Here is a 57,671-nt window from a genome sequence, read left to right on the forward strand (position 1 = left end):
GGGTGCCGTCGGACTGCTTGACGGTGGTGGCGACCCGCGTGTCTTCCAGAAAGATCGTGGCCAGCGAGCCGGTCTGAGCCTGGATCTGGTCCACCAGCCGGTGATTGCCGTTGATCAGCGCCGCGCCCTTGTAAAGTTTGCCGTCGATCTTCGCCCAGTCCCCCGGGTATTGCGCGGCGATCAGCGCGTACCCCAGCCGGTTGTCGGCATCCAGTTTCTCCACCACCAGGCCGTCAACCATCCGCGTCACCTGCAGGTGGGTCAAGAAATAAAAAAGACCGCCCAAAATGACGAAGCCAATCAGAAAATGACTGGCGTTCAAATGGATCCTCTTTCTCATCAGCAATTCCCCACTTTAACCCGATAATCTACTGTTCTTAATATCGGACGATTCCAACAATATTTTGATATTAAGATATCAAAATCTTCGGAAAGACTGCTTCCCGCGGTCGGGTATTCCGCCCAGGAAATCCCCGCTTTCTCAAAGCGGCTCCGGCAGGCATGAAAAAAGAGCCCCGGTACTTAATTACCGGCGGGCTCCCCATCGCCGAACAACTGGCGGACCCTCGCGATCTCCTCGGCATGTTGGAAGAAGAGGTCCACCAGCCTCGGATCGAACTTCTTGCCGCGCTGCTCCCGGAGGTAGGCCAGGATTTGCGCCTGGGGCCAGGCGGCCTTGTAAGACCGCTTCATGCCCAACGCGTCGTAGACGTCGGCCAAGGCGGTGATCCGGCTGTAGATGCTGATCGCTTCTCCCTTCAGGCCGCTGGGATAACCGGTCCCGTCGTAGTTTTCGTGATGCTCCTTGGCGATGGTCGCCGCCATTTGGAGCAGCGGCCGTTTGGAGCGTTTCAGGATTTCGTAGCCCAGCCGGGAGTGGCGCTTCATCGTCTCGTATTCGGCGGCCGTCAGCGGCCCGGTTTTTTTGAGAATGGAGTCATGGATCGCCAGTTTCCCGAGATCGTGCATGGAGGCGGCCAGCCGCAACAACGCCGCTTCCCGCTCGGCCAGGCCGAGGTGGCGGGCCAGGATTCCGGCGATTTCTCCAACCCGTTTGACGTGGTGCCCGGTCTCCACCGAGCGGGATTCGGCGATCTCGCCCAGGGCGTAGATCAGTTCGCTCTGGGTGGCTTCGATCTCCTGATTCAGATCGTGGATGGTCGCGATGTCGCGATAGGAGCGGAGCGCGTTGATCAGGGCCGTCCGCAGGCTGCGCGATGTCAATTCGGTCTTTTCCTTGTAGTCGTTGATATCATACTCCACGGTCACGCTCTCCTCGGGCGCTTCGCCGGGATGGCCGGTGCGGACGATGATGCGGACCATGGTGTTTTTCAACTCCTCCCGGATGTGGCGGACCAGCGCCAGACCGGAATCATCCTCCTCCATCACCACATCCAGCAGAATTACGGCGATCTCCGGGTGGGCGCGCAGGACCTCCTTGGCCTCGGCGGCCGAGAAGGCGCTCAGAAACTCCATCCCCTTGGAGTCAAAGGTCAGCCGTTTCAACGCCATCCTGGTCACATCGTGTACATCCCGCTCATCGTCGACGATCAGCAGTTTCCAACTGCCCTCGGTCGGAGCGGGCCCGGGTTCGGTCTGCCAGGAATGGCCGGCATCATCTTCGGCAAAGAGAAATTCATCCAATTCCGCCATGACATTCCCTCCTTAGAAGCGTTGTGATAAACCCTGTCCGAAGGCCAGGGTGAACACAAAAGCTCAGAAAAGCAAGTGATAAAGTCGTTTTTTAGTCCATTGAAAGGATGATTCCCGAATTTGAGGACTTTATCACATGGCTTTTAGAACGGCAAAGTGATATGGAACGTTGCTCCCCGGCCGGGCTGGCTAGCGCACTGAATCGTCCCGCCGAACCGCTGGGTGACGATATTGTAGACCACGAACAGGCCCAGGCCGGTCCCGCCGGTCCCCCGCCTGGTGGTGAAGAAAGGATCGAAGATCCGGCCGATGACCGCCTCGTCGATCCCCCGGCCGTCGTCGCTGTAGACCATTTGAATCCCGGCCGCCTCCCGGCTGACGGCGATGCGGATCCGGCCCGCCTCGTCGGGTCCGTAGGCATGGTTCAGCGAGTTCATCACCAGGTTGGTGACGATCTGCGCGAAAGCGCCGGGATAACCGTCGATCTCCAGCCCGTCGTCGCACTCCACCGTGATGGCGTGCCGGGTCTTTTTGAGCCGCGGATTCATGCTCAGCAGAATCTCGCCCAGATAGCGCCGGACTTGAAAGACGCGCCGGGTCTCGCTGGACTGGTCGACCGACACCTGTTTGAAGCTTTGGATCAGGCCGCTGGCGCGGCGGAAGTTTTTGAGGATGATGTCCGAAGCCTCGTCCAAATCTTCCAGGTACTCCACCAAATCGCGGCGGCGTGGCGCGCCGTTCCGGCAGAGATCCAAAAAGCGTTCGGTGACCTGCTTCAGGTGCGAGGCGGCGGTGACGCCCACTCCCACCGGAGTATTGATCTCATGGGCGACGCCGGCCACCAGGCCGCCCAGGGCCGCCAGCTTTTCGGACTGGATCAAGTGGCTTTGCATGGCTTTCAGCCATTCGATGGCCTCGGTCAGCTCCTGTTCCGCCTTTTGCCGCTCCTCCACCTCGATCAAAAGCTGCTCATTGGTGTGAATCAGTTCCTCATTCATGGCGGTGACCTCTTCGTTCATGGCCACCAGCTCCTCATTGGCGCAGGAGAGTTCCTGGGTCCGGGCATCGACTTTCAGCTCCAGTTCGTCGCGGGCCTGGCGCAAGGCGGCCTCGGCGGCGCGGCGCCGCTCGATCTCCCGCTCTTTCCGGAGGTTCTCCGTGGCCAGCCTGGACAGGTGTTGGGCGTTTAAGAAAAGGAACTGGCAGATGCTGCGAAACTGCTCCTCCGGCATCCGGGTGACCTCGCCGAGGGCCTGGCGCACCTTCTCCTGAGCCACCCCGAGGCTTTTGGCATATTGGAGGACCCGCTCCTCCTCGCCGGACCCGGTGAAGACCTGGCCGATCAGCCAGTTGCCGACATGTTTGCCGTCCACGTACAGGCTGGCGCCGCCGTCCCACAGCCCGCCGCTGAGACAGGGGCTCATATTCGGGCCGTAGGGATTGGAATGGCCGATCACCGCGTCCGAATGGATGCAGTTGGCGAGGCCCTCGGGCGTGCTGCGGATCAGTTTGCAGAGCCGGCAAAAATTGCTCGGCCGGGTCAGCGGTTTGCCGGCGGCGTCGGTGATGATCGAAGCCACCCCGGTGGCCTTGGAGAAGGTATCCTGAATCTTCTGGATCTGCCGCAGGTCAAAAAGATTGCCAAAACCGGGATGGCCCTTCCGCCGCCGCGGTTCGGCCTTCCCTTCCAACCGCCCTGGCGCATCCGACTCCCGCTTCATCAAAGACCCCTCCCGAGCCTTGAGTCTCCAATCACCGGAATCGCCCGGATTCCGGCGTCCATTTCCAAAATATTATGAATCTTATGTTTTATATTTCGGCATTTATTGGAAGAGGGATGACCTTTTTTTGAACTTTTTGTAAAAAAATTTAGCTTATTAGCAGGGCGAGCTCCGCCCGTTCCCTGGCCTTCGGGAAGCTTTCCCAAAGCCCCGGAAGACCGTCCGAAGGCTTCGGAGACCCGGACCGCGCCTTGAGAAGATCGTCCGCGGGCAAGGGAAGACCTTCCGAGGATCCGGGACGGCCGTCCCGAAGCTTCGGAAGACCGGACTATTCATCTTCCCGGCCCGCCGGCCGCTTCGCTCCTTCCGTCCGGCCTTTTTCCGGATCGTCCCGGGATTTCTCCCGGCTTTCCACGGCCACACGGCTCGCTGGCCGTTCGCCAGCCGCTCCCGCCCCACGCTCCGGCGCGACAAAAAAGACGGCCGGAACCTCTGGGGCTCCGGCCGTCCGTTTCACCTATCAAACAATGGATGTTACTTCCGACACAATTTCAAAAAATATTGATGAATCCGCAAGTCTCCGGTGAGTTCCGGATGGAACGCCGCGGCCAGGAGGTTCCCCTGCCGGGCCATGAGGATCTTCTCATCCAGCCGGGCCAGGACTTGAACGCCCGGGCCGGCCGCGGTGATGAAAGGAGCCCGGATAAAAATAGTATGAAAGTCGGGCGGGCCGATCTCCGTCACCGGCAAGTCCGCCTCAAAACTGGCGATCTGCCGGCCGAAAGCGTTGCGGTTGACCGTGATGTCCATCAGGCCCAGCCGCGGCTGATCGCTGCCGATGATCTCCCGCGCCAGCAGAATCAGGCCGGTGCAGGTTCCAAAGATCGGAAAGCCGGCCCCGCCCAACTTCGCCAGGGGCTCAAGCATCTGATAGCGGATGAGCAGCTTGCCGACGGTGGTGCTTTCGCCGCCCGGGATAATTAGGCCCGCCACCTCGGCGAACTGTTCCGGATAGCGGACCTCCACCGGCTCGGCCCCGCAGGCCCGGATGGCGTTGGAATGCTCCCGGACCGCTCCCTGGAGCGCTAAAACGCCGATCTTCATGATGTCACCTTCTTAACTCGATTGACCCGATGATTGGGGCGGTCGTCCGACCGCCCGCTTCCGTTCGTATGATAGCGCTTACCAGCCCCGGCCGGCGATCTTGTCTTCCTCTTTCATCGCGCCGACATGAATGCCGCGCATCGCGGTGCCGATGCCGCGCGACACTTCGGCCAAGAGCTTCCAGTCGTTGAAATGCGCCGCCGCTTCCACGATGGCCTTGGCCCGCCCGGCCGGGTTGTCGGACTTGAAAATGCCCGAACCGACGAAGATCCCGTCGCAGCCGAGCTGCATCATCAGCGCCGCGTCCGCCGGGGTGGCGATGCCGCCCGCCGCGAAGTTCACCACCGGCAGCCGGCCCGCTTTTTTGACCTCTTGCACCAGCTCGTAAGGAGCGCCCAATTCCTTGGCGATGGTCATCAGCTCTTCGTCCGGAGCATTGACGACCCGCCGGATATCCTCATTCACCTGGCGGATATGGCGGACCGCCTCGACCACGTCGCCGGTTCCGGCCTCGCCTTTGGTGCGGATCATCGCCGCGCCTTCGCCGATCCGGCGCAAAGCCTCGCCGAGGTTCCGCGCGCCACAGACGAAGGGCACTTTGAATTGGTGTTTATTGATATGGAAGGACTCGTCGGCCGGAGTCAGGACTTCGCTCTCGTCGATATAGTCGATCTCCAGCGCCTCCAGGATCTGGGCCTCCACAAAATGCCCGATTCTGGCCTTGGCCATGACCGGAATGGTCACCGACTCCATAATCCGGACGATCATCTCCGGATCGGACATCCGGGCCACGCCGCCCTCGGCGCGGATATCAGCCGGCACCCGTTCCAAGGCCATGACCGCCACCGCCCCGGCTTCCTCGGCGATCTTCGCCTGTTCGGCCGTTGTCACGTCCATAATCACGCCGCCCTTGAGCATCTCGGCCAAACCCCGTTTGACCATTACCGTTCCTGTTTCCATCTTCAGACCTCCGGTCTCTGACTTTTTATTGGCTTTAATTTTATAATAAGATAGTTTTGGGTTCAAGTTACATTTCGATTGCATATCGCCCAAAACCCAATCTTTTCAGGCATTTTGGCCTATAATCCCCAATTCCGATAATTTAAATGGAATTTACCCCGCCGACTGCCGGTGTTTTTCGATGAACCGGCCCATCCGGACCAGGGCTTCCTGGAGATTGGCCATGGAGGACGCATAGGAGCAACGGACGTACCCCTCGCCGGACTGGCCGAAAGCATCGCCCGGCACCACCGCCACTTTCTCCTCCCGCAGCAATGCTTCGCTGAAGGCCAACGAGTTCATGCCGGTGACGGCGATCGACGGGAAGGCGTAAAAAGCGCCCTTCGGCTCGAAACAGTGCATCCCGATCTCGTTCAAACCTTTCACAAACAGCCGCCGCCTCCGGTTATACTCCGCGACCATCTTGCTCCGCTGCGCCTCGCCGTGGCGCAAGGCCTCGATCGCCGCTTTCTGGGCGGTGATCGGCGCGCACAACATGGTGAACTGATGAATCTTGGTCATCGCCTGGATGATCTCGGCCGGTCCGGCGGCGTATCCTAAACGCCAGCCGGTCATGGCATAGGCCTTGGAGAAGCCGTTGAAGAGGATGGTCCGCTCCTTCATGCCGGGCAGCGCCGCCAGACAGACATGCTGGCCTTCATAAGTCAGATGGGCGTACACCTCATCGGAGAGCACTAGCAGGTCGTGCTTGCGGGCCAAGGCGGCGATCCCCTGCGCCACCTCGGGGGTGAGGACCCCGCCGGTGGGGTTGTTGGGGTAACAGAGCAGGAGCGCCTTGGTCTTTGGGGTGATCACCGCCTCGATGTCCCGAGGTAGAACCTGAAAACCGGCCGCGGCCCAGGTCTCCACGTTGACCGGCCGGCCGCCGGCCATCAGGATGCACGGATTATACGAGACATAGCACGGTTGGGGGACGATCACCTCGTCGCCGGGCTCCAGGATCGCCCGGAACGCCAGATCGATGGCCTCGCTGACGCCGACGGTCACCAGCAGTTCATGGCGCGGATCATAGCCCACCTGGTAATTGCGCTCCAGATCCAGCGCGATCTCCTCTCTCAATTCGAGCAGGCCGTAATTGGAGGTATACATGGTATACCCCTTTTCCAGCGAATAGAAGCAGGCTTCGCGGATATGCCAGGGGGTCACGAAATCCGGTTCCCCCACCCCCAGGGAGATAACGCCTTTCATCTCCGAGACAAGGTCAAAAAACCGCCGGATACCCGACGGCGGAATCGCTTGGACGACCGGATTGATCCAGCTGCGGGTCATGGCGAGACCACCAGCCTTTTGACGTCTTCGTGGTCCTCCAGGATGACCCCTTCCAGTTTATACTTTTTCAACACGAAATGCGTGGCGGTGCTGAGGACGTTCTCGATGGTGGCCAGCTTTTGGGCGACAAACAGGGCCACTTCCTTCATGGTGGTCCCCTCGATCTCCACCAGCAGATCATAGGCGCCGGACATCAAAAAGACCGATTTGACCTCGGGAAAACGGTAAATCCGCTCGGCAATCTCGTCAAAACCGACATCCCGCTGCGGGGTGACCCGAACCTCGATGACCGCCGAGACCTGCTCGACGCCGGCCTTCTCCCAGTTGACCATCGCGCGATAGTTGAGGATGACTTTCTCTGCTTCCAGGGCGGCGATCTTCGCTTTGACCTCCGCTTCGTCCAAGCCGAGCATCACGCCGAGCTCGGCCGGGGTTAACCGGTCATTCTCCTCCAAGAGTTCCAACAGTTCTTTCATCACTTCAACCTCCTGATGATTCAATGTATCCTGCGCCGGAGCCGGGGACCGACGAGGCGTCGCCTCATCCTCCGGCGGTTCGCAATGATCTCGGCTGTCTCCAGTAACATAAAACTTGCGGCGTTGGAAAATCCATGAAACGATCCGCTGTCGCAAGCTTTCCGCCGAACCCAATCGCTATGTCGCCTTCAATAGATTGGGCAAATCCCGGAAATATATGTTTGAAAGCAACTTGGCTTCAAAAGGGGTCCGCAGGGACCGTCCCATCTCATTCCAAGTTGCTTTCCACGAGAGAATTTCCTCCGCTTTGGCCGGCCATGCACGGCCGGACCATGCGAGGTCCGCGTCCGATGGCGCCAAAGGTCCAAGCGGCGAATCCGGCAATTCTCTTTCCAGCAATTAATCTTTGTAATAAAATATCATTTCCCGGCCGAAATTACAATCTTTTTTTCAGCCGGACCGTCCGGATGCTCAATTTCCCCGCGCTTACGCCTCGGTCTCCGGTTCGGCATCGGTTTCGGAGTCCGTCTCCTCCTTATCGTCGTCGCTGACGACCCGGGCCAACGCGACCACCCGATCGTCCGGGTCGAGCTTCATGATCCGCACGCCCTGGGTATCCCGGCCGGTGAGCGAGATATTATCCACCCGGGTCCGGATGATAATGCCCTCGGCGGTGATCACCATCAGCTCGTCCGTAGCTTGCACGATCTTGATTCCGACCACCGTGCCGTGCTTGGCGGTGAGCAGCTTCATGACCTTGATGCCCTTGCCGCCCCGCGACTGGACCCGGTACTCGTCCAGATCGGTCCGCTTGCCGATTCCGGCGGCGGTAATCACCAGCAATTCGGCGTGGTCCTTGATGGTCTCCATCCCGACCACCCGGTCGTCGTCTCCCAGGGTGATCCCTTTCACGCCCCGGGCGGTCCGGCCCAGGGAGCGCGCCTCGGTCTCCGGAAAACGGATGGCCTGGCCCCGCTCGGTGACCATGATGATCTCCTGGTTGCCGTCGGTCAGCTTGACGTCGATCAGCTCGTCGTCATCGTCGAGGTGAATGGCGATGAGTCCGCCTTTCCGGATGGAATCGAACTCCTCCAGCGAGGTCTTTTTGACCACTCCGTTCCGGGTGCCCATGAAGAGGAAACAGTTGGGCACAAATTCGCGGATCGGGATGATCGCGTTGACCCGTTCCCCGGGTTCCAGCTGGAGCAGGTTGACGATGGCGGTGCCCCGGGCCTGCCGGCCCGACTCCGGAATCTCGTAGGCTTTCAAGTGGTAAACCCGGCCCCGGTTGGTAAAGAACAGAATATGCTCGTGGGTCGTGGAGATGAACAGCTGCTCCACGAAATCCTCTTCCTTGGTGGAGATCCCGGCACTGCCCCGGCCGCCCCGGCGCTGGCTGCGATAGGTATTGACCGGCAGCCGCTTGATGTAGCCGAGCCGGGTCATGGTCACCACGATATCCTCCTCGGCGATGAGATCCTCGATGACGAAGTCTTCCTCCTCGTCGATGGCAATCTCAGTCCGCCGCGGGTTGCTGAATTTGTCCTTGATGGCCAGCAGTTCCTCCTTGACCACCTGCATTAACTTATGAACGTCCGCCAAAAGTTCCTTATAATAAGCGATCATCTTCAAAAGATCGGCGTACTCGGCCTCGATCTTATCCCGTTCCAGGCCGGTCAGGCGTTGCAGGCGCATTTCCAGAATGGCCTGGGCCTGTTTTTCAGAGAGCCCGAAAGTGGTCATCAAGCCTTCCCGGGCGATATCCACCGTCCGGGAGGAGCGGATCAGGTTGATCACCGCGTCGATATGATCCAGCGCAATGCGCAATCCTTCCAAAATATGCGCCCGGTCCTCGGCCTTGGCCAGATCGTACTGGGTGCGGCGGGTGACCACTTCGCGCTGGTGCTCCAGGTAGTATTCGAGGATCTGCCGGAGCGACAGTATCTTCGGTTCGTTATTCACCAGCACCAGCATGATCACGCCGAAGCTCTGCTGGAGCGGGGTGTGTTTGTACAGCTGATTTAGGACGATGTTGGGATTGACATCGCGCCGCAGCTCGATCACGACCCGCATGCCGGTCCGGTCGGACTCGTCGCGCAGATCGGTGATCCCGTCGATGGTCTTCTCCCGGACCAGACTCGCTATCTGCTCGACCAGGCGCGCCTTGTTCACCTGATAGGGCAGCTCGGAGACGAGGATCCGGTGCTTGCCGTTGTTCATCTCCTCGATGGTGGTGCGCGCCCGGACCTTGATCGATCCCCGGCCGGTGGCATAGGAATTGCGAATCCCGGACCGGCCGAGGATGATGCCGCCGGTCGGAAAGTCCGGCCCCTTGATCAGCCGCAGTAAATCTTTGTCGTCGGCGTCGGGCTCGTCGATGAGCAGCACGGCGCCGTCAATGACCTCTCCCAAATTGTGGGGCAGGATGTTGGTGGCCATGCCGACGGCGATGCCCGCCGAACCGTTCACCAGCAGGTTGGGAAAACGGGACGGCAGAACTACCGGCTCCTGCAGGCTCTCGTCGAAGTTCGGCTTGAAGTCGACCGTCTTTTTATCGATATCCGACAGCATCTCCATGGCCAGCTTGGCCAGGCGGACCTCGGTATAACGCATGGCCGCCGGCGGGTCGCCGTCGACCGAGCCGAAGTTGCCATGCCCGTCCACCAGCATATGCCGGAAGGAGAAGTCCTGGGCCATGCGGACCATGGTATCGTAAATCGCGGCGTCGCCGTGGGGATGATAACGCCCCATGACATCACCGACGATACGGGCTGATTTCTTATACGGTTTATCCGGGGTTGTCCCCGATTCGTACATGCCATAAAGAATCCGCCGGTGCACCGGCTTCAGACCGTCCCGCACATCCGGCAAGGCCCGGTCGACGATGACACTCATCGCATAGGCCAGGAAGGACTGTCTCATCTCCTCTTCCAGCACGACCGGGACTATCTTACCATCCGTCAATTCCGCCATCTTGACACCTCTTTACCTATACAGTACGTCACGCGCATTCTAAAACGATGCATCCGCAGCTCCGTCCAATTTGCCGCCCGGAGCCCTTTGGGACGGGCGCTGGACTATGCCCGCTTTTCTAAAGTTTCCACCGTCATTCCGTCCGCCCGGCCCACCAAGGCGCGCTTGGCCAGGTCGTAAAAGAGCCCCGTCTCCACCACGCCCGGCAGGACGTGCAATTCCTGATCGATCCGGCGCAGGTCGGTTCGGGGATCGAACCGCACATCCAGCACCATCCCGCCGTTATCGGTGATGACCGGGCCGTCCTTGCGGACCCCCATCCGCAGCTCGGGTTCGCCGCCCAGCGCCCGCAGCCTGGCTGTAACAAACTGGAGCGCGCTCGGGATCACCTCGACTGGGACCGGAAAGGCCGTGCCCAACCGTTCGACCCGCTTCGATTGATCGATGATCAGTACGAACTCCCGGGCCATGGCGGCCACCACTTTTTCGCGGGTATGGGCCGCGCCGCCGCCCTTAATGGCGTTTAAGTCGGGATCGACCTCGTCGGCCCCGTCGACCGCCAGATCCAATTCGGCGCAATCCTGAATCTCCAGGGTCGGAATGTTATACTTCCGGCAGAGCAGTTTCGATTGGAACGAGGTCGGCACTCCGGTCAGCCGCAACTTGTCCTCTTTCACCCGCCGGCCCAGCTCCTCAATGAAGAAGACCACCGTCGAACCGGTGCCGATGCCGCAGACCATTCCGTCCCGGACCAAGCCGGCTGCGGCCACGCCGACCAGCCTTTTTAACTCTTTGTTACTTTCCGCGCTCTTCATCCTCGCCATCCACCTATCATCTGGAGTTGCAACGGCCCGGCAATCCTCTTTCGCGAATTGCTGCCCGTTGGTTATTATTCCAATATTTGTCCATTTTATATGCAACGACATTATTTGAATCCCATGATTTGCGAAAAAACGGTGAAACGTTCGTTATTTTCGTAAATCATTATACCCTGAGGATTAAAAGCCATGTGATAAAGTCCTCAAATTCGGAAATCATCCTTTCAATGGACTAAAAAACGACTTTATCACTTGCTTTTCTGAGCTTTTGTGTTCACCCTGTCCTTCGGACTGGGTTTATCACAACGCTTTTAATGTCGTTGCATATAGTATCTTCCGCTAACGGGCCAGGCCGCTGAAGACCTTCCGGGTCTGCTCGGCCCGGTTCATCGTATAATAATGAATTCCTTCCACCCCGTTTGCCAGGAGATCGTTCATCTGGTTGATCGCGTATTCGATGCCGGCCTTTTCAAAATCAGCCGGATTATCGGCGTACTTGTCGAGCAGCTGCAGCAAACGGGCGGGGATCGATGCCCCCGAGAGATAGACCATGCGCCGGATCTGCTTGCTCTCCAGCACCGGCATGATTCCGGCGGCAACCGGGAGATTCAAGCCCATCCGCAGCAAGTTCTCTTTGAAATTGTAGAAGACGCGGTTATCGAAGTACAGCTGCGTGACCAGAAAATCGACTCCGGCCTCGACTTTTTCCCGGAGATAATTCCAGTCATCCTGCCAGCGCTGGCATTCGACATGACCCTCGGCATAGGCGGCGGCGCCGATGCAGAACTGGCTCTTCTGGCGCAAATAGCGGATCAACTCGGCCGCATACCGGAAATGACCCGGTTGAAAGGTGACATTCGACTGGCCGCGCGGCGGATCGCCCCGCAATGCCAACACATTCTCGATCTGATTCTCCTGCAGCCGGGCGCCCATCTCATCAATCTCTTCCGGCGAATGGCCGACACAAGTCAAATGGGCCATGGTTTCGATCTGGTACGCCTGTTTGATATGGGCCGCAATCTCCACCGTCCGCGCCCGGTTGGCGCCTCCGGCGCCATAGGTGACGCTGATATAATCGGGATTCAGATCCCGCAGCTGTTCGAGGGTATTATAGATCGTTTCCAACGGATAGTCGGGATTGGGGGGAAAGATCTCCAGGGAGATGACAGGCTTCTTTTTCGCATATAGATCGGCGATTCGCATTCCTAACTTCCTTACTGTATCAAAATTACGAAATCATTCGCGTTTCAACCCGCATGAGTCGCACTCATTGGCGATGCAATGGTATTATATTACCATTCGAATGGAATTGGACCTGGCGCGACACTCCCGCGCGCCAGATTATTGCGTGGACCATGGCGATCATGAATATCTAACTTCGTAAAATTCGCCATGGACATCCTTTTTCCTTTAAAACTTTGGGGTTTTATCGAGTGACTTGCGGCCGGCAGGCGCTCCCCCGTTTACCGGGTTGCTATGGGGAGGCCCGTTAACCTATTTTTAAAAATATTACCGACGCTTCCGGCATGACAGAGACAGACCCGACGCTGTGCCGGGTCTGCTCGGTTTTGGCCGTCTGCAACGGCGCTTAGCTCCCCTGTTGACCGGCCAAGCTCTCACAAGCCTCGTAAAAAGCCTCAGCCAGAGTGGGATGGGCATGAACCGTGGCGGCGACGGCCGCTGCGGTCAACCCGTTTTTGATGGCCAGAGCCGCTTCGGCAATCAGATCGCTGGCGCCGGGGCCGATGATCTGGACGCCCAGAAGCCGGCCGGTCCCAGTCTCCGCCACCACCTTGACGAAACCGGCCGCTTCGCCCTGCGCCTGCGCCTTGCCATTGGCCAAAAAGGCAAACTTGCCAACCGTGGCGGCGATGCCGCGAGCCGTCGCTTCCTCAAGGCTCAGTCCGACCGCAGCCACTTCCGGCTCGGTGAAGATGCAATTGGGAATGAGCTCATCCCGCCACCGGACGCTTTCGCCGGCCAGGTGCCGGGCGGCGGCGCTGCCCTGAAACGAAGCGGCGTGCGCCAGATCCCATGGCTGATCGTTGACATCGCCGATGGCATAGATCCAAGGCAGATTGGTCTGAAGCTGCTCATTAACGGGAATGCGGCCGTTTTCGGCCACGGTCACGCCGATCCCCTCCAAGCCGAGATCGCGCGAATTGGGCCGCCGGCCGATCGCCACCAGCAGTTTTTCCGCGGCGAGGGTCTGCCCGTCAGCCAAGGACACCTGGACCGGGCTCGCTTCCGTCCCGGTGGGGACCCGGACCTCCTGGACCGCTACGCCGGTCAGGACGGCAATCCCTTTCTTCTTCAGCTGCAGCCGCAGCGAGGCGCTGACCTCCCGGTCCAAATTGGGAATCAGGCTTTCCAGCATCTCCACGATGGTTACCTTCACGCCGAAGGCAGCCATGATCGAAGCGAATTCACAACCGATCACGCCGCCGCCGACGATTACCAGCGACTCCGGAAGCCGTTCCAGGGCCAAGGCCTCGTCGCTGGTGATCACCCGCCGGCCATCGTATGGAAACCGGGCCGGGATTTGCGGCGCCGAACCAGTGGCGATGATGATCTGCTCGGCTGTGAGCTCCCGGAACGCCCCATCCGCGCCGGTCACCCCGAGCCGGTGCGGGTCGCGGAAGACTGCGGCGCCCCGGATCAACTCCACCTGATGCTGCTGCAAGAGATAGAGCACCCCGTTGACCAGCCGTTTGACCACTCCCGCCTGACGCTCCCGGACCTTGCTCCAGTCCACACTCGGCTGGCCGACGGCGATGCCGTACTCGCCCGCTTTCTGGACCAGTGAAAATACTTTGGCCGACGCCACCAAGGTTTTGGTGGGGATGCAGCCCCAGTTCAAGCAGATTCCGCCGACCTCCGCCCGTTCGATCAGGCAGACCTTCTTGCCGCGCCGGGCCGCCTGAAGGGCCGCCACATAGCCGCCCGGCCCCGCTCCGATCACCGCCACTTGATAATCCACAGGCAATCACCTCGTCCAATGATCTAATCGATATCGCGCTGACCATTTCATCCCATCGTCCGGGATTCCTCCGTCAACCGGCTGTACCGGAGCGAAACGTTGCGAACCGTCAGGCGCTCATCATATTTTTCGCGAAATTGCCCGATTCCCCTTTATTTTTCGTTCCTGAGCTTTTGTGTCCAATCTGTCCTTTAGACAGGGTTTATCATAACGCTTTAGGCGTCGCGGCGGTATGCTTGCCAACCCGGGAAGGCCGCTCTGCCCAGGCGCTCCACCACTTCCGCCACGGCGTGGGCGTCGTGCCGCCCGCTGATGAAGTCCGCCGCCCGCTGCAGCGCCGGGTGGGCGTTGGCTACGGCGACTCCCAGGTCGGCGACTTCGATCATCTCCTGGTCGTTCGGATTATCCCCCATGCACACCGTCTTCAGGTCCGGACGGCCCAAGATTCCGACCAGCTTTTGCAGCGCGGCGCCCTTGGAAACCCCCGGCGGCAACAGCTCCAGAAAATGCGGTTCGGAATAGACCGTCCTGAACAGCTCCGGGCGCTCGGGCAGCCAGGCTTCGACCTCGGCCAAGCGGGCCGGTTCCCAGGAGAGCAAAATCTTAATCCAGGGCCCCGGGAGCTGGTCCATCGCGACCAAGCCGGGGACGAAACCCTCTTTTGCCTTGTGGTTTTCGGTTTCTTCGTTCTTCTGTAGAAAGTAGATTCGCTCGCCATGGTAGACTTCGATTCCCAACTCCGGGAAGCGCGCCATCAGGGCTTGAACGATGGCCCGAATCTCTTCCGCCAACCCCACCTGGAAAAGCCGCCGTCGCGACTCAGGGTCATAAATGACCGCGCCGTTATAGAGGATCAGCGGCGCGTTCACCGGCAACAGCGGCAGATACGGCTCGACCGAGCGCTCCATCCGGCCGGTGGCGATCGTAAAGAGGCCGCCATGATCCACAAAGTACTGCAAGGCCTGCTGATTCTCCCGGCTGATCTGCGACCGGCCGTCCAATAAGGTTCCATCCATGTCGCTGACGAATAAAATTCCGTCATAATTGGTTACGGTCATCCGCCAAACTCCTTTGTTAAACTTCGTTGCCTGCCTTCACTTAAATTATAGCGTATCACGCCGTTCATTTGCCTGATTTGAGCATTTCTTAGTTTAGAATTAACAAAGCCAGGCAGCCCGGAGACGCGCGCCGCGGCCAATTTTGGCAATGAATCCCCCGTTGGAATAAAATCCGAGATGCAACGTATATTATAATTCCGGGGCGTCAATATTAATAACAAAACCAGTGCTTAAGGGGGCGACTCATCATGGAACGCTTGAAAGAACTCTTCGAACAGTTGCATACAGCCGGATACCGCTGGCCGCAGATCAACCAGATCATCCGGGACGCTTTCGGAACCTCGCGGGTCGGCTCTCTCTCCCGCCAGCAACAGGAGCAATTAATCAAGGTCCTGGAGAAATATGCCCGGGCGCATTAGAAGAATATTTTTCCCAATATTTGGGGTTGCCAAGCGCCGCGATTTCCGATAGAATTACACTTGCAAGGGGTTCGGGCGTCAGCCGTCCGGCAGTAGCTTGACCGCCTGTTTTTCCCCGTTAAAACGCTCCGAGGTTCGCGGCGATGGATAATGAAAAATTTCAAAATTTAGTCCTCGAAACGCTGGCCCGGATCAGCCAGGACCTGACCGAGTTCAAGCTGGAGGTCGGCGAAAAGTTTTCCAAGGTGGCCACCAAGGACGAGGTCGGGCAGATCCAAGCGGCCATGGCCACCAAAGATGAACTGGAGCAGATCCGTTCCACCATGGCTACGAAGGACGAGTTGGGACAGATCCATTCCACCATGGCTACGAAGGACGAGTTGGGACAGATCCATTCCACCATGGCTACGAAGGATGAACTAGGTCAGATCCATTCCACCATGGCTACGAAGGATGAACTAGGTCAGATCCGTTCCATCATGGCCACCAAGGAAGAGATCGGGCAAGTCCGTTCTGCCATCACCGCCCAGCAAGATGAACTCAACCGGATCCGCTCGACGATGGCCACCAAAGATGAGCTGGAGCAGATCCGTTCCACCATGGCCACTAAGGAAGAGATCGGGCAAATCCGTTCTGCCATCACCGCCCAACAAGATGAACTCAACCGGATCAGCTCGACGATGGCTACCAAAGATGAGCTGGAGTCGATCCGCTCCGGCATGGCTACGAAGGATGAATTGGGGCAGATTCGTTCCGTCATGTCCACCAAAGACGAACTGGGCCAAATCCGTTCCGCCATGGCCACCAAGGATCAGTTTGAGACGATCCAACAAGCGCTGGTCCGGATCGAAAATGATCACGGCGAAAAGCTGCGCGCTTTATTCGATGCCCGGGAGGTCCAACTCGACGTGAACGAACGGATCTTCGAGATCCTGCACCGCATCGAGGGCAAAGTCGATCGTATCGCCATCAAAGTGGCCAGCCACGAACTGTTGCTGAAGCAAGCCCAGTAAGACTCCAAACTCTTTCAACCATGTCACCGCAGCGCCCCTACCTTCTCCGATGCTCCGGGCATTCCTCTCAATTTTCGGGGTGAAGAATTGAATTATCGACCGAATCGTTGAATTTCTGATTACGGGGATCGAATCGCGGTATTTCATCCGTGAACCGCCGGACTATATCCCTGGATATGGCACGACGAAGTTATTTCTGATGGTAAACTCGACGGGGCCGGGGAAAGGTCGCTTTTGGGCTTGCTTTATCTCTCTTTCTGTGAATCAGTGAGCTCTCTCAGTCGCTCAGCAAGCTCTTTTTGTGGATAAGTAAGCTTGTTTTGTGAATGGGAGAGCTTGCTCAATCATTCAACAAGCTCTTTTTGTGAATTTCTTTACCCGGACCGATGATGGGCCGGCGGTGAACGCCGCTGGCAAGGCCCGAATCTCCTCCACCGCCGCTTCCTGCTCCCTGGCGGCCGCTCAGCGGTCGGGATCGATTCCGTCCCGGACCCAAAGGATGCCGATGTTTTCCCAATCCGACTCGGCCGAGGCGTCCAGATAACGCTCCCACTCATAAATGCCGGTCTCTTTGGACATCCGCTTTGTCTGCATGGTGGTCACATAGTCGGCGAAAATCGCCACCGACCGGACCATCCCGCGTTCCTTGAACATTTTTTGGACTTCGATGACGATCGGCCGGCATTCGGGCGGCAGCGGCTTCAGTTCCCGCATGTCCAAGAAGACTCCGAAACTGGCCGGCAGCTCGCTCAGTATTCTTTGGGATTCCCCGGCCCACTCGCTCATCTCGTCCTCTTTGATAAAGCCGCCCAATGTCAAGCGCACGCCATAATCCGTCTTTTCGACCTTGTGCATTTCCCAGATCCCCCATTTCCTTGATAATTGTTCCGTAACATAACATAAGTGTAATTTATTTACACTTTACCGTTTATGTATCGGGATGCTCCCCATGCCTCTTTAGGTTTTTGATTCCGGCTCCTTCGGCGGGCATGGTGAAAAAAGCGCCGGACCGACGGAAAGTCCTTTGGCCTTGTTTCATCCCGGCCGCTTTGTGTTATGATATAGTAGATGAGTTCGCGGGATTGAACCACCGGAAGAGTAGCCGGGAACCAAACGGCGGCGAACCGCCGGCGCCGGGAGAGGCGCGGCGGTTCGCCCCGAGAAGAAGGCGGGATGAGAATGGGCAAGAAAAGCAATAATTTCGAAAAGAACGGCAGCCACTTGAGCGGCTACAACGCCAAGCTGGCCGAGATGCGGGAGAAAGAGGCCAAACGCCGGGCGGATCTGCAGGCGCAGTATCTTCGGAAGATCCAACAACAGCAGCAGGAAGGGGACGGCCCCCAGCCGGAATGAGCGGGGCCGGAAAGACTCGTTTGCCGCAGATGAGAAAGGTCTTGACCCGGGGTCAGGACCTTTCTCATCGGTTGCGCCCGGTGCCGGGCGTCGTTATGCCAGCCGCTGCAGAATCTCCAAAATCCGCCGGTGATCCGCGGCGGTCTGGGTCTGGTTCAGCTTCAGATCCTGGCGGATCCGCGCTTGATATTCGGCGATCCAGTCCCTTTTGCCGTCCGGTCCGGCCGGCGTCAAAAAGAGATTCGGCCGGACCGCCTGGGGAGACTGGCTCGGGTTGAAGGTCATGATGGAATGATCCAGCAACGTGATCTGGCCGGCCTGATAAAGCTGGCTGGAGATATCGCAGAGTTCGGCGAAGGTTGCGTTCCGGATATCATGGTCCCGGGAGAGTCGCTCCCAGATGGAGTCCGGTTCATTGCCGGCCGGGGCGGCGGCTTGCACCCGGATTGCCGCGAAGCTCTCCTGCCCCGCTTCCGCTTTGGGGACGCTGCCGGACCTTCGGTAGGGGGTGGCTCCGGGGGCATCGATGGTACCGGAGACATTCATGGTGATTGCTCCTTTCGAATCGGCCATCGCCGCGCCAGTCGGGGCGATGGTTCCTTTGATAACTAACGGCTGGTTTCGACAATTTTTGGTGAATTCCTCTTGATGAGGGCAACGACATTTATTTCCCGAAATGCCTTATTTTTTGTCTTGAACCGCCGGAAAGCAAGTATAAATCTTTCCCGCCTCACATTCAAAAACGGTGATCGATCCATCCCGTTCATTCGCTGGGATCGCCCGTCCCTCACAAAGCACCTGCAGCGGTTCCGGGGTCCGAATTCGACACGGTTTGGATTCCTTCGCGGTGACCGTCGCGCTTTGCAACGCGCCATTCTCCCAGGTGATACTCACTTCGAAGCCGCCCCGGGCGCGCAACCCCTTGACAAAACCGCTTTTCCAATCCGCCGGCAGCGCCGGCAGCAACTCAATCGCTCCGGCATGGCTTTGCAGCAACATCTCGGCAATCCCCGCCGTGCCTCCGAAATTGCCGTCGATCTGAAACGGCGGATGATCGTCGAATAAATTGGGCAACGTGGAACGTCTCAATAACTCCAATAAATTTTGGCAGGCTTTTTCTCCGTCGGCCAACCGGGCCCAAAAATTGATGATCCAGGCGCGGCTCCAACCGGTATGCCCCCCGCCATGGGCCAACCGTCGCTCCAGGGTGACCCGGGCTGCCGCAGCCAATTCCGGAGTATCTCGGACGGTAATTAGATTTCCCGGATATAGCGCGAAAAGATGGGAGATATGCCGGTGGCCCGGTTCCGCTTCATCATAATCCTCGGACCACTCTTTGAGCTGGCCGTATTTGCCGATCTCCGGCTTGGGAAGCCTGGGGAGCGCGGTATTCAGCGCCCGGAGAAAATCGGCGTCATCCCGGTCCAAAATTGCCGCCGCTTGGAGGCAACAGTGGAAAAGCGAAACGATAATCTGACTGTCGATGGACGGCCCCATGCATAAACAGCCGCACTCGCCATTGGGCAGAATGTACGTATTTTCAGGGGATACGGAGGGGCAGGTAACCAGGCGGCCCGAGGGGTCTGCGATTAAGAAATCGAGGAAGAATTGGGCTGCTTCTTTCAGCGTGCCGTAGCTTCGCTCCAGGAATTGCCGGTCGCCCCCGAATTGATAATGCTCCCACAGATGCAGGCAAAGCCAGGCCGCTCCCATCGGCCAAAAAGTGGCCGGAATATAAACATCCTGTGGCGCGGTATCCGCCCAGATATCGGTATTATGATGCGCCACAAAACCGCCGCAGCCGTACATCGCTTGCGCGGTCCGGCGGCCCGGTTCCCGCATCCTTTCGAGCAGATCGAATAACGGCTGATGGCATTCGGGCAGATTACCGATCTCGGCGGGCCAATAATTCATCTCGGTATTGATGTTAATGGTAAATTTACTGTCCCACCGGGGCAGAAACTCCTGATTCCAGATTCCCTGCAGATTGGCAGGCAAGGAACCGGGCCGGCTGGAACTGATCAATAAATAGCGGCCGAATTGAAAGTATAACGCGACGAGGCCCGGATCGGATCCGCCAGCCTTCACCCTGGCCAGTCTTTCGTCGGTAGCCAGGCGCTCCAGCGCAAGGTCGGGTTCTACCGCGTTGATCTGAAGCTGCACCCGCCCGAAAAGTGCCTGATAATCTCGGAGATGCCGGGCATACAGTTCGGTGAAGGATTTTTGAGCCGCCGCAGCCAACCGCTGGATGCACGCAGCCTCCGGATCCGTCTCCCGGAAAGAGGTCGCCGCAGCCAAGATGAACAGCACCGAATCAGCCCCCGCAACCAGCAGGTTCTCTCCCAAAGTAGCGACCCGGCCGCCGGTGGGGATGGCGCGGAGGCCGGCCCGAAAATCAACCCCGCCTCCCCCGCAATTCCCCCGCATCATCAGGGTGTCAGCGTTCAACGCCGCAGTGCGGTCATAGTATCGTCCCCGTTTCAGACTGGCGCGGCAATGGATCCGGCCCGGCCGATCGGAGCTCAGACGGATAATCATGACTTGATCCGGTGCGCTGACAAAGATTTCCCGGGTATAGGTGACCCCTCCGCCGGAGTAAACGACTTGAACGACGGCCCGGTTCAGGTCGAGTTCGCGGTGGTACGATTCGACCGCCGCTTCCTGGCAATCATCATGGAAATAGAGATCACCCAGGGATTGATAAGGCCGGGCGCTTTCCGGAGTCCCCGCCAAGGTCAATGCGGCTAATCTTTCGGCTTCCCGAATCCGCCCCGCCAGGATGAGGCGGCGGATCTGCGGCAAATAGTTCAAAGCCTCGGGATTGTTCCGATCCCGCGGACCCCCGTACCAGACAGTGTCCTCGTTCAGCTGAATATGTTCCGTTTGGACCGCGCCGAAGACCATCCCGCCCAATCTGCCGTTGCCGATGGGCAAAGCCTCCTCCCAAGTCCGGGCCGGTTGTTTATACCATAAAGACAATGGCTTCGCCACGCTCGGCTCCATCGTTCATCTCCCTCTCCGTCTGCTTTTTTAAGGCTGGAGTTATTCACCGGGACAATACTCAAACCAGTCAAAATCCGCCGCGACCCGGTTGCCGTTCCCGCCGTTGGCGGCATACATCCCCACCAGTGTGCCGGTATGGTGTTTCCCGATAGTTATCCCTTCATCGCTTAAGAAAGAGGCATCGTCCACCCGCCCTACCATTTTCCAATTCTGCAGCTCATCGCGATAATAAAACTCCCGCAGCTGTCGGTCCACCGAAACTCTCAGGAAAAGCTGATTCCGCCGGATACTCTCGCTCTCCCCCAGACAACGGCGGATATTGTTCCGGTTTTCGATCAAGCGGACTTTTAAGCCGTTTTCATAGATCAGGCATAAGGCGATGAAGGAATAAAGCCCCCGATAACAGATGAGTCCCGCTTCTTCCCCGTTGCAGCCGGGATGAAACTCCAGTTTCAAGCCGGCGGAATAGCGATGGTGTTTTTCGCGGCGCAAGATGATATTGCGCGCTTCTTTGGAACCCGGCGCCGCATTGCCGGTGAGAATCCGCAAATAACCGGGGCGCTCCTTCAGTGACCACGCCGCGGGATCGGGGTTCCGCACAAACTGCCAATCGAAGCTCAACTTCACCGAGTCAAAGTCATCCCGAAACCGCTCCGCATAGCGGACCGCCGGAAGGCCGGGAACGGTTTGGATCGCACTCGGGCCCTTGCCCTCATTCACCAGTAGCCAGCCGTCTTCGGTCCACCGCACCGGATCCAAGGCCGTCTCCCGGCCCAAGGTGGTAAACCGGCCTTGATTGGGCCGGCCGCACAAGTAAACCATCCACCAGTCGCCTCCTTGCGTCTGAACCAGCTTGCCGTGGCCCGCCCTTTGAATCGGGGCGTCCGGATCGGTCTGGGTCAGCACCGGATTGTAGGGGCTGGGCTCATAAGGTCCGTAGAGATTCCGGGAGCGGGCCATGGTGACCCGGTGGCCGTACTCGGTGCCGCCCTCCGCTAGCATAAGATAGTAAAAACCGTCTTTCTTCAGAAGGTGGGGGCCCTCCGGCGACTTGCCGCCGGTCCCTTGCCAAAGCGTGACCGGTTCTCCCGCCGCCGCGCTGCAATCCCGGTTTAAACGGAGGAGCCTCCCCTGGTGTAACACCATATAATGCGTCCCGTCGTCATCCACGAAATGGGAGGGATCGATCCCGTCGACATCCACAAAGAGCGGTTTGGAATAAGGACCCTCCGGCCGGTCGGCGGTAAGGATCATTTGCCGCCGGATGATCTTGCGGCCGGCCTCGGCAATCTCCCCGTTCAGGCGCAGCGTGGCAAAGATATAAAACTTCCCGTTATGATAGGAGAGGTCTGGCGCCCAGACTCCGTGCGAATCATCGATACCGCTCAGATCCAGATAATCGTCCCGGGTGATGGCGTGGCCGATAATCTCCCAATGGACCAGATCCCGGGAATGGCTGATCACAATCGCCGGGAAATACTCAAACGTGGAATTCACCATGTAATAATCTTCACCCACCCTGACCACGGAAGGATCAGGAAAGAATCCGGTCAATACCGGATTCGTGTAAAAGGGGGCTTGTTTCATGGTCGCTTCTTCTCCCTCAAAATCGCACCAAAGAAAAACAGTAGGTTACCTGAGACGCTGAAGCTGCCCGGTAGCCTACCGTTATTTCTCCGGCCAGTTTCCGACTGGGTAATGCTGAGCTTATTTCTTCATGGCGGCGTCAAAATCGGCCTTGGCTTTCTCCAGCCGTTTCGCCCAGTCATCCAACATTTCTTTAGCGGTCAGCTTCTTGAGCATGACGGCCTGAATTTCCGGTTCAACCACGCCCGATCGGATCGTGCTATATTCCGGCAGGTAATAGGGGGCGGCGTAAAAATGGGTCCGCGCTCCGGTAAATCCGGCCACGCCCACTTTCATGTAGGGCTTCTCCTGCAGCCAGCTCTCATGGACGCAATCTTGATTGACCGGAATCTCACCCAGGATTTTCGCCCAAGCCGATGCCTGTTCCTTCGAGGCCATGAACTCCATGAACTTCCAGGCGGCGTCTTTGTTCTTGGACAGCTTGAACATTACCAGGCCGGAAGGGTTGGGCGCCGGCAAGTTCAGATAGCCTTTTTGGCTCTTGAGGAAAAACGCTTGAAACTTGGATAAATCGCTGCCAAACGCCTTCTCGTGGGAAGCCGCCGAACCCAGGTTATGAATGATCGTCGCGGCTTTCCCCGACTGGAAGGTCGCCGCCAGTTCCACCCAGTTCTTGGTGATATCGTCTTCCGGGGTGACCCCATTATAGAGGCTCAGATATTTTTCCACGAATTCAACGTGCTTGGGATCATTGACGGTACATTTGCCTTTTTTGGTGAAGAATTCGGTGATCCCCGAATAGGAGTACATCAAATACTCAATGAATAAGGCGCTCCCGTTGCCGCCCCGGATACTCAGGCCATATCTGCCATTCGTTCTATCATTCAGTCTTTTGACGCTGCTGAAAAATTCATCCCAGCTCTCCGGGATCTTGAGGCCCGCCTCTTTAAACCAGTCGCTGCGGGCCCAGACGATCCACCCCGGCCCTCCCGAGATCGGCAGGCCGTAGAGCCGGTGTTTCTTGACGTCCAGATTCTTGAGGTTATTCAGGACATCCTTGCTGTATTTACCTTTCAAGCCGGACTTCTTTAAATAGCTGTCCAAAGGCACCAGGTCGCCTTTGGCGATATAAGTGGATTCGGTAATGATATGGCCGATGTCCGGAGGAGTTCCGGCAGCCAGCGCCATGTCGAGCTTCTGGTTATAATCCTTGGCATTGCCGGGCAAACCGAGAAAATTGACCTTGATATTGGGATATTTGGCCTCAAAGGGTTTGATCACATCTTCCCGGATGACTTGCTCCCGTTCCGGCGTAATATTCACTCCCCAGTAGGAGATGGTAACCCGTTTCTCCGCGGGCTTGGCATAGACGGTAAATCCCAGCGATACCAGCAAGACCGTAGCCATCATCCAATTGATCGTTCTGCGAAACATTTTCTCTTTTCCTCCCTTTTATTTTATCAACCGCACCGGTTCTGGCGGTTTTGAGCCCCATTAGCCCTTGACAGCTCCCGATCCCAACCCGCTGATCAGATATTTCTGAACATAGGCAAACAAGATGAGCGGCGGTATCAGCGCGATCAAGCTTCCCGCGGACAATGACGCGAAGTCGATGCTGTATTCACCGATCATGTAGCGCAGCCCCACCGGAATGGTGAAATTGTTCTGGTCGGTAATGAATGAGAAAGCATGCAAGAAATCGTTCCAGCTATTGATAAAGGCAAATGAAGCGATCGCGACCATGCACGGCAGAATAACCGGCGGTATCAAGGTCGCCAGTATCCTTACCCGGGTGGCTCCGTCCACCATGGCCGCTTCATCCACTTGCACGGGGACATTATCGATAAAGCCCTTCATCAACAGGGTCTGAAACGGAATGGAACCGGCGATCGTGGTAATGATCAAGGCGTACGGCGTATTGATCAGGCCGATATTCTTAAAGATGATGAATTGCGGAATGATGATCATAACCCCCGGGATAAACTGCGTGGCCAGGATGAGCAACATGAACAGTTTCTTTCCTTTGAACTCAAAGCGGCTTAAGGCATAGGCGTTCAATAACGAAAAGAGCAGCACGAAAAGTACGGAGATCACCGCCACAAAGAGGCTGTTATTGAAGTAGGTTATAAAATGATTCTTGGTCCAGACGTACCCGTAGTTCTCCAAGGTCGGCGGATTCGGAAGGTAGCGCACCATGCCGGTCATGACGTCACCCCCCCGCTTCAACGAGGTAGCCAGGGCCCAGAGAAAAGGGGTCGCCACAAAGATCAGCAGCAGCAGCAGGGGCAGATACAATGATATTATCCGGCGGACGGACCTCTTCAGCTTGGTTTTATTCATCGATACCCCTCCCGAACTTGTTGAGACTGAGATAGAGCGCGGCAAAGAGCAACAGGATGCCGAAGATCACGACCGCCAGCGCCGAACCGTAACCGAGATTGCCCTCAACCACCGCGGTTTGCATCAGATAGATCGGCAGCGTGGTCGTGAGCCGCATCGGCCCGCCCCCTGTCAAGGTGAAGATCATATCGATCGAATTGAATTCCCAGATCGACCGCATCAGGGTCGTAAAGACAATCGCCCCTTTTAGGTAAGGCAAAGTGATATAAAAGAATTTTTTTAGCGGACTGCAGCCATCGACGGCGCAGGACTCATAGATCTCCCGCGGGATGGTCTGGAGGGCGGCCAGCAGGGTGATGGCGAAGAACGGCAACCCCCTCCATAATTCGGTGATCACGATGGCGGGAAAAACCGTGTTGGGATTCCCCAGCCAGGCCACGGTATCCTTGAGGACTCCCGTGTCTTTTAGGACGTAATTGAAGAGTCCGATATGCTGATTGAGGATTAGCAGCCAGAGCATCGTCGTGAGCACGCCGGAGACGGCCCAGGGGGCAAACACCAGGACTCGGGCAAGCCCTCGCCCCCTAAAGACCTGATTCAGCAGTAAGGCGACGGCTAAACCGAGCACCAGCTGTAAAAAGACCTCCCAGAAGACCCATTTTGCCGTAAGCAGCAAAGCCGGGTAAAAAAGGGTGTCGCCGCCGAAGATGGTTTGAAAATTTTGTAAACCGGCGAAGCCCGCCTCATACAACCGGGCATAAGAGAAGTTTTGAAGGCTCAGTTGAAATACGCTGGCTACCGGGTAAAAAATGAGGATGCCCAAGAGAATCACAGTGGGCGCGATCAGCAGGTATGGAAAATACTTTTCACTCTTACGGCCGGATGGATTGCTTGCTGCTTTCAGAGCCCGGCCCGGCTCGCTTCCCGATTGAATCATTACTACACCTCGCTAGCGAAGGACTCATGCCGTTGCCTATATTTCGATTGTACCCCGAACCGCCGCGCGATGTAATAAAGCGGATTCGACAGATTGTTTGTTATCTTTCACTCTTTCTTTACAGCGTCATGAATTCCGGAACTCGGTCGGCGTGTAGCCGGTGTATTTCTTGAAAAGCACGCTAAAATACTGGGCGTTGCTATAACCGACTTTCTCAGCCACTTCATAGGTTTTTAAATCGGTGTTCCGGATCAGTTCCTTGGCTTTTTCAACCCGGGTTTGCATCAGATACTCGCTGAGGTTGACCCGCATATACTTTTTAAAGAGCGTGCAGATATAGGTATGGGATACGTGGACTTCCTTCGCGATCTGATTCAAGGAAAGGTTCTTCTGATTGAAGTTCCGGTAGACATAATCGACGATCTTTTTGAAGACTGCCACCTGAGAACTTTCGTTATGACGAATGCTGTCAATATGGATGATGCCGCTCTTTTTGAGAATCGTTCGCATCTCTAAGGCCTGCAACGCTTCCTGATACGACAATGGAATATTCCGAGGGCCTTCATAGAGGTTGCCCACTCCAATGTCCAAAGTCATTTTCAGCCGGTTCTTGAGGCGTTGCTGAATCTCTTCCAGCGCATCGACGATACGGTCGTTGGACTCGGCATCGCTCTCCTTGCAATTGAAGATCAGCTGGAGATAAGGTCTGGCCTCAACCAGCGCTATCACCCGACCCTCTTCAGCGATGAATTCACCGCAGACGTTATAGATGGACTGAAAACTTAACTCCGGGTCCCGCTGGTCTTTCCCAGCCGCGCCGTTTTCCGGCTCGGCGACAGCGAGCGCCGCCACGCAAAATTGCCGGCCCGGAAAAGAGATGTTGAATAGGTTGGCCTCCTCTGCCAGTTGCGCTTCAGCGACCTTCCCCCGGAGCAGATCGTTCAGGAATTGACGGCGCAGCAGCAAATTGGCCCGGTCCGATCTCTCCCGCCAGTTTCGTTCCTCGATCAGTTCGGCGCGGGCTTTGATGACCGCATCCAAGATCTCTTGATTGGCGGCGTATTTCAGAATATAGCCGTTCGCTTTTAAGTGGAGCGCTTTCCTGGCGTATTCAAAATCATCGTAAGCGGTCAGAAAGATCACTTTGGCGCGGGGCAAACCCTCGTGGATCCGTTCACTCATCTCCAAACCGTCCATGAAAGGCATCCGGATATCGGTGAGCACGATATGCGGTTTATGGGTTTTCGCCAGTTCCAGTCCTTCCAGCCCATTTTCGGCGGTAGCCGCCACTTGGAAACCGTGCTCCTCCCAACGGATGTTCTTGGCGATTCCCAGCCGGATCACTTCGTCATCATCCACGATCAATACTTTCAACATGTTTTCCACTGTCCGGACATCCTCCCGCAAAAGGCAACCGCACGGTTACCTTGGTTCCTTCTCCCACAACGCTCGTGATTTGCAGCCCGTACTCCCGGCCGAAGTGCAGCTTCAGCCGCTGATTGACATTGCGTAAGCCGAAAGTGATCGGTTCGGCGGCCAGCTCCGGCACTTCCAGCGACTCGGTCAATTGGCGGAGCCGTTCCGGTTCGATTCCCACGCCGTCATCGCTGATCTCAATGACGATATCGTCGGCCCCCTGATACCCGGTGATCCGAATCAGCCCCGGATCGATCTTATTTTTGATCCCATGATAAATTGAGTTTTCCACGATCGGTTGCAACGTCAGCTTGATAATCGGACTGTTCAGGATCGTCTCGCTGACTGCGAATTGGAAATCTAAGCCCTTGCTATAGCGGATCTTCTGAATCGTCAGATAATGGTGGACATGTTCCAGCTCTTCCCGGAGCAGGATCAGCTCCTTGCCTTTGCTGATCCCGATCATAAAAAAGCGGGTGATCGCGTTCACCATGGTACTGGCTTTTTGATTTTCATTGAGATCGATGAGATGTTTGATCGAGGCCAGGGTGTTATAGAGAAAATGGGGATTGATCTGGGATTGTAGGGCCAGCAGCTCCATTTTGCGTTTCTGCTCCTGCTCCTCCCGCACCTGGCGCAGCAGATTTTTCACGCTCCCCAGCAGTTCGGAGAGGCCTTTCGCCAACACGCCGATCTCATTGCTGTCTTTAATATCGAAGCGCACCTCCAGATCGCCGTTTTGCACCTTGCGAACCTGCCGCGACAGATAACTGATGGAATTGGACATACTGCCGGCCAGAAAGGTTGCGACGACGGTCGAGATCAAGATGAGCAGCAAGATGATGAGCAATGAAATATACTTGATCTGGCCGGCTTTCTCCAAAATATCGCGCTCCGGGACAATGGCCGCAATCAGCCACTGGTTGACCGGCAGGGTGTTAAAAAACACCAGCATCTTCCGCTTCTTTACGCTGCGGATAGTGAAGCTTCCCTCGCCGCCCGCCCGTTTCCGGATCAAGGCGATCTCCGGCCGGCCGATGCCGTACTCTTCCTTGGCCTTCCGGGAGAATAAGATCCCATCCGGGCTGATCAGGGCCAGATAGCCGTTGGGGCTGACTTTGATGTTGGCTAACAGCTGATAGAAATAAGCGCTTTTCAGGTTGAGCAGCACGATGCCGTTGACGCGGGAATCGCTCCGGCCGATCAGTTTAAAAACGCTCATGACCTGTCTGGGACTGACTGTATCGAAGACCGTATCCCGGTGCCGGTTCAACCAATAATAACCGGTCGGCGATCCCTGGTATTTTTGCAGCCATTCGTCGATAGCGATGCCGGTACGCTTCGGGATGGACTCCCGCTGCAATTGAAACTCGCTGCCGTCGTTCAGCCGCGCGTAAATGGAGTCGATCATCTGAAAATAATTGAGGTAGATATCGTTGAACGTCTTGTTCAGGTTGATATAATTGACGATCCGCCGATAGCTGTCGGCGTCGGTTCCGGGGCGTTCGGCGCTCAGCTGCAGGGCGTTTTTAAAAGCCCGGTCATTTTCGATGGCGTATAATTGTCCGAAAGCCGTGGTCAATTTGTCATTGATAATCCCATTCGTCTGGAGGATGGTATCCTGCAAAAGGTAATAGGCATTCTCCCGCAACTGCCGCACCGCCGACAGATAGGAACAGAGGCCGGTTAAAAAGACCGCCAGGATGATCACGGGCAGAAAGCCGAGCAGCAACTTGGTTTTGATGGGCAGGTTGGTAAGCCGCCGGTTCATGATCAGAGCCACTGGCCGAAGAAGGCCAGGACTTCCCGGCGCATCGCCGCGGTCTCATAGTGCCCGCTGTGGCTGTAACTTCTCACCTGCCAGGCCTCAGGCCGCTGGTAATTTTGATAGACGATCCGCATCTCCCGGTCGATCTTGGCGACGCCGGCCGCCGGCGTCTGCAGGTCGGCCTGCCCGGCCAGGCTGAGATGGGGCCGCGGGGCAATCAAACCATTGATGCTTGCGGTGCTGAAATGTTTTAAGAGCCCGGGCACGTAAGAATAGACGCCGTGCCGGTCCAGGCCGCGGCTTTCGATGAGCGTCTGAAAATCGATCAGCGCGCACAGATCCACGCAGACTCGGATCCGCTCATCCAGCGCAGCCAGCCACCAGGCCATGATCCCGCCCATCGAGATCCCCACCGTGCCGATGCGGCCGCCGTCAACCTCCGGCCGGAGCGTCAGATAATCGACGGCCTTGAGGCTATCGTAAACCATCATGCCCCACAGCACCTGGCCGGACCATAACATCCCCTTGAAGATCTCGCTCTCGGTCCGGCCGCGCCGTTCGCCGAAAGCCCAGGCGTCGATACAGAGCACCGCATAGCCCCGCCCCGCCAGCTCCGCCGCGTAGACCGGCCGCTGTAGAAATTTCCTCCCGGCCAGCAATTCTTCCTTGCCGATCTCATATTCGCCGCCGTGGGCGTGATTGTACAGGACCGCCGGCAGTTTTCCGGTGATCTTTTTGGGTTTCACAAAATAGGCCGGCACCGGCTCCAGCCCGTTCAGATCGAGGACCAGCGTTTCGACAAGATACGATTCATACTCGGTTTCCTTGATGGTTTCCGCGGTAACCCCACGCTCCCGGGGCGGCAGGTCCCCCAGCAAGCTGTAGAGTTTTTGACGTTCAGCAGTCCGTTCCGCCATTCATCCCATCTCCTCGTCCGCAACCGATGATTTCCAAATATAACTATGATTCGACTTCCTTCGTCCGCTTCCTTGTTTTACCGGGGTTCAAAGATCGAGTTACAAAAACAACGGTCAAACATGGTTCCCCTTTCTTCCACTTCCTTGATCCGCTTCCTTTAAAGAGAGGGGAAAGGCACTCCGGCGACTACTGGCTCCCAGGTGGCTCAAGGGGTGAGTTCGCTGGCCCAAAAAACGACCCATAATCATCAGCTCGCTCAGTCACTCAGCAAGCTCTTTTTGTGGATGAGCAAGCTCGCTCAGTCGCTCAGCAAGCTCTTTTTGTGGATGAGCAAGCTCGCTCAGTCGCTCAGCAAGCTCTTTTTGTGAATAAGCAAGCTTGCTCAGTCGCTCAGCAAGCTCTTTTTGTGGATAAGCAAGCTCGCTCGGTCGCTCAGCAAGCTCTTTTTGTGGATGAGCGAGCTCGCTCAGTCGCTCGGCAAGCTCTTTTTGTGGATGAGCAAGCTTGCTCAGTCGCTCAACAAGCTCTTTTTGTGAATAAGCAAGCTTGCTCAGTCGCTCAGCAAGCTCTTTTTGTGGATAAGCGAGCTTGCTCAGTCGCTCAACAAGCTCTTTTTGTGGATAAGCCAACAAAGTTGAAGGATGAAAATGTCGAAGTGCGACCCCTTGCCCCTTAAAGGGGAAAGCACAAGGCTTTGAAGTGGATCAAACATTGTTTTATCTGCGCCGAAGCATGGTGGTTATTCTTTTAAAGGACGAAAGGATCATGATGGCTGCATGGCGGCCCGGATCCGGAATGGAGGGCGGGGACCCCGGACCGGTCGAAGCCTGGGGCGGCTGGACGGAATGCCGGAGCATCATTCCGGAGCAATAAAAACCCGGCGGAAGGTCCGAAAACCGCTCCGTCGGGTTTTAAAAAGGGGGGTGAAAGTGAAAAAGTTTGGGTTTCTATCTGATCATAACGTTCCCACAGCCATTTAGTTTCAACGCCGGAAAAATTTTTTCTTTTTGAGCAGGGATCATTGTAAACCGGCTCACCGCTGCGGCCTTCAAACCTTACCGCCGCGCAGCACCCGGCAGACTCCGGCCAAAAACTCGCGGATCCGGTACAGCTCGCTCTCCTTGTTCCGGGCGCGCCAGAGTTCGGCGTACTCGCCGAACCAGTTTTCGAAAGCGGCCGCCAGTGCGCCGGGGCTGAGAATCGCTTGCTCCGGCGGACGGCCCTCTTCCGCGCTCTTGATCCAGATTCCGAGGGCCTGGAAGAGGGCGGTGCCGCGCGCCGCCATCTGCAACTCCCGCAAGTCGAGCTGCCGTTCATCCGGCACCCGGCCCGTCAGAGCGGCGATCCGCTCGGCTCCTCGCTGTGCCGCGGCGTATCCTTCGGCCAAAGCCCGCTCGGTCCATCCGGCGATGGTTTGGCGCAACATCGCCTCTCCCCAGGTCTGGCCGCACCGCCTTTCATACCAGAGGTCAATGTCGCACCAGGTCACAGGGGCTTTCCGGGAGATGTCGTCCAGGATCTCCAACAGTTGCCCGGTGGCGTCGCCGAACTCGATCCGGGCGATGGCCGCTCCCAACTCCGGCTGGGTCCCCGGCTCCGCCGGATTCCAGGAGAAGGCCGCCCCGTAGATCATCCCGGGGATCGACGCCGCCAGCGGCTGGATATGGCCGTGGTCGCCCCAGTCGGTATTCAGCACGCCCAGAGCCTGGTATTCCCGGCCGTAGCCGGCCATTTTGGCGATGTTGCGGAACGACCCTTCCAGATTGGCGATGAGCCGGTCCCAGGCGTCGACCGCGGGGCAGACATACTGCGGGATGCGGTGGGCGGCGAAGGTCCGGGTCCCCTCGGGAGTGGCCTCGGCGCTGTAGTTCCAGTTCAGGGCGACCACCTCCGGCGGGAGCTCCGGCAACAATTCGGCATGATTCAGAATGATGTCGCCCCAGAACAGGACCTGCTTGCCGTAGGACTGGACGTGGGCGATGATCTGCTTCAGGAAATCGACATACAGCCGGCCCTTGCCGACTTTTGCGGCCAGCTCCCGATTCTTGCCCTCGCCGAGGTCAAAGGTCTCATCGCAGCAGATGTTGAATTTGTCGGAAGTGAACAAGGGCAGGAACTCGTCGATCATCCCTTTGACGAAGGCGATGCTGCCGGGGTTGGAGACATCGAGCGTATGATGGTGCTGGCGGTCGATCCAGGAGTAGTCCCGTCCATCCCCGGGCAGTTCATTGAGTTCTGCGAAGGATTGGGTCCGCAACACCTGGTAGAGATGGCCGAAGGTCGACAGGCACGGCACCAGTTCGATATGGCGCTCCCGGCAATAGGCGTCCAAACGCAGGATCTCCTCGGCGGTGAGCGGATCCTGCCCCATCCAGACCTCGGACTGGCTCCCGAAAGCGAAGCTATGCTCGATATACAGCTGGAGCTGGTTCAGTTTATAAAAGGCCATCCGGTCCGCCAGCTCTTTCAGGGTGGCCAGGGTCGGCACTTTGCCGCGGGTTACGTCGTGCATGAAGCCCCGGTAACGAAAAGCCGGGTAATCGGCGATCTTCCGGCAGGCCAGCTCTCCGCCCTCGAGCCGGAAGAGCTGCCGCAGGGTTTGGACTCCGTAAAAGAGTCCCGCCGCGTCCGCCCCGGCGATGAGCACCGCCGCCGGTTCGATGGAGAGCGTGTAGGATTCCGGCGGCCCGCCCGCCATGGTCAACACGATGCCGTACGGTTCGGTCCGGCCCGTAAAGGCCCGGCCGAGCGCCGGCCGGATCCCGGACGCCGCGGCCGCCTCGCGCTGGAGCGTCAGCGCGGTCTCCAACAGGCCGGCGGGGTAAGCGGCATCCAAAAGGATCCGCATCTCCGGCCGGAGCTGAAACCGGCCGGTCATTTCGGTCATGCTTTGAGGATTCGGAAGAAGCCTCCCGCTCATACCATCCCATCCCTTCTAATGCGGCTGTTTCCACTGAATCTATATTTCTAGAAGCGTTGTGATAAAGTCCTCAAATTCGGAAATCACTCTTTCAATTCAATGGACTAAAAAACGACTCTACACTTGCTTCTCTGAGCTTTTGTGTTCACCCCGACCTTCGGACGGGGTTTATCACAACGCTTCTAGGCAATCTCGAACAAGCTGCGGACCTTCAGTCCCTCCCGCAACTCGGCCAGACCGGTCCCAGCGGGCAGACTGGCCCGGTCGATGACGATGCGCCGCGTTTCGCCCGGCCAGAGGTCGAAGTAATTGTCGCTGAAGCGGCAGTCGAACGCCGCGCTGTCCAGCTCGACGTACTTGGCGAGCGACTCCGCCCGGAGCCGGCAGACATATTGGCCGTCCGTCGCTTCGACCTCCCACTGGATCCGGGGATCTTGGAGCTCGAAGTGTTTGGGCTTGACAAACAATACCGTCCCCGCCCCCACGGGAGTCCCGTCCACGGTGAGGGAATAGGCCAGATAGACATTCATCCGGGTCGCCTGGTCGGGCAGCGCCTGTTCGAAATCCAACTGCAGGCAGCATTCGGCCCGGAGCGGCGCCACCGCTACGTCGATCCCGCCCTCGGCCAGTACGGCGCCGGAGCCGTTGTGTAGCAGCTTCCAGTCCAACCGGCCCCGGATCGCGGCCAAGCTGTCGTTGTTGACATAGAGGTCGGCCTTGGAGCCGGTTTCGCAGGCCGAGGCCAGGATCGGCGCATAGAACCGTTTCGCGAAGTAGTGCAAGGCCTTCCAACGGCCGTAATAGTCGATGCTGGCCCAGGAGGCCACCGGCCAGCAATCGTTGAGCTGCCAGTAGATCGTCCCCATGCAGCGGCCCCGGTTCCGCCGCCAGTGCTCGACGCCGTATTTCATGGCCTCGCCCTGCAGCACCTGAGAGGCGTAGAGCAGGGAGTCGAGATCCTTGGGGTATTTGAAATTGTCCGCGATATGGTAGAGAATCTTGCCGTTGGCCGCCGGATTCTTCTGGTGCTTCTCCATGACATAGGAGAAGATGTTGCGATCCTGCGGCAGGGTGAAAGATTCCACCGTCTTCAGGCAGGGAAAGGACTGGAACCCGAACTCCGACGTGAACCGGAAGTAAAAGTCGCGATAGGCGGTGAAGGGTTTCAGGCCGTGCCAGACATCCCAGTAATGGACGTCGCCCCGGTTTTCGTCGTTAGGATCGTCGAACCAGCCGCCCGAAGAGGGGGAAGACGGCCAATACGAAGTGTTCGGATCCTCGGCCGCGGCCACTTCCGGCAGCAGCTCCTCGAATTGTTTCACATAGTCGTGTTTCTGCTTGGCCGGTTTGTCCTTGAATTTGCCGGTCCAGAACCATTCCAGCTCGTTGTTGCCGCACCACATTCCCAAACAGGCATGATGCCGGATGCGCCGGATGTTGTCCGTGACTTCCCTGCGGATGCTCTCGGCAAACTCCGGGGTCACCTGGTACATCGCGCAGGCGAACATCAGATCGTGCCAGACGATGAGGCCGTACTGGTCGCAGCAGTCGAAGAACTCGTCGGCCGGATAGACGCCGCCGCCCCAGATCCGGATGCAGTTGAAATTGGCCGCCACGCAATCCCGGATCAGTTGCTCGGTCCGTTGCAGGGTACAACGCGCCAGCAGGTTATCCTCGGGGATGTAGTTGGCGCCCATGGCGAAGATGGAGACCCCGTTCACCTCGAACTCGAAAGTCTCGCCCCACCGGTCGGCGGCGCGCTTCAGCCGCAGGGTCCGCAGGCCGATCCGGCAATGCCGTTCGTCAAGCACCGCGCCTTCCTGCCACAACACCACCTCCACTCCGTAGAGCGGCTGCTCGCCGTAGCCGTTGGGCCACCATTTCCGGGGATCGGCGACGGCCAGCCGCAGATGGTTCTCGTCGTCCGCCGCATCCATTGCGACGCTGGTGCGTTCGCCGGTGGGCGCGATCAGATGGACGCCGATCCGGCAAGGCGCGGCGCTCCATTTTCGCAACCGGACCCGGATGTCGAGGAAGACTCCATCGTCCCCATGGTCCTGGGTGATATAGACGTCCTCAATGCGGGCGTCACGGTAGGCGCAGAGGCTCAGCGGACGCCAGATTCCGGCGTCGGGGATCTGCGGGCCCCAGTCCCAACCGAACATGTAATGGGCTTTCCGGAGATAAGGATAGCCGGCCATCGAGCCGGTGGCGTGATACAGCGGCTGCTCCCGGTCCTTCTCCTCGATGTAGCGGAGCGGCGAGCGGACGGTGACGCGAATGACATTGGTCCAAAGCTTCAAAAGGCTCTTCACATCCAGTTCGTAACGGCGGAACATATTGTCGGTGGCCGCCAGATAGCGGTCGTTCACCGTGATTTCGGTGAAGGTGTCCAGCCCCTCGCAGACCAGGAAGACCTTGTCGCTGTCCAGGACGGCCCGGTCCACCTCGAACTCCCGTTCATATTCATAGTCATAGGCCGCGATCTCCTTGGCCTGGTCCTCATTGTCGCGGTAAAACGGATCGGCGATCCGGCCCGCCGTGAGCAAGTCGTTGAAGACCGATCCCGGTACCGTGGCGGCCAACCATTCCGGTTGGCCGGTGCGGCGCATCCGCCAGGCGCCGTTCAATTGCAGCTTCATCATTTATAAAGCCTCCCGCAGCCTTGCCGGCTGTTGTCGTTATCGCCGAACTCAGCGGCTCTGCTCGAAAAACTCCCTGAGAAGCTCCTGAGCCACGCCGTCTTCCTTAATGATTCTGATTTTTTGGGCGGTCTCCTCCACCAGCAGCTCCAGCAATGCGTTCCCTTTTTCAGCCGAGGCCGCCGCAGGGTCGCCCGCGAAGTGCGTCGGGTGATCGGCATACCACCAGATGCCCGTATAGATATTCTTCAAACCGGTCGCCGGATCCTTGAAATGATCCAGCCGCCCCCGGCTCCCGCTCTCTTCCCGCGCGACCCGGTCCATGGCCACCAGCTCCGGCCGCAAAGCCATCATCAGCGCCGTTTCATAGTTCCCCGCGTGGTCGCCCAGATCGTCGGAGCCCAGAATCGCCTGCTTGCGGCGGGCCAGCTCCGGGCCGTCCGCCATCAGATTGATGCCGTAGACCGCGTACTGGGGGTCCCGTTGCCGCTGCAAGGTGCTCTGGATGAAATAATTGAGAAAATGGCTGTTCCCGCCATGCGCGTTCAGCAGAATGATTTTAGGAAAGCCGTTCCGGGCGATCTCATCCAGCACGTTCTCCAGCAACCGGAACATCAAGGAATGGTCGATGGAAATGGTTCCCGGCACATGCCGGGCCTCGGCGATCTGCCCGAAATAATAAGGCGGGAAAACTACCGCCGGCTCCCGGGCGGCGGCCGCGATCGTCACTCCCCGCCCGATGAAGAGATCGGTCCCCAGCGGGAGATGCCCCCCATGCTTTTCGATGACCCCCAGCGGCACGATACAGGTCCCCGCCGTCGCCAGGCGGGCCGCTTCCAACTGATCCGCGCGCAAATCCTCCCACAACATCGGCTTCACTCCTTCTTCCGGTTATAATTGAGCCACCACTTTGTCATACAAGGCATTATCCCGCCTTACCTCTTGCAAAGCCCAAACCACCGCCCCGGCCACCGGAGACTGGTTCAGTACGATAAAATTCAGTACACGGCCGGGTTGGGCGGCGCGCACCTCGCGCTGGAGCCGGTTCAAGGCCGCCGGATTTTCCCCCTTGACAGCGATCGAGCCGGCCAATACGATCTCCAGCGGCTGATCCGGGGCGAAAGCCAGCTCCCGGACGACCCCGTTGACCGAGGCGGCGATCTCCGTTCCCATGGTTTCGAGGATCGCCAGGGCCACCCTATCCCCGTAATTGGCGGCCTGGAATATTACAGGCGCCAGATCCGCCAGGCGCAATCCCCCATATTCCAGCTTTTCCCGCAGACAGTCGATGAGATCGAACTTGGAGCGGATCCCCAACCGTTGCCACAAAAGATCGGTGATCCGGGTGGCCGGACCGCCGCGAAAGAGAAAGTTATACGCCGCCTGGGTGGCACGGCTGCCCAAGTAGCCGCCGCCGCCCGGTTCGCCGGTGATCTCGCCCTGCCCGTTCAGCTGCAGCATCCGCCCGGCCGGATCGATGCCGCAAACCGAGCAGCCGGTGCCGTTGATCACTCCGATTCCCATGCCGCTCCGGCTGCCGGCCTTCACCCCGAGATAGGCGTCGTTGCAAAGGATAAAACGGCTGAACCCGATATTCCGGAGGATCTGGGCGATCTTTTCCCGCTGAAAGCGGGCGTCGACCCCCGAGAGCCCGAAAACGCTGGCGGCCAGATCGGCGATGGCCAGCTGATTGCGGCCCAGGATCTCCCGGACCAGCTCGCGCAGTTTCTCCTCCAGCTCGTTGAAAGAGCCGGCCAGTCGCTCGTGGTTGGTGGGGCCGAACGGCAGGAAGTCGATCCGCTCCCCGTCGGTGTCAAACAAAGCGCAATGGGTTTTGGTCGTCCCGCCGTCGACGCCGAGCACAAACCGGGCCATCACTCGGCCCGCTCCGGGAAGAATTGCGGCAGGAACTCCCGGTTCGCCTCCAGCATCGCGTCGAGCACGCCCTTGGCCTTGAAATAATCGCCGATCAGCGGGTGAACCAGCAGCGCCGCCAGCGCCGCCTGATAGTCGCCGTGGACGGCGGCCCGGGCGGCCAGCTTCTCATAGGCTTTGACGGTCCGCATCAGGCCGATGATGAAAGGATTGTCAAACCCTTCAAGCTTCACCGGAGTCGCGCCGTCTTTGTTGATCCGGCATTTCACTTCGACCACATCATCCGGGTCCATGAAGGCATAGGCGCCCTGATTCCGGACATCCACCACATGAACCTCGTTCTTGTCGTTCTCGATGGCGTTGATGATCGAGACCGCGGCCTCCGAATAGAGGGCTCCGCCTCTTTTGGCCAGCTCCGGCGGACACTCTTTCAGATCGGGGGACTGGTACTTCCGAAGCAGCTCCGCCTCGATCTCCTGGCAGATCTCGCCGCGGGTCTTCACAGCCTGCTGGCACTTTTTCACCTGCTCATCCCGGAAATAGTAATAGTTCAGGTAGGAGATGGGGATGCCCCCGGTCGCCTGCAATAAGGCGGCATCGTATTTCATTTGGGGGATATTTTGCAGTCCTTTGACATTCAGGCCGCTTCGGAGCCGCTCCTGCAAGACGTCCCGCCCGTCGGCGTAGACCGCGGTGATCCAGCATAAATGGTTCAATCCCACGAAATCGTAGTCAAAATGCGCGGTCCCCTCGGGCAGCAGCGCCTGGACCTCCCGCACCATATTGATGGGTCCGTTGCAGAGTCCGATCAGCTTGCCGCCGATGGTGTTGAGGACCGCTTCGGCCACCAACCCCGACGGATTGGAGAAATTGATCAGCCAGGCCCGGGGCGCCAGGCGCTTCATCCGGGCGGCGATGTCCATGATGGCCGGAATGGTCCGCAGGGCCTTCATCATGCCGCCGGCCCCGGTGGTCTCCTGGCCCAGCAGCCCGAATTGCAACGGAAGCTTCTCGTCGCGGATCCGGGCGTCCAGTTTTCCGACCCGGATCTGGGCGATGACGTAATCGGCATCGGCGATGGCCTCATCGAGGCTTGCGGTGAGAACCACCCGTGCACCATCGTTCGAAGCGGCCAGCATCCGTTGGACCAGGCCCGCCACGATCGTCAGCTTCTCCCGGTCGATATCCATCAAGTAAAAGGCGGCTGCTTGAAGCTCCGCGCGCCGCACGATAAAGCCGTTGATCAATTCCGGCGTGTAGGTGCTGCCGGCGCCAATCACGGCGATTTTTAACTGTCGCATTCAACATCGCTCCAACCTGCCCTCGGCAGTTTTTTTTACCGGCCCGTCAACAAACGGCCGTTTCGGGCCCCGGTCAGTGTTCCGGACTGATTGGCGATGGCCCCGCCGACCAACACCCATTCGATGCCCGCCGGAAATTGCTCCGGCCGGGTATAGGTGGCCCGGTCCTGAATGGCCGCAGGATCAAAGACGGTGATATCCGCGGCATAGCCCGGCTCCAACCGGCCCACCGACCGCAAACCCAGCCGTTCTGCCGGCAGCGCGGTCACCTTGCGGACCGCTTCTTCCAGCGTCAATACCTTTTGCTCCCGCACGTATTTGGCGAAGACTCTGGGGAAGGTGCCGTACAGCCGCGGGTGCGGCAATCCGCCCGCCGAATACAGGGAATCCGAGATGATGAAGGAATACGGCAGCTTCATGATGCGGATCATATCGTCCTCCGCCATGTGGAAAAAGACGATCGCCACGTTGCCGTCTTCCTCCGCCAAGAGATCGAGGGCGGCCGCGGCCGGTTCCGTCCCGCGAATCAAGGCGATCTCCGCGATGCTCTTCCCGACCAGCGACTGATTGGCGGCGCTCCCGACCGAACTCACCACCACGCTCTCCCAACCGGTGGAGTAGACCAGGTTATCCCAGTCGACAGCTTCATGATTCAACTCCGCCAGGATGCGGCGGCGTTCCGCCGGATCCCCCGCCCGTCGAATGGCCCGAGCGACCCCGCCCTCCAAGGCCCAGGGCGGCAGCAGGCTGGTCAGCGTCGAGGAGCCGGCGGTATAGGGATAAACGTCGCAGGTCACATCCGATCCCCGGCCGCGGGCCTCTTCCAGCAGGCCGATGGCGGCCGCGCAGGTTGCCCCCCAGTTATTCTTGCCGGCGGCTTTCAAATGGCTGATATGCAGGGCCACTTCCGCCTGCCCGGCGATGTCCAGCACTTCCCGGATGGACCGCAGCAGGCTGTTTCCCTCGCCGCGCATATGCGCCACCAATAGGGCGCGATGTTTCTTCAGCACACTGCAGATCTCCACCAGCTCGGAAAGGCTGTAATAATTCTCCGGCACATACATCAGCCCGATCGAAAGTCCGAGGGCGCCGGCGCTCAATGCCTCGTCCAACAGCGCTTTAACCTTCTCCAGCTCCGGACGGGTCAGGGGGCCGGCCGCAAACCCTTTCACCGCGATCCGGAGCGCGCCGTTGCCCACATAGCCGCCGACGTGGTGCCCGAACCGCTGGGTTTGCAGTACCGCCAGGTATTCGCCATAGCTCCGCCAGGTCCACTCGCCGGCCAGCCGGCCCATAATCGGTTCGCTGTAGCTTTGCAACAGCGGCAATCGCTCCGGCTCGACGGGCGCCGCCGAAAAGCCGCAGTTCCCGAAGATTTCCGTCGTGACCCCTTGCTGAAGCTTGATGGCGCCCGCCGGGTCATTCAATACTTTTAAATCGGCATGGCTGTGCAGATCGATAAATCCGGGCGCGATGACCTTTCCGGTGGCATCCAATACGATCCGGGCCGGGGCCGCGAGCTCCCTTTCCAGCCGCGCGATTTTGCCGTCGCGGATTCCGATATCCCCGCGCCAGGCGGGTCCGCCGCCGCTGTCCACGATGAGGCCGTCACGAATCAGTACGTCCAGCATGTCAAGATACCTTGCCCCGGCCGGCGATGGCGGCCTCGCCCACGATCCGGCCGTCCCTTCGCAAGTAAAGCTTATCGTGCAGATTGACCGTGGTGCAGACGTGGTTGGGGATGATCGCCAAAACATCGCCCACCCGGATTTCGCCGGCTCCGGGCAGAATGCTGACGATCCCGTGTTCTTCCGACAGGCGTTCCAGGATCAGCTGGTCATCGCCGACCGTCCGGCCGTAACCTTTTAGATAATAGGGGAATACGCCTTGCGCGGCGTCGGTGGAAAACGTTTTGTTGCCGCCGTCGACTACCGCATAATCGGCGGCCCGGCTCACCACCGTGGTCAGCACGCTGAGCGCGCAATCCTCTGGGGAACAGACGCCGAGATTGGCCAGCATCGTATCATTGAACACATACGTGCCCGGCCGGATTTCGGTAACCCCGGGCACTTGGGCCGCATACGCCGCGGTCGGCGTCGAGCCGACGCTGACATCACGAATGGCGATCCCCGCCTGGCGCAGCTTTTCGGCCAGGTCTACCAGCAAGCGGCCTTCCTCCAGGCCGGCCTTTTCCCGGTCCAGAGTCGCCTTTCCCTCATAGATCAGGCCCTTGAAAGTGAAGATCCCCGTCAGCCGGATCCCTGAGAACCCGGCGAGCGTTTTGGCGAATTCCAAGGCTTGCTCATATCCCACCCCGGTCCGATGCATCCCCGTATCCACTTCCAGCCGGACCTCGATGGTCTGACCGTCGGCCAGCGCCGCTTCGGAGAGCGCCGTAGCCCCGGCGATGCTGTCGACGCCGACAATCAGGCGGATCCGCCGGTTGAGGGCCAAGACCCGCGCGATCTTGCCCGTCCCGATCACCGGGTAGGCAATGAAGATATCCGACAGACCCTGCTCCGCCATGACCTCGGCCTCGCCCACCTTGGCCACGGTGATGCCGTCGGCCCCCGCCGCCACTTGCAACCGGGCGATGGCCGGAATCTTATGGGTCTTGGTATGCGGCCGGAGCTTGCAGCCGTTCTTCGCGGCGACTTCGGCCATTCTGGCGATATTGCGTTTCATGATCGCTTCATCAACGACCAGACACGGCGTTTCCAGGTTCAACCCATTCACCTTCTTTACTTGATCGACTCAATCTTTCAGCTCAAAGACTCCTTCAATCTCGACCGTGATGTTGCCCGGCAGTTCATTGACGCCAATGGCCGAACGGGCATGCCGTCCCGCTTCGCCGAAGAGATCGACCAGCAGCTGCGAGGCGGCGTTCATGACCTTTGGCTGGTCCCCGAACCCCGGCGCGCTGGCCACAAAGCCGAGGATCTTCACCACATTTTTGATGCGGTTGAGGTCCCCGGTATATTGGTGCAAGATGCTCAGCATGTTCAAGGCCGCGATTCGCGCGCCGTTTTGCGCCGTTTCAATGGAAACATCCGCTCCCGCCTTCCCGGCGACGACCGGGACGCCGTTTTGAGTCGACCCCTGTCCGGCGGTGAATAACAGGTTTCCGACCTGTTTCACCGGAACGTAGACCCCGCCGAGCGGCGGCGGGGCCGGTAGTTCCAGCTGGAGTTTTTTGAGATTTTCATAGACACACATGGACGATCACGCTCCATCACAAAATAACGGTTTTCTGATTATTATCGGTTCCCCGGGGAATTGTTTCAACCCTTGACTGCCCCCATGGTCATCCCCTGGATAATCTTCTTGGAGAAGGCCAGGTAGACGACGATCACCGGCAGAATGGCAATTACCATGGCCGCCATCAATTCCGTATAAACGCTGGACATCGGTCCGATGAAGTTGGAGAGGCCGATGGGAATGGTCTTGTACATATCGCTGCTGATCAGGACCAGCGCAAAGGGGAACTCGTTCCACCACTGGAGAAAGCTCAAGATGATCACCGTGGCCACGATCGGCCGGCAGATCGGGAAGATGATCTGAAAAAGCATCCGGGTGTACGGAACGCCGTCAATGGTGGCCGCCTCCTCCATCTCGAAGGGGATGGTCTTGATGAAACTCTCAAAAAGGAAGACCGCCATCGGCAACCCCAGCGAGATGTAAGGAAAGAGCAACGTCACTCTGGTATTCAAGAGCCCCAGGTGCTTGAACTGGATGAAGAGGGGGATCAATAGGCTGTGGGCCGGGATGAGCATCCCCGACAGAAACATAATGTACAACAGATTCCTGCCCTTGAATTGGAACCGCGACAGGAAGTACCCGGTCACGAAACTGATCAAAATGATCAGCGCTACCGTTACGCTGGTGGTAAAGACGCTGTTAAAAAAGTACTTGTCGATATGCCCGTTGCGCAACGCCGCCGCATAATTCGAAAAGTCCAAGTGGGACGGGAGGGCCACGATGCTCAAGTTGAACTCCTGATTGGTCTTGAACGACGAGTAGATGACCCAAATAATCGGAAAGATGCATGAAAGCGACATCAGCATGACGATCAGATTGATAACGATCGCCGCGGTCCGTTCCAGAATCTTCTGTTTGTTCATGCCTGCTTCCTTTCCCCCAGCTTCCGGCTGATGAAGATGATGGTCAGGCTCAAAATCAAGATGCCGACCGAAATGGTACTGCCATAGCCCAGTTTGAATTGCTGGAATGAGGTTTTATAAGCGTATTGGGCCATCACCATGGAGCTGTTCCCCGGCCCGCCGCCCGTCATCACATAGATATGGTCGAATACTTTCATATTTCCGGAGATACAGAGCATGACCGCGACTTTAATCGTATCCGAAATCAACGGCGCGATGATATAACGCAACCGGTTGAAGCCGGTGCAACCGTCAATTTCGGAGACCTCCAGGACCGACTTGTCGATACTCTGCACCGCCGCCATAAAAATGATCAGATATTCCCCGATATACTGCCAGATGAGCGGAGCGCTCACCGAAAACATTACAATTTTCGGGTCATCCAGCCACGGCTGGATCAAGGCCTGCAAATGCAGCGCCTTCAGGATCATATTTAAGATTCCCAAGTCCTTATTGTAGATCAAGGTCCAGATAAAGCCGACCACAATCGCCGAGAGGACGACCGGGATGAACATCACCGTGCGGTGAAACTCCTTCAACTTCAACAGTTTCGAAGTGAAAAGCCCGCACAGCAGCAGGGCGAAACCCAATTGCCCGATGATGCATAAGACAATTACAATAATATTATTCTTAAAGGAATTCCAAAAGTCCGGATCCTTGGCCAGTTCCAGATAGTTCCCCAGCCCGACGAAGCGCATGGCGGCGCCGCCGTTCCAGCTGAAAAAACTGTACCGCATCGAAAGCAGCAGCGGCAGAATGACAAAACCGAGAAACAAGGCGACTCCGGGAAATAAGTAGAGGATCAGGACACTCCGTTTGACACGCAATGGATTATTGTTCATGATTCACCTTTTCATATCGGTATCCGATCCCAAAGCGGACTTTGGGACCGGATACCGGTAATCGCCGGTTGCAACGCGGAGGCGCAGGATGCAACGGGCCGGCCTTTATAGCGCTTCTTTTTCGTGCTCGGCCTGGATCCGTTTGGCCAGTTCTTTCGGGGTAATCCCGCCGATTAACATCTGCTGCAGGCCGCTGTTGATGACATCGATCAACGACGAACTCAGCTGAATATCGTACACCGGCACATACGAGCCTTTATCCACCAGCTCATTATACTGTTTGGCAATGGGTGTAACCTTGCTGGCATCATATTTGCCGGGTTTGACGGCGGGGAATTTATTAAATTCAGTCATCGCCGCGCCGAATTCCGGACCGGACAATTCCTTCAACACTTTGATGGCTGCCGCCCGTTTGGCCCCTTTCAAGTTGTTCATGACAAAAAACACGCTGGCGCCGCCGGACATGGCGGTCGGTTTGCCCTTGCCGCCTTCCACCGCGGGAATCAGAGCCAACTGGGTCGCTGCCAGGACATCTTTGGGGCAGTCTTTCTGCAAATCGCCGATAGCCCAGGCGCCTTCGATGAACATGGCCGCTCGCTTATTGTAATAAATCGTCCGTTGTTGCATGTTGTCCAGACTGTTCATGTCGGAGTTGAACGCGCCCATATTGGCCAGATCCGCCAATGCCTGCAACGACTTTACAAACTCCGGATCAGTGAATTTAGCGCCTTTTCTGTTCTTGGCCTTGAAGAACCAGTCGGTTCCGGTATAGCGGTCGGCGAGAGTGCTCAAGATGCAGGACTGAGCGACCCATTGTTCCTTGTTGCCGAGAGCGAGGGGCACATAGCCCTTGGCTTTAATCTTGGAGACAGCCGTCTTCAGCTCGGACCAACTCTTCGGGAATTGAGCGATGCCGCATTCTTTGAAGATTTCCTGGTTATAGAAGATCAGCGAGGTGCTCTTCGAGGTACAGGGAATGCCGTAAATCTTGCCGTTTTTGGTGATCTTGGTGAATACGCCGGGGAGAAATTGGCTCTTCCATTTGGGATCGGCGTTGATATCCTTGTTGATGGCGCCGATGAGCTTGTTGCTGATTAACATGTCCAGCAGATCGCCCTTGGCGACATAGAGTTCGGGAAGTTCATTCCCGGCCGCCAGGGTCTTCACTTTGGTATAAAGGGATTGGCTGGTCAGTGAGTCTTCAACGATTGTGATGTTGGGATTCTGCTTGCGCACCCGGTCCAGGGCCTGACGGAACGCAACGGCCGCGCCGCCCTCGACCGCTTCCACCTGATCATGGAGAAAATTCAAGGTTACTTTGGGCGCCGCTTTCTGGCCAAAACCCGGACTGCTGAAGATCCCGACCATCAGCAGCAGCGCCATGACCAACGAGCTTACTTTTTTCATACCACCATACCTCCTATTTCTTTTTTGAAACATTCTCATTATAAAGCAGCGCCGGTTGGCTCAAAATCCTAAAAAACTATGAAAATATCCCAAAAATTCATACAGGATGATCGGCTTCATCCCGTTCGTCCGGTTTCCGATGATCCTTGGCCGGTCAATATCCGAATTTTTATTAACTTATCGTCAAATTTGGATAAAGTTCCCGTTAGGCTTGTAAGTTTTACCGCTGCTTATTATGATACAATCATCAGGGACAGCCATCTTTATGATATCGGTGGGAAAACACCCGTTCCCCGTCCGGCTATTATTGCCATACTGTCCCGTTCAGGAGCTGCTACATTGAATACGCCACGCTTCTTCAGCATCCGTTACAAAATCGCCCTCTTCTTCCTGGGCGCGGTTTTCGTGCCGCTCGCGGTGATGTCGGCTTTTTATTTCATCCGCTCTTCCCAGATTATCCAGGAGAAATTCAGTCTGTCCAATCTGATCAATATCAAGCAGACCGGCTATAACATTGACTTCGTGCTCAAGGACGCCCACCGCCTCTCGCTGGATCTGATCAAAGATCCCACGGTGTATAATTTCTTGAAGAACGCCGCCCAACCTTCCTTCACGCTGAGCAGCCAATCCCGGATCGCCTTGGAAGGCTGGCTGTACTACCTGGGCCAGGCCAACGCCTATATCGATTCCATCTACATCAAAAGCAGCCGCGGCGTCGTCCTGGATACCAAAGGTACCGGCCATCAGCTCCCCGCCGCCTTCGTCGCCGCGGTCCGCCGGCTGAAAGGCGGATATACCTGGCGGGCCTACGAGCAAACCCATTTTGGCGGCGCCACAACGCCAGTCCTCGCGCTGACCCGTTCGTTGAACGACATGAACAATATCACCAAAGAGCTCGGGATCCTGGAGATCAACATCAGCGAGAAGAAACTGGCCAATATCTACAAAAACAACCTGGTGAATTCGGCCGGCGAGTTCTTTCTGGTGGACGGGGAGAACCGGATCATCTCATCCCTGGACCGGAACCGGCTCTACCGGCCGATGGACGCCGGGATCTTCCGCAAGATCGTCGGCAGCAGCAAGAAATACGGCTATTTTATCAATACGCTGCGGCAGGGCAAAGTACTGGTCACCTACTACCGGCTGGATAAGACCCAATGGTTTTTAGTGAATTATGTGCCCCTGGCCGATCTTTTCAAAGAGATCCGCGCCATGCGTTTTCAGATCCTGCCGAGCATGATCCTGAGTTTTCTGGTTTTCTCGTTATTGACGGTCGTCTTCGTCGAAAAATTTCTCAGCCCGTTGAAGGATGTCCGGAAGGTCATGCACAAGCTGCAGAACGGCAACTTTGACGTCCGCCTGGAGCCGCGGGGCAATGATGAGATCGGACTGCTGGGCGCGAGCTTCAACCAGATGTCGGAGAAACTGCGCGATCTGATGAACCAGGTCTATCTGGTGCGGATCAAGCAGAAAGAGGCGGAGCTCAACGCGCTCCAAGCGCAGATCAACCCCCATTTTCTCTATAACACCCTGGACACCATCTACTGGATGAGCCGGATGGAGAAGGCGCCGGAGACGTCCCAATTGATCCAGGCCTTCTCCAAGCTGTTCCGGTTAAGCCTGAATCAGGGCAAGGAATTCACCACGGTCGAGAATGAGCTGGCGCACCTCAACCACTATATTTTGATCCAGAAGAAACGCTACGAAGAGCTGATCCGCTTCTCGGTCGACGCGGCCGGGGAGACCCTCGGCTTGCCGGTGATCAAGCTGATTCTGCAGCCGTTGGTCGAAAACGCCATTTATCACGGGATCGAACCCAAGGGGGTTCCGGGCGAGATCCGGATCCGGATCTATCGCGACGCCGACCTGCTCATCTACGAAGTCAGCGACGACGGCGCCGGAACCGACGCCGCCAAAATCCAGGCGGTGCTGGAGACCCCCCTGGACCAAAAGAGCGGCTTCGGATTCGCGCTGAAGAACGTGAATGACCGGATCCGCCTGTATTACGGCGATGCTTACGGAATCGTCTTCCAATCCGCCCCCGGCCGCGGAACGACCGTCACCGTCAAGCAACCCATTCGGAAAGGAGACGCGGAACCGTGATCAAACTGTTGATCGTCGACGACGAGACCGTCATCCGCAAAGGACTGCGGACCTCGATTGATTGGGATTTATACGGCATCCACGTGGTCGGGGAGGCCAAAAACGGCCAGGAGGCCCTGGAGAAAGCGCTCACCCTGCGGCCGGAGATCATCTTGACCGACATCCGGATGCCGATTATGGACGGCCTGACTTTCATCAGCGCGGTCCGGGCCAAGCTCCCCGCGGCCAAAATCATCGTGCTCAGCGGCTATGACGAGTTCGAATACGCACAGCGGGCCTTGCGTCTCGGCGTCTCCGATTACTTGTTGAAGCCATTCGGCGCCGAGGAACTGCTCGAACTGATCCTGCGGCTCAAGGAAAAGCTCCTCGCCGAACAGAAACAACTGGAACAGGCCGTTCATACCCGCAGCATCATGGAGAAGAACCGCCTGACCACCCAGGCCGAACTGATCCAGGCGCTGCTCGACGCCGCCTACGACGACTATACCCCCATCTTCGAAAAAGCCCGCCTGGTGCAGTTAAATCTGGACGGTCCCTTCTACCAGGTGGTCGTCTTCAACATCGACGACCAGGAGCTGCTCACCGCCAATCTCCCGCACAAGGAGAAAGACTTCATCAAGAGCTCCGCCCTGAATATCGCCGGTGAAGTGCTGCAGCAGTACTGGGACGGCGCCTTTTGCCCCAGCGAGCCCGATTACTTTGTCGGCCTGGTGAATCTGACTGAGAATCCGGAGAGGCCGCTGGTGGAGGTCTGCCGGGAGATCCAAGCCACCGTCCGGAAGTATTTGAAGTTCACCATCAGCATCGGCATCGGCGCCCCCTATAACAGCGTCAAGCGGATCCCCGACTCCTACCAGGAGGCCCTGCGCGCTCTGGGCCAAAAGGTTTATCAGGGCAAGAACTCGCTGATCCATATCCAAGATCTGCCCCCGGTCCCGGCGGCAATGCTGCCCATTCATCCCGCCGCCGAGGAAATGGAGTTGCTCAAGGCTTTGAAAAGTCTCGACGAAGCCCGGATCGACTCCCTGCTCGAGGCCACCTTCGCCGCCTTCCGGCGGAAGCAGTCGGCCCTGGAAGAGGTGAAAAATTACTGCATCAAGCTGGCCTATCTTTCCATCTACACCTTGGAGGCCATGGGGGTCCAGGCCGAACACCCGCTGGGAGCGGAGCCCAATCTGTACGTGGCGGTCAGGCATTATGAAACCATGGCCGATCTGGAAGGATGGCTGCGGTCGCTCCTGGGTAAACTGCTGCAGAACTTGAACAGCTATAAGGCGCAGAAATACAAGCAAGTCATCAGCCAGGCCATTGAATACCTTCAGCAGCACTATCAGGAGAGCGTCACCCTCAAGACGCTCGCCGACGCCGTCTATGTCTCGCCCAACTATTTGAGCCGCATTTTCAAGGAGGAAACCGGCGAAAACTTCGTGGAATGGCTGAATAAGTTCAGAATCGAACGGGCGAAGGAGCTTTTGCGGGACCGGCGGCTGAAAACCTACGAGATCGCCGAAAAAGTGGGCTACAGCGACTACAAGTATTTCTCCTACAATTTCAAGAAATACACCGGGCGGAGCACCCGGCAGTACCTGGAGGAGAACCGCTGATTCGCCGGCCGGTCCGGCGGCGCTTCCGGCATCCTCCTCCCGCCTCCCGGCCATTCCTGCCGGAGGCTGCGGCGGGTTTGCTCCCGGTTCCGGCATGCCTGCCGCAGCGGAAAGAAGTTCTTCCAAAACGCGGGCCGGTTCCTCCCAGTCCCCGGCGGGTCCTGCCAAAGGCCGGGGCAGTGCCTCTCTTTCCTTTTCTCTCCGAACCACTCTATATTGTGGCCACAGGGCTTGTTAAGATAATCATGCAATGCTCGGGAGTATGATTTTTGCTCCGGGTAAGAAAATAATGCCGTCGGAACGAACGGAGGGATTGGCATTTTTAAGGGAGACCGGTTCATGTTGGGGATGACCGTCGGCCTGGCCGCGGACGGGGTGAAGTTGCTCTTCAACTACCTGGCTTTTCAGTTGGGCTTTACCAAGGTGCTCTTTTGGCAGATCGTGGCGGCCCGTTTTCTGGATCCGGAGGAGCTATTCCAGCCCCTGGCTTACCTGGTGGGCGGGGTGGCCGACCTGACTATAGCCGCCCTGCTGGGCACCGTCTTTGTCTATCTGTTGGATGGGATTCGCCGGGAGTACCGCTGGGTGAAAGGAGCCGGATTCGGTTTGGTGGTCTGGGTGATTTTGTTGGGCACGCTGCTCAACCAGACCGCGCCCAAAGGTTTGCCGATCAGCGGGGCCACCATGGTGGTCACCTTCCTGGCCCATCTGCTGTTCGGACTGGCGCTGGCCGGCTTCGACCGGGCGTGGGTCCGGAACCGGGCCGGTTAACCCGGATTCCCGGCCGCCTCATTGCTGATGGGAATGGTAAAGCTGAATACCGACCCCTGGTTGATGTCGCTCTCCACCGTCACCTTGCCGCCATGCGCCTCCACGATGTGTTTGACGATGGACAGCCCCAGGCCGGTGCCGCCGATCTCCCGGGACCGGGCTTTATCCACCCGCCGGTATCGGCCACCGCCACTCGGACTGGCGCTGGCCGGCTTCGACCGGGCGTGGGTCCGGAACCGGGCCGGTTAACCCGGATTCCCGGCCGCCTCATTGCTGATGGGAATGGTAAAGCTGAATACCGACCCCTGGTTGATGTCGCTCTCCACCGCCACCTTGCCGCCATGCGCCTCCACGATATGTTTGACGATCGGCAGCCCCAGGCCGGCGCCGCCGATCTCCCGGGACCGGGCTTTATCATCCACCCGCCGGTATCGGCCAGCGCCACTCGGACTGGCGCTGGCCGGCTTCGACCGGGCCTGGGTCCGGAACCGGGCCGGTTAACCCGGATTTCCGGCCGCCTCTTTACTGATGGGAATGGTAAAGCTGAATACCGAGCCCCGGTTGATATCGCTCTCTACCGCCACCTTGCCGCCATGCGCCTCCACGATGTGTTTGACGATGGACAGCCCCAAGCCAGTGCCGCCGATCTCCCGGGAGCGGGCTTTATCCACCCGGTAGAAACGTTTAAAGATCCGGTCCAGATCCTGCCGGGGAATGCCGACTCCGGTATCGGCCACCGCCACTCGGACTGGCGCTGGCCGGCTTCGACCGGGCGTGGGTCCGGAACCGGGCCGGTTAGCCCGGATTCCCGGCCGCCTCTTTGCTGATGGGAATGGTAAAACTGAATACCGACCCCTGGTTGATGTCGCTCTCCACCGCCACCTTGCCGCCGTGCGCCTCCACGATGTGTTTGACGATCGACAGCCCCAGGCCGGTACCGCCGATCTCCCGGGACCGGGCCTTATCCACCCGGTAGAAGCGTTCGAAGATCCGGTCCAGATCCTGCCGGGGAATGCCGACTCCGGTATCGGCCACCGCCACCCGCAGCATCTCCCCTTCCGGCCAGGCCGAAAGGCGGACCTGTCCGCCGGCGGGGGTGTATTTAAAGGCGTTATCCAATAAATTGATCAGCACCTGCTTGATCTGATTGCGGTTCCCGAATACCAGGGGCAGCTCCGGCGCAGGCGGGTTCAGCTCGAAATACGGGGTCTCGCCGGAGACCGGTTCGAACCGCTCCTTCATCTCATAGAACAATTCCCCGATGTCAAACGGCTCCCGCTGCACCTCCACCTTGGAATCGAGCTTGGCCAGGGCCAGCAGGTCGTTGATGAGATTGCTCAGCCGGTCGCTCTCCTGATCGATGGCCCTCAGGTAGCGCAGGAGAATGGCATTGTCTTTCCAGGCGCCGTTCAAGAGGGTCTCGGCCATTGCCTTCACCGAGGTGATCGGAGTCCGTAATTCATGGGAGACATTGGCCACGAAGTCCTGGCGCACCCGTTCGAGGCGGCGGATCTGGGTCAGGTCGTGGAGCACCGCGATGGTGCCGACCACCCGGCCGGTCTCATCCTTCAGCGGCGCCAGAAGCGCCTGGATCACCCGGTTGCGGGGGTGGTACAGGGTCAGCTCGCTCTCTTGCGGCTCCTTATAGCGGTTGACATCCTGGATCAGATCCAGCAGGTGATGGTTGAGCACCACTTCCATGACCGGACGGCCAGCGGCGTTCTTGCCGCTGATCTGCAGCATGTCATGGGCCGCCGGATTGGCCAGCACGATCCGCAGCCCGTGGTCGATGACGAGGATCCCGTCGGCCAGATTCTCCAGGATCACTTCCAGCTTGCGTTTCTCTTCCCTGATAGTGGAGAAGGAGTCCGACAATTGCTGGGCCATGCTGTTAAAGGCCAGCCCCAGATCGGCCAGTTCGTCGCGGCCGAACCGCCGGACCCGCCCCGTCAGATCGCCCTGGGAGATCCCGATGGCCAGCCGTTGCAGCTCCATGATGGGCAGGCTGATCTGGTGCATCAAAAGAAACCCGATCAACAAGGCCAGCAGGGCGGTGCCGGCGATGGCCCCGGCAATCAGCCAGCGCAGCCGGGAGAGCATCTGTTCGAATTCGCTCAATCGCTGGGCCACCCGGACCACTCCCGCCACCCGGCCGCCGATCCGGATCGGCACCGCCGTATAGATGAGCGCCTGATGCACCGTCTCGCTATAGCGGGTGACCGAATTCGGCTTGCCGGAGAGCGCGGCCCGGATCTCCGGCCGGTCTTGATGATTGGCCATCCGGGCCGGTTCCTCGGCGGAATCGCCCAGGACAATGCCGCTGGGAGCGACGACCGTAATCCGGCCCTGCGCGTCGCCGGCGATCCGCCGTACCAGCCGTTGCACCTGTTCCCGGTTTTGCAATTGGATCACGGAATGGAAGCGGTCGGCGATCAGCCGCGCCTGGACCAGCCGGTTGTCATCCAGGGACTGCCGGACCCGGGCTTCTTCGAAATTCAGGATATAACTGGCCAGGATCATGATGATCAGACCCACGCCGAGAATATAAAAAAGAAAGAGCCGCGTCCGAAATTTCATGCCAGCCCTCATCCTCCGTCACTTCCTGAATTTATAGCCGACCCCGCGCACCGTCAGGATATACTGCGGATTGCCGGGATCCTCCTCGATCTTCTCCCGGAGCCAGCGGATATGCACGTCCACGGTCCGGTCGTCGCCATAAAAATCATTGCCCCAGACCAGATTGAGCAGTTGCTCGCGGGTGAGCACCTGCCCGGGGTGGCTGGCCAGGATCCGCAACAGCTCATATTCCTTACTGGAGAGATTGACCACCGCGCCCTTGACGGTCACCTCGTGGCCCAACAGGTCGATCTGCAAGTCGTTGCTGAGCAGGACCTTGGGGCCTTCGGCCGCCGCCCCGGCGGGGGCCGTCCGTTTGAGGACCGACTTGATCCGGGCGATCAGCTCGCGCATGCTGAAAGGCTTGGTCACATAATCGTCGGCCCCGAGCTCCAGGCCGAGCACCCGGTCGATCTCGCCTTCCTTGGCGGTCAGCATGATGATGGGAATGTCGGAGGAGCGCCGGATGGTCCGGCAGACCTCCAACCCGTTCATCTCCGGCAACATCAGGTCGAGCAGGATCAGATCCAGCTCCTCGGTCTCCGCCAGTTGCAAGCCGCTGGCGCCGTCGGCCGCGGCGATTACCTCGTAACCCTCTTGCTTCAGGCTGTAACTGACGGATTCCACAATCAAAGGTTCGTCGTCAATGATCAAGATCCGTTTCGCCATGCTCTTTCACCTCAAAATCCCGTTGTACGGTTTACCTTTGGACCCGATTAGACTAATACCGTTCGTTCCGCCCGGTCACCAGATAGATGACGCGCTCGCCGATGTTGGTGGCATGATCGCCCACCCGTTCCAGATAACGGGCTGCGAAAAGCAGGTTCAACGCCTGAACCACCCGGTGGTTCTCCCCGCCCGCCAAAACGTACCCGGTCAGCTCATTAAAGAGATTCTCATAGAGTTGGTCCACTTCATCGTCGCGCAGACAAGTGCGTTTGGCCAGTTCCACGTCGCGGTCGACGAATGCCTTCAGACTGTCCTGCACCATCGCCTCGACCAGCGAAGCCATGCGCGGAATGTCGATCAGCGGCTTGATCAACGGTTCCCCGGCGATCCGGGGCGTGATCTCCGCGATATTGGTGGCGTGATCGGCAATCCGTTCCAGATCGGTGGCGGTCTTCAGGACCGTGGTGACCACCCGCAAATCGCGCGCCAACGGTTGTTGCAAGGCGATCAGCCGGATGCAGTCGTCTTCGACCTGTTGCGACAGATTATCGATCCGGTCATCCCCGTCGACGATGGTTTGCGCCAAGTTCAGATCCTGTTTCGCCAGGGATTCCACGGCCAAATGGATGGCTTCCTCCACCATGCTGCCCATGCGCAGCATCTCTTGCTGCAGCTCGCTGAGGGCTTTATCAAAACCTTCCCGAGTCATTGTGTTCACCTCGATTATCCAAATCTTCAACCGGATGCGGTTGATGCGTTGATATGTCGCAATCAGTTTCAGAGCGCCGGATGAGTTGCGACATATTTCCTTGATTCAATAGGACCAAAAAAGTTTCATCGTTCGGCCAACCCGCCGGCTTCAGGGTGTGAATGCCTACTCAAAAACCTTTTTATAAGTATACAAAATTTTTCCACCAAAAACCAGTCGAATTTGTGGCGATCCCTTCCGGCAACCCCGGCGGATCAGCCGAACCGCCCGGTGAGGTAATCCTCGGTCTCTTGTTGCGCCGGATTGGTCATCACCGCTTCGGTGGAGCCGTACTCCACCAGCCGGCCCAGGAGAAAGAATCCGAGCTGTCCGGAGATGCGGGCGGCCTGTTGCATGTTGTGGGTTACGATAACTATTGTATAATCTTTTTTCAATTCCATGATCAGATCTTCGATCTTTCCGGTGGAAATCGGGTCCAGCGCCGAGGCGGGCTCATCCATCAGCAGCACCTCCGGTTCCACCGCCAGCAGCCGGGCGATGCAGAGCCGCTGTTGCTGGCCGCCGGAGAGGCGCAATGCCGGAGTGTGCAGCCGGTCCTTGACCTCTTCCCACAGGGCCGCGCCGCTGAGGCTCCGCTCCACGATCTCGTTCAGCTGCTGCTTGTCTTTGATGCCGTGAATCCGCGGACCGTAGGCGATGTTGTCGTAGATCGACATTGGGAAGGGGTTCGGCCGTTGGAAGACCATCCCCACCCGTTTACGGAGCGCCACCACGTCCACTTTGGGCTGGTAAATCTCGGTGTTGTCCAGGGTAATCTTCCCGGCGGTCCGCACATTGTCCAACAGATCGTTCATCCGGTTCAAGGAACGCAAAAAAGTGGTTTTGCCGCAACCCGAGGGCCCGATCAGGGCGGTCACGGTTTTGGGGTAAATCTTCATATTGATGCTTTTCAGCGCCTGAAAATCTCCATAAAACAGATCGAAGTTTTCAGCGGCGATTTTAATATCCATTCCGGCATATCCTCCTTATCCCCGGCCGCCCTTCCAAAGTCCTGCCACGGTTCGGGACGGCCACCCGGTGTGATGCGGTACCCCGCTTGGAACGCGGGTCCGTTCAAGCTTTTAAACGCAAAGAGAAGCGGCTCATCAGAAAACTGGCGACCGTATTCACGATCCAGATGGCGATGATCAAAACGCTGGCGGTGGCATAGGCCCGGGGCAACGACAGCCCTTCGGCTGCCAGCGTGTAGAGATGCAAGGTCATCGGACGGGCCGAGTCCATCACCGAGATGGGCAGGCGCAAGGCGCCGCCGACGGTCAGCCAGACCGCGGCGGTCTCGCCGATGGCCCGGCCGATGCTGAGCACGATTCCGGTGACGATCCCCGGCAACGCCGCGGGCACGACCACTTTGATGATGGTCACCCATTGGGTGGCGCCCAAAGCTAAGCTGCCTTCGCGGTAGGAGTTGGGGACGGTCTTCAGCGCCTCCTCGGAGGTCCGGATGATCGTCGGCAGGAGCATGATCGCCAGGGTGATCGCTCCCGAGAGGATCGAGAAGCCCAGGTGGAGAAAGATCACCAGGAAGGCGAAACCGAACAGGCCAAAGATGATCGAGGGCACTCCCGCCAGCGTCTCGGTGGCAAAACGAATGACTTTGGTGGCCCAATTCTCCCGCGTATACTCCACCAGATAAATGGCGGAGCCCACTCCCACCGGGGCCGCAATCAGCAGGGAGACCAGCGTCAGATAGAGCGAGGCGACGATGGTCGGAAAAATGCCGCCCTCACGGCCCATGGCTTCGGGATAGCCCGATAAAAATTCCCAATTGACCGAGGGCAGCCCTTCTCTAAGAATAAAGCCGATAATCAATAACAGACAACCGATGACCAGCACCGCGGTGGACCATAACAGAGCGAACGCCGCGATCTGCGATATTTTCGCCACCAACCGCATCAGGCTCGCACCTTCTTTCTGGAGATGATCAGGGCCGTCGAATTAATCAGGATAATCAGGACGAATAAAAAGATACCCACCGTAAAGAGCGCCTTGGCATGCTCGCCCGAGGCATACGACCATTCCTGGCCGATGGTGCCGGTGAGGGTGGGCCCGGGATCCAGGAACGACTTGGCCACCAGCGGCGTATTGCCGGTCACCATGATCACGGCCATGGTTTCGCCGAGCGCCCGGCCCATGCCGAGGATAATTGCGGCGGTGATCCCGGACCGCGCCGCCGGGACCAGCACCTTGTAAATGGTCTGCCAATGGGTGGCGCCCAGGGCCAGCGAGGCTTCCTTGTAGTCGCGGTGGACCGCCCGGAGCGCGTCTTCGGATACGCTGATGATGGTCGGCAGAATCATGATCGCCAGAATCACGCCGCCAGCCAGCAGGCTGAAGCCGATGCCCCCGAAGACGGCCCGCATCGCCGGGACCAGGGTCACCAAGCCGAAGAAGCCATAGACCACCGAAGGAATGCCGGCCAAGAGGTTGACGGCCGGACGGACGATCCGGGCCACCCGCTCTGGCGCGATCTCCGCCATAAAGACGGCGCAACCCACGCCCAGGGGCACTCCCAGTAGCAGCGCGGCCAGGGTCACAAAACAGGAACCCACTAGTAACGGCAGCATCCCGTAGACCCCGCCGGTCGGCTGCCAGTCGCGGCCCGCGGCCAAGGCCCAAGGCCCGAATTTGGCCAGCACCGGCCAGCCTTCCCTGAAGACGAACAGGATGATCAGCAGCACTCCGGCCACGGCCGCGCAAGCGATGCTGAATAAGACGCCGCGAATGATCTGTTCTTTCTTTTTAATCCATTCCGATGCTTCCATTTGTCTCCTCCAAACCAAAAATAGACCCTGTTTCCTGCCACGGGTCTATTTCACTGCGACCAATCCTTCCTTGACGACGAGAGACTGGCCTTCACCCAGCACATATTGTAAGAATTCCGCCACCGTCTCACCGGCCTCCTTTTGATGGATGAAGAGGAACGGCCGGACGATGGGGTACTGTTTGGCCCGGACCGTGGCGACGCTGCAGATCACGCCGTTCATCGGCAGTATTTTCACGGAGGCGTCGGCCGCGGCCAGGGAGATGTAACCGATGGCGTCGGGGCTGCCGGCCACGGTCTGGCGAACGGCGCCGGTGGAACCTTGCACCAGCGTCTTGGGGGCCAGCTTGGTCTCGCCCATCACCAGTTCGGCAAAAGCGCCGCGCGTGCCCGAGCCTTCCTCCCGGTTGACCAGGACGATGGGGCGCTTGGGACCGCCCAAAGCCGACCAATCGGTGATCGCGCCGGCGAAGATGGCCCGCAATTGCTCCATGGTCAAGCCATTCACCGGATTTTGGGGATGAACGACCACCGCGATGCCGTCCAGGGCGATCTCGGTGACCGCGACGCCCGGTTTGGCCTCGCCCGGATGCAACGGCCGCGAGCTGGTGCCGATCCCGGCCGTTCCGTCGGCGATGGCCTTGATGCCGGCGCTGGAGCCGCCGCCCTGCACATTGATGGACGCGCCCGGATGTTCTTTCATAAAGGCTTCAGCCAGCGATTCGGCGATGGGCTGGACCGAGGTGGAGCCGACGATATTCAGGCGCGCGTCGGAGCCGCCACAGCCGGCGACCAGCGCCGCGCCGAGTATCAGTATCAAAATTGCCAGTGGTGCCATCTTTTTCATGCGCAACACAAAAACACCCCTTTTCAATTTTCATCCTACAGAAAAGGGATTAAGCCCGATTGAATTCAATATTAAGAATAGATTAAGAAACGCAGTTTTACTCAGGAATACCAGTTTTTTCATCATCGGCTCCGGTCTGATTTTGAAACATGGAAAAGCGGGCGCTCCCTCCCCATCCATAACTTTTTCGGATCCGGCGCCAGCTATGTATGTTCTTTTTTCCCGGTTACGAATATTTAAATTTGCTGACGGCCTGCCGCAGGTTGTCGCCCCAGTGGCCGAGCACTTCGCCGGCGCTGATCATCGCCTGGGTGTAGCTGTAATGTTCGAAGGCGGCGGTCGACGCGCTTTCGGTGCCCGCCTTGTGCTCGGTGGCGATGGTCGTGATCTGCTCCACCGCTTTTAAGACCTCGCCATGCTCCACGGCGAGTTTGGCGGTGTGTTGGGTGACCTGGCCCAGCTCCTGATTGACCTGGCGGGCGGCGTCGCTGATGGCGTCGAAGACCTCGCCCAGGCTGGCGACATCCTGCTCGCCTTCTTGAATCACCCGGTTCTCGG

The 57,671-nt window shown here is 58.2% G+C and carries 49 protein-coding genes and 2 pseudogenes (2 of these 51 cut by a window edge); 6 read left to right on the top strand and 45 right to left on the bottom strand.

What is annotated here, in order from left to right; genetic code table 11:
* From EDC14_RS09970 to EDC14_RS10025, 12 genes are all read right to left on the bottom strand, one after another.
* Positions 1–340: the 5' portion of a methyl-accepting chemotaxis protein gene (locus EDC14_RS09970; RefSeq protein ID WP_132014144.1), read on the bottom strand. It extends 1,133 nt beyond the left edge of the window; 340 of the gene's 1,473 nt are visible here — the first part of the coding sequence; its start codon is at positions 338–340; its stop codon lies beyond the left edge, outside the window.
* A gap of 182 nt (positions 341–522) precedes the next feature.
* Complete coding sequence (locus EDC14_RS09975) at positions 523–1,653, bottom strand: HD-GYP domain-containing protein (RefSeq protein ID WP_132014145.1); 1,131 nt, start codon at positions 1,651–1,653, stop codon at positions 523–525.
* Positions 1,654–1,796: 143 nt separating this feature from the next.
* Positions 1,797–3,374 carry a PocR ligand-binding domain-containing protein gene (locus tag EDC14_RS09980; RefSeq protein WP_132014146.1) on the bottom strand — a complete coding sequence of 526 codons (1,578 nt, stop codon included), beginning with the start codon at positions 3,372–3,374 and terminating at the stop codon, positions 1,797–1,799.
* A gap of 534 nt (positions 3,375–3,908) precedes the next feature.
* Positions 3,909–4,478 (bottom strand): pyridoxal 5'-phosphate synthase glutaminase subunit PdxT, encoded by a 570-nt coding sequence (gene pdxT / locus EDC14_RS09985; RefSeq protein WP_132014147.1) that lies wholly within the window; start codon positions 4,476–4,478, stop codon positions 3,909–3,911.
* Between the two features lie 78 nt (positions 4,479–4,556).
* The gene (gene pdxS, locus EDC14_RS09990; protein ID WP_132014148.1) at positions 4,557–5,438 is read right to left on the bottom strand and encodes a pyridoxal 5'-phosphate synthase lyase subunit PdxS; all 882 of its coding nucleotides are present in this window, start codon (positions 5,436–5,438) and stop codon (positions 4,557–4,559) included.
* Between the two features lie 153 nt (positions 5,439–5,591).
* Positions 5,592–6,767, bottom strand: coding sequence for an aminotransferase class I/II-fold pyridoxal phosphate-dependent enzyme (locus EDC14_RS09995; protein WP_132014149.1), 1,176 nt, complete (start codon positions 6,765–6,767; stop codon positions 5,592–5,594).
* Entirely contained in the window at positions 6,764–7,243 is a 480-nt protein-coding gene (locus tag EDC14_RS10000; protein WP_132014150.1) for an Lrp/AsnC family transcriptional regulator, read from the bottom strand. The genes EDC14_RS09995 and EDC14_RS10000 overlap by 4 nt, the downstream gene beginning before the upstream one ends.
* A 486-nt stretch (positions 7,244–7,729) precedes the next feature.
* Complete coding sequence (gene gyrA / locus EDC14_RS10005) at positions 7,730–10,216, bottom strand: DNA gyrase subunit A (protein WP_132014151.1); 2,487 nt, start codon at positions 10,214–10,216, stop codon at positions 7,730–7,732.
* 104 nt (positions 10,217–10,320) lie between these two features.
* Complete coding sequence (rpiA, locus tag EDC14_RS10010) at positions 10,321–11,031, bottom strand: ribose-5-phosphate isomerase RpiA (RefSeq protein WP_132014152.1); 711 nt, start codon at positions 11,029–11,031, stop codon at positions 10,321–10,323.
* 342 nt (positions 11,032–11,373) lie between these two features.
* Positions 11,374–12,237 (bottom strand): methylenetetrahydrofolate reductase [NAD(P)H], encoded by an 864-nt coding sequence (metF, locus tag EDC14_RS10015; RefSeq protein ID WP_132014153.1) that lies wholly within the window; start codon positions 12,235–12,237, stop codon positions 11,374–11,376.
* A gap of 385 nt (positions 12,238–12,622) precedes the next feature.
* Positions 12,623–14,014 (bottom strand): dihydrolipoyl dehydrogenase, encoded by a 1,392-nt coding sequence (lpdA, locus tag EDC14_RS10020; RefSeq protein ID WP_165907921.1) that lies wholly within the window; start codon positions 14,012–14,014, stop codon positions 12,623–12,625.
* Positions 14,015–14,229: 215 nt separating this feature from the next.
* Entirely contained in the window at positions 14,230–15,072 is an 843-nt protein-coding gene (locus EDC14_RS10025; RefSeq protein WP_132014155.1) for a Cof-type HAD-IIB family hydrolase, read from the bottom strand.
* Positions 15,073–15,320: 248 nt separating this feature from the next.
* Between EDC14_RS10025 and EDC14_RS26760 the strand changes: the two genes are divergently transcribed.
* Both EDC14_RS26760 and EDC14_RS10030 read left to right on the top strand, forming a co-directional pair.
* Entirely contained in the window at positions 15,321–15,491 is a 171-nt protein-coding gene (locus tag EDC14_RS26760) for a hypothetical protein (RefSeq protein WP_165907922.1), read from the top strand.
* Between the two features lie 143 nt (positions 15,492–15,634).
* Positions 15,635–16,504 (top strand): hypothetical protein, encoded by an 870-nt coding sequence (locus tag EDC14_RS10030; RefSeq protein WP_132014156.1) that lies wholly within the window; start codon positions 15,635–15,637, stop codon positions 16,502–16,504.
* 462 nt (positions 16,505–16,966) lie between these two features.
* Here the strand turns inward: EDC14_RS10030 and EDC14_RS10035 are convergent, their stop codons facing one another.
* Positions 16,967–17,359 (bottom strand): hypothetical protein, encoded by a 393-nt coding sequence (locus EDC14_RS10035; RefSeq protein ID WP_132014157.1) that lies wholly within the window; start codon positions 17,357–17,359, stop codon positions 16,967–16,969.
* Between the two features lie 324 nt (positions 17,360–17,683).
* Between EDC14_RS10035 and EDC14_RS26765 the strand changes: the two genes are divergently transcribed.
* Positions 17,684–17,857, top strand: a complete 174-nt coding sequence (locus EDC14_RS26765; protein ID WP_165907923.1) for a hypothetical protein — start codon at positions 17,684–17,686, stop codon at positions 17,855–17,857.
* A gap of 93 nt (positions 17,858–17,950) precedes the next feature.
* Here the strand turns inward: EDC14_RS26765 and EDC14_RS10040 are convergent, their stop codons facing one another.
* The 21 genes from EDC14_RS10040 to EDC14_RS10140 all read right to left on the bottom strand — a co-directional run bounded on the left by EDC14_RS10040 (position 17,951) and on the right by EDC14_RS10140 (position 44,973).
* Positions 17,951–18,403 (bottom strand): hypothetical protein, encoded by a 453-nt coding sequence (locus tag EDC14_RS10040; protein WP_132014158.1) that lies wholly within the window; start codon positions 18,401–18,403, stop codon positions 17,951–17,953.
* Positions 18,404–18,538: 135 nt separating this feature from the next.
* The gene (locus tag EDC14_RS10045) at positions 18,539–20,860 is read right to left on the bottom strand and encodes a glycoside hydrolase family 95 protein (protein ID WP_132014159.1); all 2,322 of its coding nucleotides are present in this window, start codon (positions 20,858–20,860) and stop codon (positions 18,539–18,541) included.
* A gap of 39 nt (positions 20,861–20,899) precedes the next feature.
* Positions 20,900–22,447: a glycoside hydrolase family 43 protein gene (locus tag EDC14_RS10050; protein WP_132014160.1), complete on the bottom strand. Its 1,548-nt coding sequence runs from the start codon at positions 22,445–22,447 to the stop codon at positions 20,900–20,902.
* Between the two features lie 120 nt (positions 22,448–22,567).
* Entirely contained in the window at positions 22,568–23,881 is a 1,314-nt protein-coding gene (locus tag EDC14_RS10055; RefSeq protein ID WP_132014161.1) for an ABC transporter substrate-binding protein, read from the bottom strand.
* A gap of 60 nt (positions 23,882–23,941) precedes the next feature.
* The gene (locus EDC14_RS10060) at positions 23,942–24,787 is read right to left on the bottom strand and encodes a carbohydrate ABC transporter permease (protein ID WP_132014162.1); all 846 of its coding nucleotides are present in this window, start codon (positions 24,785–24,787) and stop codon (positions 23,942–23,944) included.
* A complete protein-coding gene (locus EDC14_RS10065) occupies positions 24,780–25,724 on the bottom strand; it encodes a carbohydrate ABC transporter permease (protein ID WP_132014163.1) in 945 nt (314 codons plus the stop codon). Before EDC14_RS10065 ends, EDC14_RS10060 begins: the two co-directional genes overlap by 8 nt.
* A gap of 126 nt (positions 25,725–25,850) precedes the next feature.
* Complete coding sequence (locus tag EDC14_RS10070) at positions 25,851–27,101, bottom strand: response regulator (RefSeq protein WP_243662882.1); 1,251 nt, start codon at positions 27,099–27,101, stop codon at positions 25,851–25,853.
* Positions 27,076–28,911 (bottom strand): sensor histidine kinase, encoded by a 1,836-nt coding sequence (locus tag EDC14_RS10075; RefSeq protein WP_132014165.1) that lies wholly within the window; start codon positions 28,909–28,911, stop codon positions 27,076–27,078. The genes EDC14_RS10070 and EDC14_RS10075 overlap by 26 nt, the downstream gene beginning before the upstream one ends.
* A gap of 2 nt (positions 28,912–28,913) precedes the next feature.
* On the bottom strand, positions 28,914–29,825 hold the full coding sequence (locus EDC14_RS10080) for a dienelactone hydrolase family protein (protein WP_132014166.1): 912 nt from the start codon (positions 29,823–29,825) through the stop codon (positions 28,914–28,916).
* A 261-nt stretch (positions 29,826–30,086) separates the two neighbouring features.
* The gene (locus EDC14_RS10085) at positions 30,087–30,455 is read right to left on the bottom strand and encodes a hypothetical protein (RefSeq protein WP_132014167.1); all 369 of its coding nucleotides are present in this window, start codon (positions 30,453–30,455) and stop codon (positions 30,087–30,089) included.
* A 419-nt stretch (positions 30,456–30,874) separates the two neighbouring features.
* Positions 30,875–32,746, bottom strand: coding sequence for a beta-N-acetylhexosaminidase (locus tag EDC14_RS10090; RefSeq protein WP_132014168.1), 1,872 nt, complete (start codon positions 32,744–32,746; stop codon positions 30,875–30,877).
* Positions 32,747–32,928: 182 nt separating this feature from the next.
* Entirely contained in the window at positions 32,929–35,391 is a 2,463-nt protein-coding gene (locus EDC14_RS10095; RefSeq protein ID WP_132014169.1) for a beta-mannosidase, read from the bottom strand.
* Positions 35,392–35,439: 48 nt separating this feature from the next.
* Positions 35,440–36,258, bottom strand: coding sequence for a creatininase family protein (locus EDC14_RS10100; RefSeq protein WP_132014170.1), 819 nt, complete (start codon positions 36,256–36,258; stop codon positions 35,440–35,442).
* Between the two features lie 21 nt (positions 36,259–36,279).
* Positions 36,280–37,263, bottom strand: coding sequence for an N-acetylglucosamine kinase (locus tag EDC14_RS10105; protein WP_243662883.1), 984 nt, complete (start codon positions 37,261–37,263; stop codon positions 36,280–36,282).
* Positions 37,263–38,564, bottom strand: a complete 1,302-nt coding sequence (locus tag EDC14_RS10110) for a 6-phospho-beta-glucosidase (RefSeq protein ID WP_132014172.1) — start codon at positions 38,562–38,564, stop codon at positions 37,263–37,265. Before EDC14_RS10110 ends, EDC14_RS10105 begins: the two co-directional genes overlap by 1 nt.
* Positions 38,565–38,599: 35 nt before the next feature.
* Complete coding sequence (locus EDC14_RS10115) at positions 38,600–40,195, bottom strand: N-acyl-D-amino-acid deacylase family protein (protein WP_165907924.1); 1,596 nt, start codon at positions 40,193–40,195, stop codon at positions 38,600–38,602.
* Position 40,196: 1 nt separating this feature from the next.
* Positions 40,197–41,291, bottom strand: coding sequence for an alanine racemase (locus EDC14_RS10120; protein WP_243662880.1), 1,095 nt, complete (start codon positions 41,289–41,291; stop codon positions 40,197–40,199).
* Positions 41,292–41,318: 27 nt separating this feature from the next.
* Positions 41,319–41,780, bottom strand: coding sequence for a RidA family protein (locus EDC14_RS10125; protein ID WP_132014174.1), 462 nt, complete (start codon positions 41,778–41,780; stop codon positions 41,319–41,321).
* A gap of 65 nt (positions 41,781–41,845) precedes the next feature.
* On the bottom strand, positions 41,846–42,685 hold the full coding sequence (locus EDC14_RS10130) for a carbohydrate ABC transporter permease (RefSeq protein WP_132014175.1): 840 nt from the start codon (positions 42,683–42,685) through the stop codon (positions 41,846–41,848).
* Positions 42,682–43,566 carry a carbohydrate ABC transporter permease gene (locus tag EDC14_RS10135; RefSeq protein ID WP_132014176.1) on the bottom strand — a complete coding sequence of 295 codons (885 nt, stop codon included), beginning with the start codon at positions 43,564–43,566 and terminating at the stop codon, positions 42,682–42,684. Before EDC14_RS10135 ends, EDC14_RS10130 begins: the two co-directional genes overlap by 4 nt.
* A gap of 105 nt (positions 43,567–43,671) precedes the next feature.
* Complete coding sequence (locus EDC14_RS10140) at positions 43,672–44,973, bottom strand: extracellular solute-binding protein (protein WP_132014177.1); 1,302 nt, start codon at positions 44,971–44,973, stop codon at positions 43,672–43,674.
* A 339-nt stretch (positions 44,974–45,312) separates the two neighbouring features.
* On the opposite strand from EDC14_RS10140, the gene EDC14_RS10145 reads away from it, so the two are divergent.
* The 3 genes from EDC14_RS10145 (at position 45,313) to EDC14_RS10155 (ending at position 49,451) form a co-directional block, all read left to right on the top strand.
* Positions 45,313–47,076 carry a cache domain-containing sensor histidine kinase gene (locus EDC14_RS10145; protein ID WP_165907925.1) on the top strand — a complete coding sequence of 588 codons (1,764 nt, stop codon included), beginning with the start codon at positions 45,313–45,315 and terminating at the stop codon, positions 47,074–47,076.
* Positions 47,073–48,680, top strand: a complete 1,608-nt coding sequence (locus EDC14_RS10150; RefSeq protein WP_132014179.1) for a response regulator transcription factor — start codon at positions 47,073–47,075, stop codon at positions 48,678–48,680. The genes EDC14_RS10145 and EDC14_RS10150 overlap by 4 nt, the downstream gene beginning before the upstream one ends.
* A gap of 339 nt (positions 48,681–49,019) precedes the next feature.
* Positions 49,020–49,451: a hypothetical protein gene (locus EDC14_RS10155; RefSeq protein WP_132014180.1), complete on the top strand. Its 432-nt coding sequence runs from the start codon at positions 49,020–49,022 to the stop codon at positions 49,449–49,451.
* Here the strand turns inward: EDC14_RS10155 and EDC14_RS10160 are convergent.
* The 11 genes and pseudogenes from EDC14_RS10160 to EDC14_RS10210 form a co-directional block, all read right to left on the bottom strand.
* Positions 49,448–49,633 (bottom strand): annotated as a pseudogene (locus tag EDC14_RS10160) (ATP-binding protein); the annotation flags it as partial. The gene EDC14_RS10155 and the pseudogene EDC14_RS10160 overlap by 4 nt on opposite strands.
* A gap of 63 nt (positions 49,634–49,696) precedes the next feature.
* Positions 49,697–49,873, bottom strand: a complete 177-nt coding sequence (locus tag EDC14_RS10165) for an ATP-binding protein (RefSeq protein ID WP_132014182.1) — start codon at positions 49,871–49,873, stop codon at positions 49,697–49,699.
* Positions 49,874–49,948: 75 nt separating this feature from the next.
* Positions 49,949–50,200 (bottom strand): annotated as a pseudogene (locus EDC14_RS10170) (sensor histidine kinase); the annotation flags it as partial.
* A 46-nt stretch (positions 50,201–50,246) separates the two neighbouring features.
* The gene (pnpS, locus tag EDC14_RS10175) at positions 50,247–52,028 is read right to left on the bottom strand and encodes a two-component system histidine kinase PnpS (RefSeq protein WP_165907926.1); all 1,782 of its coding nucleotides are present in this window, start codon (positions 52,026–52,028) and stop codon (positions 50,247–50,249) included.
* Positions 52,029–52,046: 18 nt separating this feature from the next.
* Positions 52,047–52,736, bottom strand: a complete 690-nt coding sequence (locus EDC14_RS10180) for a response regulator transcription factor (protein ID WP_132014185.1) — start codon at positions 52,734–52,736, stop codon at positions 52,047–52,049.
* A 52-nt stretch (positions 52,737–52,788) separates the two neighbouring features.
* Entirely contained in the window at positions 52,789–53,445 is a 657-nt protein-coding gene (gene phoU, locus EDC14_RS10185) for a phosphate signaling complex protein PhoU (protein ID WP_132014186.1), read from the bottom strand.
* A 254-nt stretch (positions 53,446–53,699) separates the two neighbouring features.
* Positions 53,700–54,455 (bottom strand): phosphate ABC transporter ATP-binding protein PstB, encoded by a 756-nt coding sequence (pstB, locus tag EDC14_RS10190; RefSeq protein ID WP_132014187.1) that lies wholly within the window; start codon positions 54,453–54,455, stop codon positions 53,700–53,702.
* Between the two features lie 103 nt (positions 54,456–54,558).
* Positions 54,559–55,398, bottom strand: a complete 840-nt coding sequence (gene pstA, locus EDC14_RS10195; protein WP_132014188.1) for a phosphate ABC transporter permease PstA — start codon at positions 55,396–55,398, stop codon at positions 54,559–54,561.
* Positions 55,398–56,267, bottom strand: a complete 870-nt coding sequence (gene pstC, locus EDC14_RS10200) for a phosphate ABC transporter permease subunit PstC (protein ID WP_243662881.1) — start codon at positions 56,265–56,267, stop codon at positions 55,398–55,400. The genes pstA and pstC overlap by 1 nt, the downstream gene beginning before the upstream one ends.
* Positions 56,268–56,312: 45 nt before the next feature.
* The gene (locus tag EDC14_RS10205) at positions 56,313–57,113 is read right to left on the bottom strand and encodes a phosphate ABC transporter substrate-binding protein (protein WP_132014213.1); all 801 of its coding nucleotides are present in this window, start codon (positions 57,111–57,113) and stop codon (positions 56,313–56,315) included.
* A 226-nt stretch (positions 57,114–57,339) separates the two neighbouring features.
* Positions 57,340–57,671 carry the 3' end of a methyl-accepting chemotaxis protein gene (locus EDC14_RS10210; RefSeq protein WP_132014189.1) on the bottom strand. 1,423 nt of this gene lie beyond the right edge of the window, so the window shows 332 of its 1,755 coding nt (coding positions 1,424–1,755); the start codon falls outside the window, past its right edge; the stop codon is at positions 57,340–57,342.

Source organism: Hydrogenispora ethanolica (assembly GCF_004340685.1).
GTDB classification, from domain to species: domain Bacteria; phylum Bacillota; class UBA4882; order UBA8346; family UBA8346; genus Hydrogenispora; species Hydrogenispora ethanolica.

Excerpts from the sequence above, each read along its gene's own strand:
- pstB (WP_132014187.1), bottom strand. The coding sequence starts at position 54,455 with ATGGATATTAAAATCGCCGCTGAAAACTTCGATCTGTTTTATGGAGAT.
- EDC14_RS10105 (WP_243662883.1), bottom strand. The coding sequence starts at position 37,263 with ATGGCCCGGTTTGTGCTCGGCGTCGACGGCGGGACGACCAAAACCCAT.
- pdxS (WP_132014148.1), bottom strand. The coding sequence starts at position 5,438 with ATGGAAACAGGAACGGTAATGGTCAAACGGGGTTTGGCCGAGATGCTC.
- phoU (WP_132014186.1), bottom strand. The coding sequence starts at position 53,445 with ATGACTCGGGAAGGTTTTGATAAAGCCCTCAGCGAGCTGCAGCAAGAG.
- EDC14_RS10030 (WP_132014156.1), top strand. The coding sequence starts at position 15,635 with ATGGATAATGAAAAATTTCAAAATTTAGTCCTCGAAACGCTGGCCCGG.
- EDC14_RS10035 (WP_132014157.1), bottom strand. The coding sequence starts at position 17,359 with ATGCACAAGGTCGAAAAGACGGATTATGGCGTGCGCTTGACATTGGGC.
- EDC14_RS10135 (WP_132014176.1), bottom strand. The coding sequence starts at position 43,566 with ATGAACAATAATCCATTGCGTGTCAAACGGAGTGTCCTGATCCTCTAC.
- EDC14_RS10140 (WP_132014177.1), bottom strand. The coding sequence starts at position 44,973 with ATGAAAAAAGTAAGCTCGTTGGTCATGGCGCTGCTGCTGATGGTCGGG.
- EDC14_RS10090 (WP_132014168.1), bottom strand. The coding sequence starts at position 32,746 with ATGAGCGGGAGGCTTCTTCCGAATCCTCAAAGCATGACCGAAATGACC.
- EDC14_RS10130 (WP_132014175.1), bottom strand. The coding sequence starts at position 42,685 with ATGAACAAACAGAAGATTCTGGAACGGACCGCGGCGATCGTTATCAAT.
- pstA (WP_132014188.1), bottom strand. The coding sequence starts at position 55,398 with ATGCGGTTGGTGGCGAAAATATCGCAGATCGCGGCGTTCGCTCTGTTA.
- EDC14_RS10065 (WP_132014163.1), bottom strand. The coding sequence starts at position 25,724 with ATGATTCAATCGGGAAGCGAGCCGGGCCGGGCTCTGAAAGCAGCAAGC.
- EDC14_RS10100 (WP_132014170.1), bottom strand. The coding sequence starts at position 36,258 with ATGTTGTGGGAGGATTTGCGCGCGGATCAGTTGGAAGCGGCCCGCCTG.
- EDC14_RS10025 (WP_132014155.1), bottom strand. The coding sequence starts at position 15,072 with ATGACCGTAACCAATTATGACGGAATTTTATTCGTCAGCGACATGGAT.
- gyrA (WP_132014151.1), bottom strand. The coding sequence starts at position 10,216 with ATGGCGGAATTGACGGATGGTAAGATAGTCCCGGTCGTGCTGGAAGAG.
- EDC14_RS10155 (WP_132014180.1), top strand. The coding sequence starts at position 49,020 with ATGTTGGGGATGACCGTCGGCCTGGCCGCGGACGGGGTGAAGTTGCTC.
- EDC14_RS10040 (WP_132014158.1), bottom strand. The coding sequence starts at position 18,403 with ATGAATGTCTCCGGTACCATCGATGCCCCCGGAGCCACCCCCTACCGA.
- EDC14_RS10205 (WP_132014213.1), bottom strand. The coding sequence starts at position 57,113 with ATGAAAAAGATGGCACCACTGGCAATTTTGATACTGATACTCGGCGCG.
- EDC14_RS09975 (WP_132014145.1), bottom strand. The coding sequence starts at position 1,653 with ATGGCGGAATTGGATGAATTTCTCTTTGCCGAAGATGATGCCGGCCAT.
- EDC14_RS10055 (WP_132014161.1), bottom strand. The coding sequence starts at position 23,881 with ATGTTTCGCAGAACGATCAATTGGATGATGGCTACGGTCTTGCTGGTA.
- pdxT (WP_132014147.1), bottom strand. The coding sequence starts at position 4,478 with ATGAAGATCGGCGTTTTAGCGCTCCAGGGAGCGGTCCGGGAGCATTCC.
- EDC14_RS10000 (WP_132014150.1), bottom strand. The coding sequence starts at position 7,243 with ATGAAAGAACTGTTGGAACTCTTGGAGGAGAATGACCGGTTAACCCCG.
- EDC14_RS10075 (WP_132014165.1), bottom strand. The coding sequence starts at position 28,911 with ATGAACCGGCGGCTTACCAACCTGCCCATCAAAACCAAGTTGCTGCTC.
- EDC14_RS10050 (WP_132014160.1), bottom strand. The coding sequence starts at position 22,447 with ATGAAACAAGCCCCCTTTTACACGAATCCGGTATTGACCGGATTCTTT.
- EDC14_RS10060 (WP_132014162.1), bottom strand. The coding sequence starts at position 24,787 with ATGAATAAAACCAAGCTGAAGAGGTCCGTCCGCCGGATAATATCATTG.
- EDC14_RS26765 (WP_165907923.1), top strand. The coding sequence starts at position 17,684 with ATGGGCAAGAAAAGCAATAATTTCGAAAAGAACGGCAGCCACTTGAGC.
- EDC14_RS10180 (WP_132014185.1), bottom strand. The coding sequence starts at position 52,736 with ATGGCGAAACGGATCTTGATCATTGACGACGAACCTTTGATTGTGGAA.
- EDC14_RS09995 (WP_132014149.1), bottom strand. The coding sequence starts at position 6,767 with ATGACCCGCAGCTGGATCAATCCGGTCGTCCAAGCGATTCCGCCGTCG.
- rpiA (WP_132014152.1), bottom strand. The coding sequence starts at position 11,031 with ATGAAGAGCGCGGAAAGTAACAAAGAGTTAAAAAGGCTGGTCGGCGTG.
- EDC14_RS10125 (WP_132014174.1), bottom strand. The coding sequence starts at position 41,780 with ATGTGTGTCTATGAAAATCTCAAAAAACTCCAGCTGGAACTACCGGCC.
- EDC14_RS10115 (WP_165907924.1), bottom strand. The coding sequence starts at position 40,195 with ATGCTGGACGTACTGATTCGTGACGGCCTCATCGTGGACAGCGGCGGC.
- EDC14_RS09980 (WP_132014146.1), bottom strand. The coding sequence starts at position 3,374 with ATGAAGCGGGAGTCGGATGCGCCAGGGCGGTTGGAAGGGAAGGCCGAA.
- pnpS (WP_165907926.1), bottom strand. The coding sequence starts at position 52,028 with ATGAAATTTCGGACGCGGCTCTTTCTTTTTTATATTCTCGGCGTGGGT.
- pstC (WP_243662881.1), bottom strand. The coding sequence starts at position 56,267 with ATGGAAGCATCGGAATGGATTAAAAAGAAAGAACAGATCATTCGCGGC.
- EDC14_RS26760 (WP_165907922.1), top strand. The coding sequence starts at position 15,321 with ATGGAACGCTTGAAAGAACTCTTCGAACAGTTGCATACAGCCGGATAC.
- EDC14_RS10110 (WP_132014172.1), bottom strand. The coding sequence starts at position 38,564 with ATGCGACAGTTAAAAATCGCCGTGATTGGCGCCGGCAGCACCTACACG.
- metF (WP_132014153.1), bottom strand. The coding sequence starts at position 12,237 with ATGCGAATCGCCGATCTATATGCGAAAAAGAAGCCTGTCATCTCCCTG.
- EDC14_RS10070 (WP_243662882.1), bottom strand. The coding sequence starts at position 27,101 with ATGTTGAAAGTATTGATCGTGGATGATGACGAAGTGATCCGGCTGGGA.
- EDC14_RS10095 (WP_132014169.1), bottom strand. The coding sequence starts at position 35,391 with ATGATGAAGCTGCAATTGAACGGCGCCTGGCGGATGCGCCGCACCGGC.
- EDC14_RS10045 (WP_132014159.1), bottom strand. The coding sequence starts at position 20,860 with ATGGAGCCGAGCGTGGCGAAGCCATTGTCTTTATGGTATAAACAACCG.
- EDC14_RS10080 (WP_132014166.1), bottom strand. The coding sequence starts at position 29,825 with ATGGCGGAACGGACTGCTGAACGTCAAAAACTCTACAGCTTGCTGGGG.